At 54.3% G+C, this 55,335-nt stretch carries 59 protein-coding genes and 6 pseudogenes (1 of these 65 running past the window's edge); 21 read left to right on the plus strand and 44 right to left on the minus strand.

Annotation, left to right across the window (positions count from 1 at the left end):
* Positions 1–145: 145 nt before the first annotated feature.
* From DWZ82_RS15865 to DWZ82_RS10590, 17 genes are all read right to left on the minus strand, one after another.
* A complete protein-coding gene (locus DWZ82_RS15865; protein ID WP_256129151.1) occupies positions 146–271 on the minus strand; it encodes a hypothetical protein in 126 nt (41 codons plus the stop codon).
* A 109-nt stretch (positions 272–380) separates the two neighbouring features.
* Positions 381–701, minus strand: coding sequence for an SCP2 sterol-binding domain-containing protein (locus tag DWZ82_RS10515; RefSeq protein WP_158575197.1), 321 nt, complete (start codon positions 699–701; stop codon positions 381–383).
* Between the two features lie 159 nt (positions 702–860).
* Entirely contained in the window at positions 861–1,253 is a 393-nt protein-coding gene (locus DWZ82_RS10520) for a hypothetical protein (protein ID WP_117490730.1), read from the minus strand.
* Positions 1,254–1,865, minus strand: a complete 612-nt coding sequence (gene yihA, locus DWZ82_RS10525; RefSeq protein ID WP_227109736.1) for a ribosome biogenesis GTP-binding protein YihA/YsxC — start codon at positions 1,863–1,865, stop codon at positions 1,254–1,256.
* A gap of 1 nt (position 1,866) precedes the next feature.
* Positions 1,867–4,281: an endopeptidase La gene (lon, locus tag DWZ82_RS10530; protein ID WP_118480711.1), complete on the minus strand. Its 2,415-nt coding sequence runs from the start codon at positions 4,279–4,281 to the stop codon at positions 1,867–1,869.
* Between the two features lie 132 nt (positions 4,282–4,413).
* Positions 4,414–5,730 carry an ATP-dependent Clp protease ATP-binding subunit ClpX gene (gene clpX / locus DWZ82_RS10535; protein WP_118480713.1) on the minus strand — a complete coding sequence of 439 codons (1,317 nt, stop codon included), beginning with the start codon at positions 5,728–5,730 and terminating at the stop codon, positions 4,414–4,416.
* Between the two features lie 52 nt (positions 5,731–5,782).
* Positions 5,783–6,364, minus strand: a complete 582-nt coding sequence (gene clpP, locus DWZ82_RS10540) for an ATP-dependent Clp endopeptidase proteolytic subunit ClpP (RefSeq protein ID WP_117490728.1) — start codon at positions 6,362–6,364, stop codon at positions 5,783–5,785.
* A gap of 165 nt (positions 6,365–6,529) precedes the next feature.
* Positions 6,530–7,861, minus strand: coding sequence for a trigger factor (gene tig, locus DWZ82_RS10545; protein WP_118480715.1), 1,332 nt, complete (start codon positions 7,859–7,861; stop codon positions 6,530–6,532).
* 78 nt (positions 7,862–7,939) lie between these two features.
* The gene (locus DWZ82_RS10550; RefSeq protein WP_116704875.1) at positions 7,940–8,641 is read right to left on the minus strand and encodes a metallophosphoesterase; all 702 of its coding nucleotides are present in this window, start codon (positions 8,639–8,641) and stop codon (positions 7,940–7,942) included.
* Entirely contained in the window at positions 8,641–10,134 is a 1,494-nt protein-coding gene (gene thrC / locus DWZ82_RS10555; RefSeq protein WP_118480717.1) for a threonine synthase, read from the minus strand. Before thrC ends, DWZ82_RS10550 begins: the two co-directional genes overlap by 1 nt.
* Positions 10,135–10,234: 100 nt before the next feature.
* Positions 10,235–11,197: a dipeptidase gene (locus tag DWZ82_RS10560; RefSeq protein WP_118480719.1), complete on the minus strand. Its 963-nt coding sequence runs from the start codon at positions 11,195–11,197 to the stop codon at positions 10,235–10,237.
* A gap of 2 nt (positions 11,198–11,199) precedes the next feature.
* On the minus strand, positions 11,200–11,550 hold the full coding sequence (locus DWZ82_RS10565) for a YraN family protein (protein WP_119214827.1): 351 nt from the start codon (positions 11,548–11,550) through the stop codon (positions 11,200–11,202).
* Positions 11,547–12,164 (minus strand): ribonuclease HII, encoded by a 618-nt coding sequence (locus DWZ82_RS10570; protein WP_117490719.1) that lies wholly within the window; start codon positions 12,162–12,164, stop codon positions 11,547–11,549. The genes DWZ82_RS10565 and DWZ82_RS10570 overlap by 4 nt, the downstream gene beginning before the upstream one ends.
* A 56-nt stretch (positions 12,165–12,220) precedes the next feature.
* A complete protein-coding gene (gene ylqF / locus DWZ82_RS10575; RefSeq protein ID WP_110436595.1) occupies positions 12,221–13,078 on the minus strand; it encodes a ribosome biogenesis GTPase YlqF in 858 nt (285 codons plus the stop codon).
* A gap of 1 nt (position 13,079) precedes the next feature.
* A complete protein-coding gene (lepB, locus tag DWZ82_RS10580) occupies positions 13,080–13,646 on the minus strand; it encodes a signal peptidase I (RefSeq protein ID WP_110436594.1) in 567 nt (188 codons plus the stop codon).
* 125 nt (positions 13,647–13,771) lie between these two features.
* Positions 13,772–14,113 (minus strand): 50S ribosomal protein L19, encoded by a 342-nt coding sequence (gene rplS / locus DWZ82_RS10585; RefSeq protein ID WP_110436593.1) that lies wholly within the window; start codon positions 14,111–14,113, stop codon positions 13,772–13,774.
* A 127-nt stretch (positions 14,114–14,240) separates the two neighbouring features.
* Positions 14,241–14,612 (minus strand): hypothetical protein, encoded by a 372-nt coding sequence (locus DWZ82_RS10590; protein ID WP_147356927.1) that lies wholly within the window; start codon positions 14,610–14,612, stop codon positions 14,241–14,243.
* A 99-nt stretch (positions 14,613–14,711) separates the two neighbouring features.
* Between DWZ82_RS10590 and DWZ82_RS10595 the strand changes: the two genes are divergently transcribed.
* Positions 14,712–16,022, plus strand: coding sequence for an alpha-amylase family glycosyl hydrolase (locus DWZ82_RS10595; RefSeq protein WP_118480725.1), 1,311 nt, complete (start codon positions 14,712–14,714; stop codon positions 16,020–16,022).
* Positions 16,023–16,082: 60 nt separating this feature from the next.
* On the opposite strand, the gene DWZ82_RS10600 is transcribed toward DWZ82_RS10595, so the two are convergent.
* From DWZ82_RS10600 to DWZ82_RS15180, 3 genes are all read right to left on the minus strand, one after another.
* Entirely contained in the window at positions 16,083–16,556 is a 474-nt protein-coding gene (locus DWZ82_RS10600; RefSeq protein WP_118480727.1) for a hypothetical protein, read from the minus strand.
* A gap of 24 nt (positions 16,557–16,580) precedes the next feature.
* Positions 16,581–18,659: an S-layer homology domain-containing protein gene (locus DWZ82_RS10605; RefSeq protein ID WP_118480729.1), complete on the minus strand. Its 2,079-nt coding sequence runs from the start codon at positions 18,657–18,659 to the stop codon at positions 16,581–16,583.
* A gap of 246 nt (positions 18,660–18,905) precedes the next feature.
* The gene (locus DWZ82_RS15180; RefSeq protein WP_158575199.1) at positions 18,906–19,703 is read right to left on the minus strand and encodes a YlmH family RNA-binding protein; all 798 of its coding nucleotides are present in this window, start codon (positions 19,701–19,703) and stop codon (positions 18,906–18,908) included.
* A 108-nt stretch (positions 19,704–19,811) separates the two neighbouring features.
* Here DWZ82_RS15180 and DWZ82_RS15185 point away from each other — a divergent pair, with 108 nt between their 5' ends.
* Together DWZ82_RS15185 and DWZ82_RS10620 are read left to right on the plus strand one after the other, a co-directional pair.
* Positions 19,812–20,804, plus strand: a complete 993-nt coding sequence (locus DWZ82_RS15185; protein ID WP_158575201.1) for a biotin--[acetyl-CoA-carboxylase] ligase — start codon at positions 19,812–19,814, stop codon at positions 20,802–20,804.
* A gap of 38 nt (positions 20,805–20,842) precedes the next feature.
* A complete protein-coding gene (locus DWZ82_RS10620) occupies positions 20,843–21,379 on the plus strand; it encodes a hypothetical protein (RefSeq protein WP_116704867.1) in 537 nt (178 codons plus the stop codon).
* A 64-nt stretch (positions 21,380–21,443) separates the two neighbouring features.
* Here the strand turns inward: DWZ82_RS10620 and DWZ82_RS10625 are convergent, their stop codons facing one another.
* Complete coding sequence (locus DWZ82_RS10625; RefSeq protein ID WP_118480735.1) at positions 21,444–23,102, minus strand: ribonuclease J; 1,659 nt, start codon at positions 23,100–23,102, stop codon at positions 21,444–21,446.
* Between the two features lie 654 nt (positions 23,103–23,756).
* On the opposite strand from DWZ82_RS10625, the gene DWZ82_RS15870 reads away from it, so the two are divergent.
* On the plus strand, positions 23,757–24,479 hold the full coding sequence (locus DWZ82_RS15870) for a 3D domain-containing protein (RefSeq protein WP_118480737.1): 723 nt from the start codon (positions 23,757–23,759) through the stop codon (positions 24,477–24,479).
* Positions 24,480–24,963: 484 nt separating this feature from the next.
* Here the strand turns inward: DWZ82_RS15870 and DWZ82_RS10635 are convergent, their stop codons facing one another.
* From DWZ82_RS10635 to DWZ82_RS15665, 4 genes and pseudogenes are all read right to left on the minus strand, one after another.
* Positions 24,964–26,244 (minus strand): glycosyltransferase family 2 protein, encoded by a 1,281-nt coding sequence (locus DWZ82_RS10635; protein WP_192924414.1) that lies wholly within the window; start codon positions 26,242–26,244, stop codon positions 24,964–24,966.
* Positions 26,245–26,832: 588 nt separating this feature from the next.
* A complete protein-coding gene (locus tag DWZ82_RS10640) occupies positions 26,833–28,038 on the minus strand; it encodes an FprA family A-type flavoprotein (RefSeq protein WP_118480739.1) in 1,206 nt (401 codons plus the stop codon).
* Positions 28,039–28,643: 605 nt separating this feature from the next.
* Positions 28,644–28,907, minus strand: a pseudogene (locus DWZ82_RS10645) (tyrosine-type recombinase/integrase); the annotation flags it as partial.
* Positions 28,895–29,014, minus strand: a pseudogene (locus tag DWZ82_RS15665) (RNase III inhibitor); the annotation flags it as partial. The pseudogenes DWZ82_RS15665 and DWZ82_RS10645, both read right to left, overlap by 13 nt.
* A 185-nt stretch (positions 29,015–29,199) precedes the next feature.
* Between DWZ82_RS15665 and DWZ82_RS10655 the strand changes: the two are divergent.
* The 6 genes from DWZ82_RS10655 (at position 29,200) to DWZ82_RS10680 (ending at position 33,779) form a co-directional block, all read left to right on the plus strand.
* The gene (locus tag DWZ82_RS10655; RefSeq protein WP_118480741.1) at positions 29,200–29,595 is read left to right on the plus strand and encodes a Fur family transcriptional regulator; all 396 of its coding nucleotides are present in this window, start codon (positions 29,200–29,202) and stop codon (positions 29,593–29,595) included.
* 22 nt (positions 29,596–29,617) lie between these two features.
* On the plus strand, positions 29,618–29,914 hold the full coding sequence (locus DWZ82_RS10660; protein WP_118480743.1) for a hypothetical protein: 297 nt from the start codon (positions 29,618–29,620) through the stop codon (positions 29,912–29,914).
* 126 nt (positions 29,915–30,040) lie between these two features.
* Entirely contained in the window at positions 30,041–31,579 is a 1,539-nt protein-coding gene (locus DWZ82_RS10665; RefSeq protein ID WP_118480745.1) for a metal ABC transporter solute-binding protein, Zn/Mn family, read from the plus strand.
* 12 nt (positions 31,580–31,591) lie between these two features.
* Positions 31,592–32,305: a metal ABC transporter ATP-binding protein gene (locus tag DWZ82_RS10670; protein ID WP_118480747.1), complete on the plus strand. Its 714-nt coding sequence runs from the start codon at positions 31,592–31,594 to the stop codon at positions 32,303–32,305.
* Positions 32,302–33,153, plus strand: a complete 852-nt coding sequence (locus tag DWZ82_RS10675; RefSeq protein ID WP_199667469.1) for a metal ABC transporter permease — start codon at positions 32,302–32,304, stop codon at positions 33,151–33,153. Before DWZ82_RS10670 ends, DWZ82_RS10675 begins: the two co-directional genes overlap by 4 nt.
* The gene (locus tag DWZ82_RS10680; RefSeq protein ID WP_118480749.1) at positions 33,150–33,779 is read left to right on the plus strand and encodes a hypothetical protein; all 630 of its coding nucleotides are present in this window, start codon (positions 33,150–33,152) and stop codon (positions 33,777–33,779) included. Before DWZ82_RS10675 ends, DWZ82_RS10680 begins: the two co-directional genes overlap by 4 nt.
* Positions 33,780–33,960: 181 nt before the next feature.
* On the opposite strand, the gene DWZ82_RS10685 is transcribed toward DWZ82_RS10680, so the two are convergent.
* The 8 genes and pseudogenes from DWZ82_RS10685 to DWZ82_RS15390 all read right to left on the minus strand — a co-directional run bounded on the left by DWZ82_RS10685 (position 33,961) and on the right by DWZ82_RS15390 (position 40,798).
* Positions 33,961–34,428: a transposase gene (locus tag DWZ82_RS10685; RefSeq protein ID WP_243022942.1), complete on the minus strand. Its 468-nt coding sequence runs from the start codon at positions 34,426–34,428 to the stop codon at positions 33,961–33,963.
* 97 nt (positions 34,429–34,525) lie between these two features.
* A complete protein-coding gene (locus DWZ82_RS15190; RefSeq protein WP_158575203.1) occupies positions 34,526–34,663 on the minus strand; it encodes a hypothetical protein in 138 nt (45 codons plus the stop codon).
* A 251-nt stretch (positions 34,664–34,914) separates the two neighbouring features.
* A complete protein-coding gene (locus DWZ82_RS10690; RefSeq protein WP_442861230.1) occupies positions 34,915–36,081 on the minus strand; it encodes a KilA-N domain-containing protein in 1,167 nt (388 codons plus the stop codon).
* Between the two features lie 724 nt (positions 36,082–36,805).
* The gene (locus DWZ82_RS10705; RefSeq protein WP_118480757.1) at positions 36,806–37,453 is read right to left on the minus strand and encodes a YcxB family protein; all 648 of its coding nucleotides are present in this window, start codon (positions 37,451–37,453) and stop codon (positions 36,806–36,808) included.
* A gap of 138 nt (positions 37,454–37,591) precedes the next feature.
* A complete protein-coding gene (gene msrB, locus DWZ82_RS10710; RefSeq protein WP_442861235.1) occupies positions 37,592–38,557 on the minus strand; it encodes a peptide-methionine (R)-S-oxide reductase MsrB in 966 nt (321 codons plus the stop codon).
* Positions 38,558–38,807: 250 nt separating this feature from the next.
* Positions 38,808–39,767, minus strand: coding sequence for a TlpA disulfide reductase family protein (locus DWZ82_RS10715; protein ID WP_118480761.1), 960 nt, complete (start codon positions 39,765–39,767; stop codon positions 38,808–38,810).
* A pseudogene (locus DWZ82_RS10720) lies at positions 39,764–40,626 on the minus strand (4Fe-4S binding protein). Before DWZ82_RS10720 ends, DWZ82_RS10715 begins: the two are co-directional and overlap by 4 nt.
* A 25-nt stretch (positions 40,627–40,651) precedes the next feature.
* Positions 40,652–40,798, minus strand: a complete 147-nt coding sequence (locus DWZ82_RS15390; RefSeq protein ID WP_199667471.1) for a CD1871A family CXXC motif-containing protein — start codon at positions 40,796–40,798, stop codon at positions 40,652–40,654.
* Positions 40,799–40,979: 181 nt separating this feature from the next.
* Here DWZ82_RS15390 and DWZ82_RS10725 point away from each other — a divergent pair.
* The 4 genes and pseudogenes from DWZ82_RS10725 to DWZ82_RS16090 form a co-directional block, all read left to right on the plus strand.
* A pseudogene (locus tag DWZ82_RS10725) lies at positions 40,980–41,378 on the plus strand (response regulator transcription factor); the annotation flags it as partial.
* A complete protein-coding gene (locus tag DWZ82_RS16080; protein ID WP_442861231.1) occupies positions 41,375–41,713 on the plus strand; it encodes a hypothetical protein in 339 nt (112 codons plus the stop codon). The pseudogene DWZ82_RS10725 and the gene DWZ82_RS16080, both read left to right, overlap by 4 nt.
* Positions 41,713–41,871 (plus strand): hypothetical protein, encoded by a 159-nt coding sequence (locus DWZ82_RS16085; protein ID WP_442861232.1) that lies wholly within the window; start codon positions 41,713–41,715, stop codon positions 41,869–41,871. Before DWZ82_RS16080 ends, DWZ82_RS16085 begins: the two co-directional genes overlap by 1 nt.
* Positions 41,872–41,882: 11 nt before the next feature.
* Positions 41,883–42,011 (plus strand): hypothetical protein, encoded by a 129-nt coding sequence (locus DWZ82_RS16090; RefSeq protein WP_442861233.1) that lies wholly within the window; start codon positions 41,883–41,885, stop codon positions 42,009–42,011.
* A 15-nt stretch (positions 42,012–42,026) separates the two neighbouring features.
* On the opposite strand, the gene DWZ82_RS10735 is transcribed toward DWZ82_RS16090, so the two are convergent.
* Positions 42,027–42,485 carry an ATP-binding cassette domain-containing protein gene (locus DWZ82_RS10735; RefSeq protein WP_243022933.1) on the minus strand — a complete coding sequence of 153 codons (459 nt, stop codon included), beginning with the start codon at positions 42,483–42,485 and terminating at the stop codon, positions 42,027–42,029.
* Between the two features lie 97 nt (positions 42,486–42,582).
* Here DWZ82_RS10735 and DWZ82_RS10740 point away from each other — a divergent pair, with 97 nt between their 5' ends.
* The 5 genes from DWZ82_RS10740 to DWZ82_RS10760 all read left to right on the plus strand — a co-directional run bounded on the left by DWZ82_RS10740 (position 42,583) and on the right by DWZ82_RS10760 (position 45,067).
* The gene (locus tag DWZ82_RS10740; RefSeq protein ID WP_118480763.1) at positions 42,583–43,002 is read left to right on the plus strand and encodes a rhodanese-like domain-containing protein; all 420 of its coding nucleotides are present in this window, start codon (positions 42,583–42,585) and stop codon (positions 43,000–43,002) included.
* Between the two features lie 2 nt (positions 43,003–43,004).
* The gene (locus DWZ82_RS10745) at positions 43,005–43,421 is read left to right on the plus strand and encodes an RrF2 family transcriptional regulator (protein ID WP_118480765.1); all 417 of its coding nucleotides are present in this window, start codon (positions 43,005–43,007) and stop codon (positions 43,419–43,421) included.
* An 11-nt stretch (positions 43,422–43,432) separates the two neighbouring features.
* Positions 43,433–43,753 (plus strand): thioredoxin, encoded by a 321-nt coding sequence (trxA, locus tag DWZ82_RS10750; RefSeq protein WP_118480767.1) that lies wholly within the window; start codon positions 43,433–43,435, stop codon positions 43,751–43,753.
* Positions 43,754–43,763: 10 nt separating this feature from the next.
* The gene (gene trxB / locus DWZ82_RS10755; protein WP_118480769.1) at positions 43,764–44,687 is read left to right on the plus strand and encodes a thioredoxin-disulfide reductase; all 924 of its coding nucleotides are present in this window, start codon (positions 43,764–43,766) and stop codon (positions 44,685–44,687) included.
* 107 nt (positions 44,688–44,794) lie between these two features.
* Positions 44,795–45,067, plus strand: a complete 273-nt coding sequence (locus tag DWZ82_RS10760; protein ID WP_118480771.1) for a hypothetical protein — start codon at positions 44,795–44,797, stop codon at positions 45,065–45,067.
* A 324-nt stretch (positions 45,068–45,391) separates the two neighbouring features.
* Here DWZ82_RS10760 and DWZ82_RS10765 read toward each other — a convergent pair whose 3' ends face one another.
* The 4 genes and pseudogenes from DWZ82_RS10765 to DWZ82_RS10775 all read right to left on the minus strand — a co-directional run.
* Positions 45,392–46,309 carry a DUF4300 family protein gene (locus DWZ82_RS10765; RefSeq protein WP_243022934.1) on the minus strand — a complete coding sequence of 306 codons (918 nt, stop codon included), beginning with the start codon at positions 46,307–46,309 and terminating at the stop codon, positions 45,392–45,394.
* 309 nt (positions 46,310–46,618) lie between these two features.
* Positions 46,619–48,217 (minus strand): hydroxylamine reductase, encoded by a 1,599-nt coding sequence (hcp, locus tag DWZ82_RS10770; RefSeq protein WP_199667475.1) that lies wholly within the window; start codon positions 48,215–48,217, stop codon positions 46,619–46,621.
* Positions 48,218–48,295: 78 nt separating this feature from the next.
* Positions 48,296–48,376 (minus strand): annotated as a pseudogene (locus DWZ82_RS16095) (rubredoxin); the annotation flags it as partial.
* A 78-nt stretch (positions 48,377–48,454) separates the two neighbouring features.
* Positions 48,455–48,565, minus strand: a pseudogene (locus tag DWZ82_RS10775) (4Fe-4S ferredoxin); the annotation flags it as partial.
* Between the two features lie 131 nt (positions 48,566–48,696).
* Between DWZ82_RS10775 and DWZ82_RS10780 the strand changes: the two are divergent.
* A complete protein-coding gene (locus tag DWZ82_RS10780) occupies positions 48,697–49,392 on the plus strand; it encodes a Crp/Fnr family transcriptional regulator (RefSeq protein WP_118480775.1) in 696 nt (231 codons plus the stop codon).
* Between the two features lie 421 nt (positions 49,393–49,813).
* Complete coding sequence (locus DWZ82_RS10785) at positions 49,814–50,602, plus strand: CPBP family intramembrane glutamic endopeptidase (RefSeq protein ID WP_118480777.1); 789 nt, start codon at positions 49,814–49,816, stop codon at positions 50,600–50,602.
* A 382-nt stretch (positions 50,603–50,984) separates the two neighbouring features.
* Here DWZ82_RS10785 and DWZ82_RS10790 read toward each other — a convergent pair whose 3' ends face one another.
* The 6 genes from DWZ82_RS10790 to DWZ82_RS10815 form a co-directional block, all read right to left on the minus strand.
* Entirely contained in the window at positions 50,985–51,587 is a 603-nt protein-coding gene (locus DWZ82_RS10790) for a hypothetical protein (RefSeq protein ID WP_118480780.1), read from the minus strand.
* 168 nt (positions 51,588–51,755) lie between these two features.
* Positions 51,756–52,157, minus strand: a complete 402-nt coding sequence (locus tag DWZ82_RS10795) for a hypothetical protein (protein WP_243022935.1) — start codon at positions 52,155–52,157, stop codon at positions 51,756–51,758.
* A gap of 40 nt (positions 52,158–52,197) precedes the next feature.
* Positions 52,198–52,962: a YwaF family protein gene (locus tag DWZ82_RS10800; RefSeq protein WP_118480782.1), complete on the minus strand. Its 765-nt coding sequence runs from the start codon at positions 52,960–52,962 to the stop codon at positions 52,198–52,200.
* A complete protein-coding gene (locus tag DWZ82_RS10805) occupies positions 52,959–53,483 on the minus strand; it encodes a YcxB family protein (protein WP_158575205.1) in 525 nt (174 codons plus the stop codon). Before DWZ82_RS10805 ends, DWZ82_RS10800 begins: the two co-directional genes overlap by 4 nt.
* 86 nt (positions 53,484–53,569) lie before the next feature.
* Positions 53,570–54,136 carry a hypothetical protein gene (locus DWZ82_RS10810; protein ID WP_118480786.1) on the minus strand — a complete coding sequence of 189 codons (567 nt, stop codon included), beginning with the start codon at positions 54,134–54,136 and terminating at the stop codon, positions 53,570–53,572.
* A 132-nt stretch (positions 54,137–54,268) separates the two neighbouring features.
* Positions 54,269–55,335 carry the 3' portion of a sensor histidine kinase gene (locus DWZ82_RS10815; RefSeq protein WP_118480788.1) on the minus strand. 154 nt of this gene lie beyond the right edge of the window, so only the last 1,067 of its 1,221 coding nucleotides appear in the window; its start codon lies off the right edge, out of view — the gene reads right to left on this strand; the stop codon is at positions 54,269–54,271.

Raw genomic sequence — 55,335 nt, forward strand, 5'->3', positions numbered from 1 at the left:
AAGAACTTTTTTCAAATTCTTTTTCAGAACCTCAATCGGTTCTAAATCAAACTTTTCGGTTTTGCGCCTGTCTCTGAGAGACAGCTTTAATAGAATACCAAATCCCGGAGCAAATGTCAAGAGTTTTTTCGTCTCTATCCGACATTTATTTCTCGTTTCTCCGCACAAGACTGATTACAAAAGCCGCAATCGACAGTCCTGCGCTTACCGCTGACAGCGCGCACGCAATAATATCCAGTGTCAGTTTGGCTTTTTTCTGTTTTTTATTCATTTTTGAGCATTTCTCCTTGTATAACTACAGCATGTACCGCTTCGAATGCTTTTACATAAAAGACCCGCCTGAAAGTACGGCGGGTCTTCCTCTATGCAGCTTTGCATCATTACTTCATCAGTTCTGCCAGCAGCATAACCTTATCCACGTTGCCTTCCACCTTGATCTTGCCCTCAGCGATAGCAACCTGCGGAACCAGCTTGCCGGTAAGCATCTTCTCCAGATTCGTCACCGAACCGGAAACGATTGCATCGTGGTCAATATACTCATACGGCATAACGGACACATTGCCGTTCAGGATTTCGATGTAGAATACACCTGTAATCTTGCCCGTAAGATTAAACTGCACCGCAACCTTGCCTTCCGTGCCGGCAATATCGGCTTTCTTTAATCTGTTGTAAAACTTTCCAATCAGCTGATCAATATCCATCGGACTCACCCCTGCTCTATTTTCTATCTTTATTATACAACACATGCAAGAAAAAGCAAGGATAATTTTGGTGATTTAGCCGTGAAACCGTAACAAAACGACTGTGCAATTTTTAATGCACAGTCGTTTTATAAATTGAACAGTAATCAACAGTTCATTTCAGGTCTTTCGATCGAATTTAGTGTGGCAATGCGGGCAGGTAATCATAATCTTTCCCTTGCCCTTTGGCACGCGCAGGCGCTGACCGCACTCCGGACACTTGAAATAGCAGTGTGTCTTACGGTCAGCGAAACGGCCCTGTGCACCGCGAATCCTGTTCGATACCGGACGCCACCATCTCATGAACTTTTCATTCTCCGCATACCGCGCCTGAATATTGCGCGAGAACATGCGGAAATAGCACAGGCACAGCAGCGCAAGAATGAATACGTTCATCCACGCCCAGCCGAGAATGCGCGCTACGATAATGAGCGCAATGCCGAGAATGAGCAGTGCGTTATTGAGCGGGTCGCTGCCGTAGCGGCCTGCCATAAAACGGCGGAAAAAATCCATTTATGCCTCTTCCTTTCCGCAAACGTGCTCGAAAATCAGGTCGAGCACCTCATCACGACCGAATCCCTTCTCTGCCGAGAACGGAATGACCGGCACTTCCTCCGGCAACAGCAATGTCTGACGAATCTCCGCAATATTGCCCTCAAGCTGGCTCTTCTTAATTTTATCCAGCTTGTTGGCGATAATCACCCACGGCTTACCGGATGCGCGGAACCACTCCGCCATCGTCATATCGTCGCGCGTCGGCTTGTGACGAATGTCCACGATCTGGATACCCAGCGTCAGCAGATCCATTGCAAAGTAGGTCTCCATCAGAGCACCCCACCGCTGCTGCTCGGCCTTGGAAACGCGCGCGTAGCCGTAGCCCGGAAGATCGACCAGATACATAGCCTTGTCAATCGTGAAATAGTTGATGTGAATGGTCTTGCCCGGCTGTGCGCTGACACGCGCAAAGTTCTTGCGGTTCAGCAGCTTGTTGATGACCGAGCTTTTGCCCACGTTGGATTTGCCCGCAAACACGATCTGCGGCAGCGGGTCGTGCGGAAAATCACTTTCCTTCACCGCCGAGCGCAGGAATTCCGCGTTATGCAAATTCGGTTTCTTCATTTCCATATTATTGTACCACCGTTGTCGATGCCGAGTCCGCTGCACGCTTTACCGGTGCGGACTTGCGTTTTTTCTGCTTGGGACGGCGCGAAAAGTCGATCGCGGTCTCCACCACCGTGTCCATGTGCTCCGCAATGACAAAGTTGATGTTTTCCCGAACGACCGGCACGATGTCTTTCAAATCGCTCTCGTTGTCCTTCGGAATGCACACAGTCTTGATACCCGCGCGATACGCCGCCATGGTTTTCTCGCGCAGACCGCCGATCGGCAGCACGCGGCCGCGCAGCGTTACCTCGCCGGTCATGGCAACCTCGTGACGAACCGGCGCGCCGGTCAATGCCGAAATCAGCGCCGTGGTGATCGTCACGCCTGCGGACGGGCCGTCCTTCGGAATCGCTGCCTCCGGGAAGTGAATGTGCAGATCATTGTCCTTGTAGAACATCGGGTCGATGTTCAGCGACTCTGCCTTGGAGCGCACGAACGTCACAGCCGCCTTGGCGCTCTCCTGCATGACCGTGCCGAGATTGCCGGTGATTTCGATCTTACCGGTGCCCGGCACGACCGCCACCTCAACCTCAAGCATTTCACCGCCGACACTCGTCCACGCGAGACCGTTTACAATGCCGACCTCGTCCTTCTTGCTGACCAGATCGTCCTTGAAGGTCGCCGTGCCGAGCAGCTCCTCGAGGTTCTCCTTGGTTGCGGTCAGGCTTTCGTCACCGTCCGCGATATGCTTGGCCGCCTTGCGGCACAGCTTGGCGAGCACCTGCTCAAGCCGGCGCACGCCTGCTTCGCGGGTGTAGCCGCTGATGATCGCATCAAGCGTTTCATCGTCCACGATCAGCTGATTTTCGCTCAGGCCGTGCTTCTTCATCTGCTTGGACAGCAGGTGACGGCGTGCGATCAGGCGCTTTTCCTCCGCCGTGTAGGACGGCAGCTCGATAACCTCCATACGGTCGAGCAGCGGACGCGGAACAGTCGAAAGATCGTTCGCAGTCGTCAGGAACACCACGTCGGACAGATCAAACGGCAGTTCAATGTAGTGGTCGCGGAAGGCAACATTCTGCTCGGTGTCCAGCACTTCAAGCATCGCCGATGCCGGATCGCCGCGGAAGTCGTTGCCCATCTTGTCGATCTCGTCGAGCAGGATGAGCGGGTTGGACGTACCGGCACGGCGCAGCGCATCCATAATACGGCCCGGCATCGCGCCGATGTAGGTCTTGCGGTGACCGCGGATATCCGCCTCGTCACGCACACCGCCGAGGCTCATGCGCGTGTAGTTGCGGCCCATAGCCTCTGCAACGGACTTGGCAATCGAGGTCTTGCCGACACCCGGAGGGCCGACCAGACACAGCACCTGTCCCTTGAGGTCGGGCGCAAGGCTCTTGACAGCAAGAAACTCCATAATGCGTTCCTTGACCTTCTCCATGCCATAGTGGTCGCGGTCGAGGATCGCCTGTGCTTCCGCCAGATCATGGCGTTCCTCGCTCTTCTTATTCCACGGCAGGTCGAGCACGGTATCCAGATAAGTACGCACGACACCCTGCTCAGCCGTCGAGCCGCTCAGCTTGGCAAAGCGGTCCACCTCACGGATGAGCTTGTCCTCGCACTCCTTCGGCAGCTTGAGGTCGAGCACGCGCGCGCGGTAGCTTTCCGCTTCTGCGGCTACGTCCTGCTCGCCGAGCTCGGTCTGAATGACCTTGATCTGCTCGCGCAGGTAGTATTCCTTCTGGTTTTTGTCGATCTGGGTCTTGAGTTCGTCCTGAATCTCGTTTTCGATCTTGAGGACCTCGGTCTCCTCACCGAGCATGCGGATCACCATCACCAGACGGCGGGTAATGCCAAGCTCTTCGAGGATTTCCTGCTTGGCTGCCACATCGACTGGAATATTCTGGGCGATATAGTCCGCCAGATAGCCCGGATCGCCGCCCTCGGCTACGGTCAGCTCCACATCGGGCGACAGGCGGGACGCATACTGCGCGTACTCACCGAAGCGCTCCTGTGCAGTGCGCACGAGTGCCTGCGCGCGGCGTTCGGTCACGCCGTAAACGTAGTCCTCGAGTTCCTCAACCTCGGCATACATGCAGTCCTCGTCCTTCTCGGCGGCGATAAAGTTGTGCGCAAGCGCACGGGTCTTGCCCTCGACCAGCACGCGGATATTGTCGCCCGGCAGACGCAGGATCTGGCGAATCTGGCAGATCGTGCCGATCTGGTACAGGTCGCTCGGCGTCGGCGTATCGGTTTTGAGTTCGCGCTGCGCAGTCAGGAAGATGGTCTGTCCGTTCTTCATTGCCGCTTCCAGTGCGCGAATCGACATCATTCTGCCCACATCAAAGTGGACGATCATATTAGGGAACGCCGTCAGTCCGCGCAGCGGCAGCACCGGCAGGCGGCTGAGGACGATTCCGTTAAGCTCTGTCATATATTCGTTTCTCCTTGCACGGAAAATTGTCTATTAGTTTCAGTATAGTATATCTTCCGGGGTTTGTAAAGGCGTTGAACGTTAAAAATACGGGCGGGAATCTCGTTCCCCGCCCGTATTGGTTTTGATTGATTATGCGCTCTTGGTCGGCTTTCTGCGCGAAGCCTTTTTCGGCGGCTTCTTTTCCGCCGGAACAGCCGTGCGTTCGCCGTGCTCGACAACCGGCTCACCGGTACCGTCCACAACGCCCGGCGTGATCTCCACGCGGCAGACGGTCTCGTCGGACGGAATGCGGAACATGATGTCGGTCATCACGTTCTCCAGCACGCCGCGCAGACCGCGGGCACCCGTTTTGCGCTCGAGTGCGACCTCAGCCACACGCTCCAGCGCCTCCGGCTGGAACTTCAGCTCTACGCCGTCCATTGCGAACAGCGTTTCGTACTGCTTGACCAGTGCGTTCTTCGGCTCCTGCAGGATGCGGACAAGTGCGTCCTTATCCAGCGTATCGAGCGAAACGATGGCCGGCAGACGACCGATCAGCTCGGGGATCAGGCCGAACTTCATCAGGTCATGCGGCTCGATCTTGGCCAGCAGACGGTCGGTCTGCTCGTCTTCCTTTCCCTTTACCTCAGAACCGAAGCCCATGCCCTGCTTACCGGTGCGCTTCTGGATGATACCCTCGATACCGTCAAATGCACCGCCGCAGATAAACAGAATATTGGTCGTGTCGATCTGAATGAATTCCTGGTGCGGATGCTTGCGTCCGCCCTGCGGCGGTACGTTGGCAACTGTGCCCTCGAGCATTTTCAGCAGTGCCTGCTGTACGCCCTCACCCGAAACATCGCGGGTGATGGACGGGTTTTCGCTCTTGCGGGCAATCTTGTCGATCTCATCGACGTAGATAATGCCGTGCTCTGCCAGCTCCACATCAAAGTCCGCCGCCTGAATCAGTCGCAGCAGGATGTTCTCGACATCCTCACCGACGTAGCCGGCCTCGGTCAGCGTGGTCGCGTCCGCGATTGCGAACGGAACCTGCAGGGTCTTGGCCAGCGTCTGCGCCAGCAGCGTCTTGCCCGAGCCGGACGGACCCAGCATCAGGATGTTGGACTTCTGCAGCTCTACCTCGGTCTCCGGATGGTAGATGCGCTTGTAGTGGTTGTAAACCGCAACTGAAAGGGCAATCTTCGCGCGATCCTGACCGATAACATACTCATCGAGCACTTTTTTCAGCTCCTGCGGCGTCGGCAGGTGCTCGGGCTTTACGAGTGCATGGCTCTGCGGCTCGTACTCCGGCATGAGATCCAGCTCGTCATCCAGAATGCTGGTGCATACGCCGATACACTCATCGCAGATATACACGTTCGGTCCTGCGATCAGCTTGCGCACGCGGCTCTGCGGCTTGCCGCAGAACGAGCATTTCAGTTCTTTTCCATCATCATAACTTGGCATATGCCACCTCTATACTACGAAAAAATTACAATTACGACAATGCAGAATTGCCTTAGTGCTTATCGAATACCTTGTCGATCAGGCCGTATGCAACCGCCTCGTCTGCGGTCATGAAGTTATCGCGCTCGCAGTCAGCCGTCACGGTCTCAACCGGCTTGCCGGTATTTTCGGACAGGATTTTGTTCATGCGCTTCTTGATGATCTCAAGGCGCTTCAGATGGATCGCCATATCAGTGATCTGACCCTGCGTGCCGGCAGACGGCTGATGGATCATGATCTCAGCATTCGGCAGCGCGTAGCGCTTGCCCTTAGCGCCCGAGGACAGCAGGAACGCGCCCATGGAAGCCGCCATGCCGATGCAGATGGTCGAAACATCGCACTTGATATAGTTCATGGTGTCGTAAATCGCCATGCCTGCGGTTACGGAGCCGCCGGGGCTGTTGATATACAGCGAAATATCCTTATCCGGGTCCTGTGCTTCCAGATAAAGCAGCTGAGCCACGACCAGAGAAGCGGTCGTGTCGTTTACTTCATCGCACAGCATGATAATGCGGTCATTCAGCAGACGGGAGTAAATATCAAACGAACGCTCGCCGCGGCCGGTCTGCTCTACGACCATAGGGACTAAACTCACTTGGGAAAACTCCTTTCAGCAAGGTGGATAAGCTGCGAAAAAGCGCAGATTTTGTCCTCCTTGAATATAGGTGAAAAAGCGCGAGCGTCGCTCGCGCTTTTCTTATGAACCAACGCTAAGCGTTTGGTTTGCTGTTGTTTGCGCGCTTTGGGGAATCAGCAGAAATTACTCTGCAGTCTCCTCGGTGGTCTCCTCAGCAGCCTTCTTCTTTGCTGCCTTCTTAACCTTGGCGTTCTTCTTGATGAACTCGAGCGCGTTCGAGATCTTCAGATCGCCCTCCAGAGCTTCCTTGGATACGATGGCCTTAACCTTCTCGACTTCCATCTTGTACTGCTCTGCCATCTTAGCATACTCTTCCTCGAGTTCCGTGTCGGAAACAGTAATGCCTTCCAGCTCTACAACCTTCTGCAGTGCCAGACGGGTCTTCACCTGACGCTCTGCCTGGCTCTGGAACATTGCGCGGAATGCGCCCATCTCAGTGCCGGTCATCTTGAGGTACTGCTCAAGGCCCATGCCCTGCATCTGCAGGCGGTAGCCGAAGTCCTGTACAATGGTGTCAACCTGGGAGTCGATCATAGCAGCCGGAATGTCAGCCTTCATGCCGTCGATTACAGCGTCCAGAACCTTCTCCTCGAAAGCGTTGTCAGCAGCTTCCTGACGCTCTGCCTTCAGACGCTCGGTGATCTCCTTCTTCAGATCGTCAAGGGTCTCGCAGGTGTCGGAAACGTCCTTTGCGAACTCGTCGTCGATCTCCGGCAGGATGGTCTCCTCAACCTTGTGTACCTTGCACTTGAAGGTAGCTTCCTTGCCTGCCAGCTCCTTAGCGTGGTACTCCTCCGGGAAGGTAACAACTACGTCCTTCTCGTCGCCGGCCTTGCAGCCGATCAGCTGATCCTCGAAGCCCGGGATGAATGCGCCGGAGCCCAGAGTCAGCTCGTGATGCTCAGCCTTGCCGCCCTCGAACGGAACGCCGTCTACAAAACCCTCGAAGTCGATGTCAACGGTATCGTTCTTCTTAGCCTTGCGCTCTACGGTCTCGGTGCGGGCATTGCGCTGAGCCATGCGGTTCAGCTCTGCCTTAACGTCAGCCTGCAGAACCTTAACGGTCTCCTTCTCAACCTCAATGCCCTTGTACTCGCCGAGCTCAACTTCCGGCTCAACCGGTACCTTGGCGATGATGGTCAGGCCGCCCTCTTCTGCCGGGTCGCCCAGATCAACGTCTGCACGGCCGACCGGCTTGATGCCGGACTTCTCAACAGCCATTTCCATAGCGTCCGGGTAAATGATATTGAAAGCTTCTTCAAAGAACACGCCTTCGCCGTACAGCTTCTCGATCATCTTGCGCGGTGCCTTGCCCTTGCGGAAGCCCGGAACGGTGATGTTCTTGCCGGTCTTCTTGAATGCCTTGTCCTTAGCTGCTTCAAACTCAGCCTTGGTGATCTCGATAGTCAGAGCAACGACGCTGTGCTCCTGCTTTTCAGTGTTTTTCAGTTCCATGTTGCCAATCTCCTTACTTACTTTCGATTGTATCTAAATCATTCTACCAGATTATTTTGAGAATTTCCATAGTTTTTTCTATTTTTTCAGAAAAATCGGGATAAAATCCACAAAATCTCCGGAGACGAGCTTCCATTCAATTCCTTCCTGCTCACCTGTTACGGCATGACTCAGGCTTTTTCCATGCAAATGTCCGTAAATACAGCGCTTTACACCGTACTTATGCAGCAGTTCGATGATCTCACCGCAGCGGTAGGATGCGTAAAGCGGCGGATAATGCAGGAAACAGAGTATCTCCTCCGGGTCTGCGGCAGCGCCGAGCTTCAGCGATGCCTCGAGCCGCAGCAGCTCGCGCTTGAAGATTTTCTCGTTGTGCGGGTCGGCGAAGTCCTCCTCGAAGGGCCAGCCGCGTGTGCCGCACAGCGCGGTCTTTTCATAGAAAAAACAGTTGTTATGCAGAAAATCAATGGTAGTAAATCCGTTTTCATCTAAGAAACGGTGCATTTTGGAGGCGGTTTCCCACCACAGATCGTGGTTGCCCTTCAAAATGATCTTTTTGCCCGGCAGCGAGTCGATCAGCGCAAAATCGCCTTTCGCTTCCGCAAGGTTGATGCCCCACGAAATATCCCCGCCCAAAACAATGGTGTCCTCCGGCGCAACAAGCGCACGCCAGTTTTTGATGATCTTTTCCGTGTGCCCCTGCCACCGGCCGCCGAAAATATCCATCGGCTTGGCTACATCGGCGGCAAGGTGCAGATCGGCAAGCGTATAAAGCGCCATTACAGATCCTTGAGCAGACCGACGGTAGACAGAATGTCGGCCTTGTCTACCACGCGGTCAAAGCGCGGCGTTTTGCCTGCCAGAGCGGCGAGCGGAGCGGGTGCCGGTACACCCGTCAGCTGAGAGAGCACCTCCAGCTGGGTAACGTCGTCGTTCTCGAGCGTACCGCCGAGCGCCTCGATGACCGAGCGGCAGAACTTGAACGGAGACGCGGTGGACGCGATCACGGTCGGCGTTTCGTCGCCGGTGCGTGCGCGGTAGTCCTCGTATACACGAACGGCAACTGCGGTGTGCGTATCGCACAGGTAGTTCTCGTCCTTCCACAGCTTGTTGATGGTATCAGCCGCATGGCTGTCGTCGCAGCAGCCTGCGTCGAACTCAGCCTCGATCTTGGCAAATACGTCCTCAGCTACCTTGTAGCTGCCCTCGGTGTTCAGCTTGTTCATCAGCTCAGCAACCAGCTTATCGTTGAAGTCGGAAGCGAAGAACAGCAGACGCTCGAGGTTGGACGAAATCAGGATATCCATCGACGGAGAAGTCGTGGTGAAGAAATCACGGTTGCGGTTGTACTCGCCGCCCTTCTTGAAGAAGTCGGTCAGCACGTTGTTGCGGTTGGACGCGCAGATGAACTTGTTGACCGGCAGACCCATCTTCTTGGCGATGTACGCCGCAAGGATGTTGCCGAAGTTGCCCGTCGGTACGCAGACGTTGATCTTGTCGCCCTGTGCAATGGTGCCTGCGGCAACCATATCGCAGTACGCAGAAACGTAGTACGCGATCTGCGGCGCCAGACGGCCCCAGTTGATGGAGTTTGCCGAGGACAGCATCATGCCGTCCTTGTTGAGCGCTGCGCGGGTATTCTCATCGGTGAAGATGCGCTTTACCGCACTCTGTGCATCGTCAAAGTTACCGCGGATAGCTACAACCTCGACGTTCTTGCCTTCCTGCGTTACCATCTGCAGCTTCTGCATGGGCGATACGCCGTCCACCGGATAGTACACCATAATCTTGGTGCCCGGTACATCGTGGAAGCCGTCGAGCGCTGCCTTGCCGGTATCACCCGAGGTAGCGACCAGAATGCAGGCGGTACGGGTTTCGCCGGTCTTGCGCAGGGACGCAGTGAGCAGGTGCGGCAGCATCTGCAGCGCCATATCCTTGAACGCGCAGGTCGGACCGTGCCACAGCTCGAGCAGGTTCTTGCCCTCGCCCAGCTTTACCACCGGTGCGGTATCTGCACCGCCGAACTTTTCATCGGCGTAAGCCTTGGACGCAAAGTCCGCCAGCTCCTCCGCCGTAAAGTCGGTCAGGAACTTGCCGAGAATAAGCGCCGAGCGGCCCTTGTAATCGCTCTCCGCAAGCGTTTTCCAATCCGCGTCGGTAAGCGTGGGAAACGCGGTCGGGCAGTACAGGCCGCCGTCCGGTGCGATACCGTTGGCGATGGCGTATGCCGCGGAAACCTTGCGCTCCTTATTTCTTGTGCTTACATAATCCATATTTTTACAACCTCCGCAGTGGTTTTGATTACTCCTTCTATTGTATAGCAAATATGTATGTTTGGGCAATAGGCAATTCCGTGGAAATTCCGCCGTCCTGTCACAACATTTTCTGCATAAAGTTGAATGCGTTGTCATAAAACAGCCCATCGACCGTTTCCTGCTTGTAGCCAAGTGTCAACATGCGGTCTGCCAGACGATACATATCCGCCAGACCGTCAATGCCGATCGGCAGGGTATCGCAGCCATCAAAGTCACAGCCGAGCGCGACCACCTTCTCGCCGTACATGCCGATGAAACGCTCGATGTGGTCGATGGCGTCATCGATCACCGAATCGCTCTGCCGCACGAGGAACGGCGTGTACAGGTTGACGCCGACCAGTCCCCTGCGGTTTGCAATCTCGGCGAACTGCTCGTCGGTCAGGTTGCGCGAGTTGCGGCACAGAACCCGCGAATCGCTGTGCGTCGCAACAAACGGACGGTCGGTTGCCTCGCACACGTCCCAGAACCCGCGGTCGGACAGATGAGATACATCAACGATTATCCCCTTCTCGCCGCAGTCACGGACCAGCTGCTTGCCCAGCTCGGTCAGACCCTCGTTCTGATCCACGGCGGATGAGCAGCCGTAGCGGCTGCGGTAATTCCACGTCAGCGTGATGAGACGCACACCGGCGTCGTAAACATAGTCGAGCGCGTCCGGCCGGTCGGGCAGCAGCTCCGCGCCCTCGATAGAGAGCAGCGCCGCCGCCTTTCCCGCCTCCACTGCCGCCCGAATATCCGCCGCCGAACGGCAGAACGTCAGCCAGTCGGCGTTGGCGGCAAACTCGCGTCTGGCAGTCGTCAGCATGCGGTCGAACCGCTCATCGGCGAGCGTATCGAGCAGACAGTCGCGCGTTTCCGGCGAATACGGCTGTCTCGCGCCGCAGAACAGTGCAAAAAACTGCACATACGGCTGATACCTGCGCGCTGCTGCATAATTGATATGTAAATCGTTCTCCCGCAGGTGTTTTCCTGTCTCGCAGCACTCGTAAATGGTGTCACAGTGCAGATCAAACAGCTTCATACTCACCCTCCAAAGGCGTTTTCCAGATGGTTGATGCGCGGCGGAACCGATGCGTTTTCCTCGCCGTAAACCTCAATCACGTCAAACCGCGGCTGCTTTTCGGTCGGGTGCTCCTGCAGCCATGCCTGCGCAGCGGCGATGATCTTCGCCTGCTTGGCCGGTGTGACGGCTTCGCACGCCGGACCGTAGCGGGCGTTTTTGCGCGTCTTGACCTCCGCAAAGATAACATACTGCGCGTTCTCCGCGATAATGTCAATCTCACCGAACCGGGTGCGGAAATTCGTCGCTGCCGTGTGCCAGCCGCGCTTTTCGAGGTACAGCCGCGCCGCTTTTTCTCCCCACGCGCCCTTCATCGCGGTGCATCCGGATGCTTTTCGTAAAATTTCTTGAGGAATGTCATCCGGTGGATCGGGCATGGGCCGTGCATAAGCAGGGCTTCATCGTGCGCCTTGGTCTCGTAGCCCTTGTGCTTTTCAAAGCCGTACTGCGGGTACTGCTCGGCGAACTGGCGCATCAGGCGGTCTCGCGTTACCTTGGCGATGATGGAGGCTGCCGCCACAGACGGAATTTTTGCATCGCCGGAGACCACGCACTCGTGCGGCTGCTCGAGTCCCTGTGAGCGGTTGCCGTCCACATAGACGAAATCCGCCGGGCGTGTCAGACCGTCCACCGCCTGCTTCATCGCGCGGTAAGTCGCCTGCAGGATGTTGATCTCGTCAATCACCCGCTCGTCCACGAGCGAAACCGACCACGCAAGCGCGTTTTCCGTGATTTCGTCGAACAGCTTCTCACGCTTCTTTTCGCTGAGCTTTTTCGAGTCGTTCAGTCCCTCGATGACGATTCCAGCGGGCAGGATAACTGCGGCAGCGCACACCGGTCCGGCGACCGGACCGCGTCCGGCCTCATCCACGCCGCACACCGAGCCGTAGCCGTTCGCCCATGCTTTTTCTTCGTATTCCCAAGTCATGTTTGTCTCTCCTAAAACCAAGGGCGAACACTGCGGTTCGCCCTCGAAATGTTGGTTTATTCCGGCTTCTCGAGCGTAATGCGGCCGAGAACACCGCCGCGGAACTCATCGAGCAGGATGCGCGCCATGCGCTCGGTGTCGATCTCACCGCCGCGCAGCAGGAAACCGCGGCGCCTGCCCGCCTGCTGCAGCAGCTCATAACCGAGGAAATCGCACTCCTCCTCCGGGATGGCGATGCTGTAGCGGTCGATGATGGTCTGCGGCGCCTGTTCTGCGAGCAGCTCCATCAGCTTGCAGCCGAGCGTCTCAACGTCCAGAATATCGTCCTTGATCGCACCCGTGCACGCCAGCAGAATACCGACGCGCTCATCGTCGAACTTCGGCCACAGGATGCCCGGGGTGTCGAGCAGGTCAATGCCGCTCTCCACGCGGAACCACTGGCTGCCGCGCGTTACACCCGGACGATCTGCCGCCTTGGCAGATTTTCTGCCGAGAATGCGGTTGATGAACGTGGATTTGCCCACATTCGGGATGCCGACGACCATCACGCGGACGGACTTGCCGACCAGACCCTTTTCGTTCCACTGGGCGATCTTGTCCGCCAGCAGCGTGCGAACCGCACCGGAGAACGCCTGCGTGCCGTTGCCGCTGCGGCTGTCGGTCTGGATGACCGCCATGCCCTGCTCACGGAAATGCTTCGCCCAGACAGCCGTCATGTTCGGGTCGGCCAGGTCGATGCGGTTGAGGATCATCATGCGCGGCTTGCCTGCTGCAATCTCATCCATATCCGGATTGCGGGACACCTGCGGAATGCGTGCGTCCACGACCTCGCAGACCGCGTCCACCTGCTTGATATACTCCGCCATCTGCCGGCGGGTCTTTGTCATATGTCCGGGATACCATTGAATATTCATATTACTTCACCGTTCCAAAATCGCTGATTGGGAAAACCACGCTCTGCACATGACCGAGGATGTAGCGCTCATCCACCATGCCGAGACGGCTGTCGCGGCTGTCGGTAGAGGCATTGCGGTTGTCGCCCATGACGAACACGCAGCCCTCCGGTACGGTCTGCGGATAGGTCAGATCGCCCATATGCTCGAGTACGTCGATCGTTTCGTTGATATACGGCTCATCGAGAACCTCGCCGTTGACGCTCACGTCGCCGGTTACGGGATCAATGTCCACCGTATCGCCGCCGGTCGCAATGATGCGCTTGACGATCGGCTGATTGTTGTAAAAACCCTCCTTGCGCAGCACGACAACGTCTCCGCGCTCGGGCGTATAGTTCAGGTTGCTTACCAGCATGATGCTGTGATCCTCGAGGGTCGGGTACATGCTCATGCCGTCCACGCCGATCAGGCGCACGAAAAACGTGAATACGACCACGAAGAACACCAGAACCGCCATCAAGGATTCGCCCCAGCCGAACAGCTCGCTCGAGAAGCGTCCCTCACTCTTTTTATTTTCGGTTTGCTGCATTATGATTTCCTCCATCAAAAAGATAGCATACAATATTATTATAGCGATAATACAGCGTATGCGCAAGTGAAAACAAAAAACGGAGAGCAAAAGCTCCCCGTTTTTGTTCGGTTGTAATGTTAGAATTAAACCTTCTCTGCGATCTTGGCAGCCTTGCCTACGCGACCGCGCAGGTAGTACAGCTTAGCACGGCGAACCTTACCGCTGCGAACAACCTCGAACTTAGCAACGTTCGGGGAATGTACCGGGAAGGTCTTCTCTACGCCTACGCCGTAAGAAATGCGGCGAACGGTTACGGTCTGGTTTACGCCAGCGTGCTTCTTAGCAATGATGATGCCTTCGAATACCTGAATACGCTCGCGGTTGCCCTCCTTGATCTTTGCGTGTACCTTAACGGTGTCGCCGATCTTCAGAGTGGGCAGATCGCTCTTGAGCTGCTGCTCGGACAGGACTTTAACGAGATCCATTTTTTAGTCTTCCTTTCGTCTTAGACATTCTTGCCGCATCGTAAACCCATAAATGAGCAGAGGAATGCCCGTGTTCATTGTTACTCGACTATAATATCATATCATGCGGCGGATTGCAAGTGTTTTTTCAATCCTGCGCAGATTTTTGTCTCATTCGCTCGACAGACTCGGCGTGCACGGTCTCGGTCTGTGCCTGCGCCTTCTCGTTTTCATAAAGGCCGATGACAACGTAATCTCCCACCTGCAGGTCCTCAAAGCCGATTTCCTGCGTTTTGCCGGAGTCGGAATTGTAAGCAGAAAGTGCTGCTTTCGAGCAGTCTGCCGTGCCATGCTCGCCGAATACGGTCGTCTCTCCCGCATCCCGCACAGTGATTGTTTGATTTCGGCTATCTGTGGATACAATTTCTGCGTCGGCAAGCAATCTAATCGGCTTTTGCTGACCGCAAGCGCATAAAAGCAGACAAATCCCCAATCCCGCAGCACAAGAATTTTTTCGCATTTTATCGCCATCTTGCATAATTTTTATCGCAAATCGCTTGCATTTCTTATTCACTTTTATTATACTGAAAATGCTACCCGATGTAAAGGAGTGTTTTTCATGTGGGCATACGAAAGCGTATTTTATCAGATCTATCCCATCGGCTTCTGCGGTGCGCCGCGCGTAAACGACGGCGTGACTGTTCCGCGCATCCGCAAGGTCAGCGACTGGGCGGAGCATATCGCGTCGCTCGGCTGCAATGCCGTGTACTTCTCCCCGATTTTTGAGTCCGACAGCCACGGCTACGACACCCGCGATTTTCGCCGCGTGGACTGCCGTCTCGGCACCAACGAGGACTTCGCCGCCGTCTGCAAAACGCTGCACGAGCACGGCATCAAAGTTGTGCTGGACGGCGTATTCAATCACGTCGGACGAGGTTTCTGGGCGTTCAAGGATGTGCAGGAGAAAAAATGGGATTCCCCCTACAAGGACTGGTTCCACATCTCCTTTGACGGCAATTCAAACTACAATGACGGCTTCTGGTACGAGGGCTGGGAAGGTCATTTTGAGCTGGTAAAGCTCAATCTGCGCCATCCGGATGTGCAGCACCACATATTCGAGTGCATCCGGCAGTGGAAGGACGAATTCGGCATTGACGGTCTGCGGCTGGACGTGGCCTACTGTCTCGACAAGGATTTCATCCGTGCGCTGCGCGGCTTCTGCGACTCGCTTTCGCCCGACTTTTTCCTCGTCGGCGAACTGCTCCACGGCGATTACAACCAGTTTGTCGGAGACGGCATGCTGCACTCCTGCACGAATTACGAGTGCTACAAGGGTCTGTATTCCTCGATGAACAGCTACAACCTGTTCGAGATCACGCATTCGCTGCTGCGCCAGTTCGGTCCGGAAAACTGGACGCTGTATAAAGGCAAGCACCTGCTTTCGTTTGTGGATAACCACGATGTGACGCGCGTTGCGTCCATCCTGCAGAATCCGGCGCATCTGCCGCTGATCTACGCGCTGCTGTTCGGCATGCCCGGCATTCCGTGCATCTACTACGGCAGCGAATGGGGTGCCGAGGGCAAAAAGCAGGACGGCGATGACGCTCTGCGCCCCTCGTTCGAGCAGCCGATCGTGAACGACCTGACCTCCCGTATCACCGCAATGGCGAAGGCGCACCGCGAAAGCCGCGCGCTCTGCTACGGCGGTTTCAAGCAGCTTGTGCTCACCAACAAGCAGTGCATCTGGGAGCGCGAGACAGACGGCGAACGCGTGCTCGTTGCGGTAAATATCGACGAGCAGCCGTACCACGCACACTTTGACGCACGCTGCGGCCGTGCTGTGGACCTCATTACCGGAGAAATGCACGACTTCGGCGGCGGCAGCGAATTGCCTCCGTACTCGGCTTATTTCTGGAAGTGTGAGTGCTGAGCGTACCCGTAAGATCGAGAAAACCCTCCGTATGGTTTCATACGGAGGGTTTTTATGCCTTTATGTCGGATCGTATTCCGGCAGTTCGCTCTGATCGGCAGGTTCTGCCACAAGTTCTTGATTCAAGCCATTCCAGCAGGCGCCGATATCCGCACGTGTGAAATAGCGAAATCCGCCTGTCTGCGAAGCCAGATAGCCGTTTTTCACGCCGTTGCAAACATAGAGCAGTTCATAGTCGGTCCCGTCCGAAAGCTGAAACCGAAAACTGGTCACATCTCCTCCGTCACCGCTATCATCTATCGTCTTATCTTTGAGCGGCAGACCTTCCAGCCGCTCGTACAGCGCTTTGATATCATCTTTTTCTGTAACGATTTTCTTCTCTGCCGCTATAGGAACGCCCTCGAAATGATACATTACAGCACTTTCCACATCATCGGCTGTAAACGGCAAGTCCAGCTTGACCGTTTTTCCACTGCAGCCGATCAATCCCGTCATGAAAATCAGTAAAACGATAAAGCCTGCTGCCTTTTTCATTTCATCACGCTCCTTTACACGAAGTTACTTCCGCTTCACATAATCAATAACGAGCGAATAATTCGAGCCGTCTGTCAGCGCGGCAGTGAACGTCACGAGCGCACCGTCCTTGCGGTACTTCTCCAGCGCGGATCTGCTGAGCGTCAGCGTCTGACCGCTGACCGTGTAGTCCTTGTTTGAGGTCAGCGTATCGCCGTTCACGATCACGCTTTTCAGGCTTGTGCGCGTCAGCGGCAGCGTGAACTTCGGTTCGCTCGGCGAGAACGTGTTGTACTCCTCGACCGCCCAGCTTTCGCCGGTCGGTGCGGAATCGCTCACGGTCAGGGTGAATGCCTCGGTCTTGCCGTTTTTCAGCTCAACGCTGATGGTGTAGCTGCCCGCTCGAAGCTGCGCCAGCACACCGCGCGGCAGGATGAGCGAACGCGTCGAGGAATCGAACGTGTAGTCGATGCTCGACAGACCGAGCACCACATCCCGGATATCCTCCGAGGTATTGGCGCCGCTCAGGCGTGTGTGCACATCTGCGTACTTTTCCGACTTGTAATAGCGGTCAAAAGACGCATTCTGCACATTTTCGCTCACCGAAGAATCGGTAACCGCAATGGCGATTGCCGCCGTTTTGCCGTCCGAGAGCGTCAGCGTCAGCTTGTAGTTTCCGCGCGGCAGCCTTCCCAGCCAGTCCGCGCTGATGGCGGCTCCGGTCGAGGTCTGCGTATAGTCCGTGCCTGCGGTGAGGACTGCACCGTTACTCTCGATTTTCTCAATTTTCAGACCGTTCGGCACGGTGACCGCAACATTTTTGCCCAGTGCAGAGAGGTTATTCAAATCGACCGCTATGCTTTCCGGCGAAACAGCCGCCGTCACGCTGCCCGTGAGCGTCTGTCCGCCTGCGGTGGCGGTCACGCCGTTTGCGATCGTGTAGCCGGAGACCCGCACGCTGCTGGCAAAACTCACGCCGCTGCTCTTGATCTCCGCCTGATAAATCGTGCCGTAGCCGGTGACAGACGCAGGCTTGCTGGCGGTCATGCGGTAGACCGACGCATTCGCGGTGGTGGAAACCGTGGATTCGGTATCCAACTCCAGATGATTGATATCCGCATCCAGCGTCAGCGAAACCTTCTTATCGCCGTTTATTTTTACATCCGCGAAGCCTTCATAGCCTGGGGTGGTCAGCTTTTTCTCGTAGAGCACCGCTGTGCTGCGAACCTCTGTGCTCGGAAAACGAGCGGCGCCTGCCGCAGTAACCTGCAGCAGGCGACCCATAGGCGAGGACACAACGATGTGGTCGCTCATTGTATTCGTCATTGTTACCGTGCCGCCGGCTACGATGATCGTACCCTTGACGTACACGTCATTCAGCTGTACCGCATCCGAAGCCAGACCTTCGGTCAGGTACAGGTCGCCATCGATCGTCGCATCGGACAGCGTGCAGCTTTCCGAGATGGTGACGTTCGCGGTATCGCTCTTGAGGTCGGAGCCGGTATACGCTTTTCCTGCCGTCGAGAGCGAGGTTCCAAGATAATAGTACAGGATCTTCGCCAGCTCTGCGCGGGTGATGACCTTGGTCGGCTTGAAGGTATTATCCTTGTAGCCGGTGATGATGCCCTTGTCCACAGCCGCCTTGACATAGCCTGCCGACCACGCCGCAACCTTCGTCTTATCCTTAAAAGACAGGTTTGCCGGTTTTACATTACCCGGATCGGCCTTGTACAGCCGTCCGAGGATAACCGCCGCCTGCTCACGGGTGACATACCCCTCCGGATTCATCCTGCCGTTGCCGGTGCCGTTGATGTAGCCGTACTTCTCGGCAATGCGCACCGTGTCGTAGTACCATGAGTTGGACTGCACATCGCTGTACGAAATGCTTGCCTTCTCCGTGAAGTGAAACGCGCGGTTGACATAGCGCATGAACTCCGCACGAGTGACCTTGCGCTCCGGCTCGTACTTGCCGGTGGTCGCACTCGGATTGATGATGCCCTCATCATCCAGATATTCGATAAAGTTTTTGCTCCAGTGTCCGTCCAGATCGGAGGCAAACGCTGCCGGTATCATCGTTGCCAGCATCGCTGCACACAGGAAAGCAGATAGTAAGCGTTTTTTCATAAGATACACCTCGTATGTGGGTTACAGGCAATACCAAATGATTGAACAAGAGCGATTTACGAGCAAATTTTGCGTACTGATTAGGTGTGGTTTTGCAGCAATACGAGGTATTGCAAAAAATCACAACGACATCAGGACACAAAATTTCCGTAAAGCGCCGCAGCTTTAATCGTTTGGTATTGCCTAAAGTATAACATAGACAAACCCGCTTGACAACAGGCTTTGCCGGACACATTCTGCCAATGTTTACGCATTTCGGACATATTCGAGAAAAATTCGTCCTTTACGGCTCATACCGCCGAACGCCTCCACGCGCGCACGGCCGACGCCGCGCACAGTCAGACGGTCGCCTTCCGTAATCTGGTGCTCCGGCTTCATGCAGGGTGTGTTGTTGACGAACACCAGTCCCTTCTCGATCCGCGCCTGTGCGTCCTTGCGCGGCAGACCAAAAATCAGAGCGGCTACGCTGTCCAGTCTGGGCGACGCCACCGAACCGGTCCCCCGTTTTTCCTCGACTGCCGCATGCTTCAGGTCGCTGAGATCCTCGCGCGTCAGCGAAAGCTGCTTGCGGCCCGCTTTGGCGAAGTGCATGAGGATGAACTCCGCCATGTCCTCGAGCACGATGATGTCTGCGCCTTCCTCGTGCACGAGAATGTCACCGACCACCGAACGGTCGATCTGCAGTCCCATCAGCGAACCGAGATAGTCGCGGTGCGTGAGCGTGTCCTCCCTGCGCTTGTGGGCGCGCAGCAGCGCCAGCGGCGCGGACATCTTTGCGCTCTCGGCATCCATGTAATCCGGATAAAACAGATAGATCCCGCGTTCCGCGTCCTCATAGCCGCCCCAGAACAGCGCATGACCGGTCGCTCCGGCAAGGCGCACCGCATCCGTGCACAGCGCCCGCTGCTTGAGGTCGAGGAACTTGGTATGGGTCAGATAACCGCGCTGCTCACACGTCTGCTCCTTGTCGAGCAGTCCTGCCAGCAGCAGCTTATCGTCGCCGCTGTGTGCAAGCGCGGTCAGGATCTCTTGCTTGGTCTTCAAGGTATTTTCCTCCATTGCGGCATAGATTTTCCGTTATGCCGCCTATTGTTTTGCATGATAGTATTGTACTATCTTCTTTTTTCGTTTACAATAGAGATTAGCATTTTAATGATGGAGATGATCGAATTGACCGTGAAGGACGCCGTTTTGCAGGCACTCGAACAGGCACGAGGCACCCGCCTTTCCGGCGGACGGCTCGCCGAGCAGCTTGGCGTATCCCGTGCGGCGGTGCACAAGGCGATCGCCGCACTGCGCGAGAGCGGCCTTGCCATTGACGCCGTGACCGGAGAAGGCTATCGCCTGGCCTCGGATGACGACAGCCTGACCGCCGCAGGCATTGACGCACTGCTCGATACCGCGGTCATCGGACGCGAAATCCTGGTCGAGCCGTCGCTTACCTCGTCCAACACGACGATGAAGGAGCAGTATCTCGGCCGCAGGCACGGCTTCACGCTGTTTGCCGAGGAGCAGACCGGCGGACGCGGACGGCTCGGCCGCACATTCGTCTCCCCTGCCGACACCGGCGTGTACATGACCATTCTGCTGCATCCGACACTGCCGCTGTCGCACCTATCGTTCGTCACCATTTCGGCGGCGATCGCGGTCGTGCGCGCCATTGAGCAGACCGCAGGCTTCACGCCGCAGATCAAATGGGTGAACGACGTGCTGATGAACGGACGCAAGCTGTGCGGCATCCTCACGGAAGCGACCATCGAGGGCGAAACCGGCACAGTAAGCTCGCTTGTGGTCGGCATCGGCATCAATCTGCATCCCAATCCGGCGTGGCCCGAGGAGGTACAGGCGGTCGCGGGTGCCATCAGCGACTTCGGCAAGCCGCCCCGCAGAGCCGAACTGGCCGCCGCTGTCCTCAACCACTTCGAGGATGTGTACATGCTGCTCGAGCAGGGCAAGGAACCCGAGCTGCTCGAGCAGTACCGCGAACGGCTGTGCTGCATTAACCGTCCGGTAACGGTCAGCAGTCCGGCAGGCCGCTACGAAGCCGAGTGCGTCGGACTGGACGAGAATGCACATCTGCTGGTGAAAACCGCAGACGGACAGGTGAATGCCCTGTCCTCGGGCGAGATCAGCATTCGACTGTAAACCGCATTTTTATACATTATATATAAGGAGATATTTCTATGTTTCAAACCGCTGCAGGCGTGACCGTTCCGTTCCCCGAAAAGCTGTCCGAGCAGTACGAGCTGGACGGCAACACCATCACCGCAAACCTCAGCTTCGAGAAGCTGAGCGACTTTGTGCATTCGTTCTACGCCGAGCTGGACGAGCCGCTGTTCCTCGCCATCCATCCGGATGCGGAAAGCGATGAGGTCTGGTATCTGGACGGCATGACGAAAAAGCAGCTGACCATGATTTTAGACGGCTACGGCGAGCTGCTGTATCAGGACGGTCTTTCGGCATTCGCCATTGGCTCTCTGACCACCGAGGAGGAGCTTTTCGTACAGAAGTACAAGGTTCTGTCCATTTACAGCGAGACTGCAAAGCGTTTCGTTCCCCTGCTGAAAAAATACGGCATGGAGCCGACCGGACATCTTGTCACCGCATGGGATACGTTCTCCGAAGAAAAGCCCGGCGCCGCAGAGCGCCTCGAGATCGCCGGTCAGACCGTGCCGGATATGATTAAAGAGCTGTGCAAGATCGGCATGTATAAAGGTTAATGATAGGGCTTATATGAAAAAAGACACCGAAAAAAATCGGTGTCTTTTCTTATCCATCTTACATTTAGATTTCCATGATGATCGGCAGAACCATCGGACTGCGCTTGGTCTTCTTGAACAGGTAATCACTTACATCGCCCTTGATGGCAGATTTCAGGCTGTTCCAGTCACGCAGGTTCTCTACCGAGCAGCGGTCGAGCGCCATCTGCGAAATGGTACGCAGCTCCTCCATGAGAGCCTCGGCTTCCTTGACGTAAACGAAGCCGCGCGATACGATATCCGGACCCGCAATAACGACGCCGGTCGTTGCGTCCACGGTTACTACGATAACCAGCAGACCGTCCTCGGACAGATGCTTGCGGTCACGCAGAACGGCAGTGCCGACATCACCGATGCCCAGACCGTCTACCAGCAGACGACCGGCCGGCACGGGATTGCCCAGACGAGCCGAATTTTCGCTGATCTCGATCGGACGGCCGATCTCACTGACGAGAATGTTCTTCGGGTTGACACCCATCTCGCGTGCCAGACCGGCATGCTGCACGAGCATGCGGTACTCGCCGTGTACGGGAATGAAATACTTCGGCTTGCACAGACCGAGCATCAGCTTAAGATCCTCCTGGCAGGCATGGCCGGAAACATGGATGGCTGCCGAACGGTCGTAAATGACCTCAGCGCCCTGCTTGTACAGCTCATTGACCATGTTGTTGATCGACTTCTCGTTGCCCGGGATAGCGGATGCTGCGATCAGGATACGGTCGCCGGAGTTGACCTCCACCTGCTTGTGGCTGCCGTACGCCATACGGTACAGCGCGGACATGGTCTCACCCTGAGAGCCGGTGGATACGATGATCAGCTGGCTGCGCGCGTAGCGCTTGATCTCAGAAATGTCGATCATGACCTTGCCGGAATCCTTCAGATAACCCAGCTCCATCGAAACCTTGGAGATCTTCTCCATGCTTCGGCCGCAAACGGCTACCTTGCGTCCTGCCTTGGCGGCAATGTCGAGAATCTGCTGCAGACGCGATACATTGGACGCGAACGTTGCAATGATGATGCGCTGATCGCTCTCCATGATAAATTTCTCGAGCGATTTGCCGACGATTTTCTCACTCGGCGTGTAGCCCGGACGCTCGACGTTGGTCGAGTCGCTCATCAGCGCAAGCAGTCCCTTCTTGCCCAGCTCACCGATGCGGACAAGGTCGATCATCTCACCGGAAACCGGCGTCAGGTCAATCTTGAAGTCACCCGTGTGCAGGATGGTGCCCAGCGGCGTGGTGATCGCCAGCGCAACCGAATCCGCAATGGAGTGGTTGGTGTGGATAAACTCGATCTTGAAGCAGCCGAGCTTAATCGTATCACCGGCGCGCACGCGGTTCATCTTGACCTTCTGGGGCATCTTATGCTCGGACAGCTTAGTCTCGATGATGCCGCAGGTCAGTCGGGTCGCGTAAATCGGTGCATTGCACTCACGCAGAACATACGGAATAGCGCCGATATGGTCCTCATGTCCGTGGGTGATCACATAGCCGCGCAGCTTGTTCAGGTTGCGCTTGAGGTACGTTGTATCCGGAATGACCAGGTCAACACCCAGCATATCGTCATCCGGAAAGGCAACGCCGCAGTCGATAACTACGATGTCATTGCCGTACTCGATCACCGTCATGTTCTTACCGATCTCGTTCAGACCGCCGAGCGGTATGATCTTCAGTTTTTCCTTCATAATAGTATTATCACTTTCCTTTATCTGATTGTTGTTTATTATATGTACGCGGATGTCGTTTCCGCTTTTCTGAAAAGGCAGACCATGCGATCCCGTCTGTCTTTATCCACATGTGAAGGATGCGGTCCGTTTTCGCTGTAAATGGCACAGCGCATTCCCACACGGACTGCAAACACTTATTTTTAATATACCACAGCTCAGCAGAATTGTAAAGAGCCAGTCACCAAAGCGCTCTGTACGGCTTCGTCGAAACAGCCAATTTACCTATATACTATTTATGCACAGTGTCCCGCTGTTTTACCCATTCTGCGTGTCCTGCATAATGACCGGTCAAACCGGGCAGACTTCCTTTTCGATCCCTGCGGTTTGTAACAAAGCCGCCGATGTGCGTTTTACACGGCTAACCGTAAAAAACCGTATTTTCGCCCAATTATGCCATACAGATTAACGAAATCCAGCGATAAACTCTGTGAAATGTGCACAAAATTCTATGAAACCGTTTGACAAATCGGAGAGGATGCAGTATGATTGGTTACAGTTCGGAAACAGAACGTAAACAAAACAGTAACAACCCAGAAAACAACATCGGTTTTTCCGGTGGCGCGGGAAGTGTTCCCGCTGCGTTTTCACCTGACTTTTAGGAGCGTAACACAAATGTCTATTTCTCTGCGTAAGCATGCTGCCATGTTCCTCGCGGCAACCTTCACGGTAGGCTCGATGGCAACCTTCGGCGCTGCTGCACTGGAGCAGCCGACTGCGGTACTCTCTTCCACTCTGAACCATTCTGTCGGCACGGTGCTCACCTCTGCCGAAATCTCCAACGCACAGCAGGCTATGGCGAAGGCAAAGGCTTCCGCACTCAAGGCACAGCAGGATGCTGCCAAGAAGGCGCAGGAGGAAGCTGCTAAGAAGGCTAAGGCTGAGGCTGCCAAAAAGGCCGCTGAAGAAGCAGCTAAGAAGGAAGCTGAGATCAAGGCCGCTGCAACCAAGACCGCTTACAACCAGCTGGTCGCAAGTGCAGCCACTGCCCGTCCGGTAGCTTACTCCACAACGTATCTGGCAAGCGATGCCATCAAGGCAAATGCAACTGCGCTTGGCAATTATAAACTGACCTTCTACGATCCGTGCGTTGAATGCAACGGCAACAATCTGGCACTGACCGCTACCGGCACCACCCTGACCGAAGGCCGCACGATCGCAGTTGACCCGTCTGTCATTCCGCTCGGCAGCCGCGTATTCATCGAGGGCTACGGCGTGTTCATCGCTGAGGACACCGGCGGAGCGATCAAGGGCAACAAGATCGACATTGCAGTAAGCACTCACGAGCGTGCAAACGAGCTTGGCGTGCAGTACGCAAATGTATATCTGCTGAAGTAAATTTTTGAAGATCTGTGCGAAAGCACGGCTCTTTTTTTCTGCCTGTTTGAGCGGTTTTACGGTTGCAGACATGGATGGCATCGGTTTTCGTTTTGTATTTCGCGTCAGAATCGCGTGTGATGGATTTTTGACGGATCGGTTCAAAACTATACAGCAAATTTGCAAAGTCGATTGTGCGGCGTTTGAGCGGGTTTTCGTTATCATTCCAGAAATTAGGGTTTTCGCTTGCGAAGCAAGAGAATCCTGCCTCCCCGGCAGGGGCACAAGAAGAAGAGAACCAAGGTTCCCTCCTTCCTATTCAGCACAGCGAAAATCAGAGAACGGTGAATTGCCCGAAGGACAAGAGAGAGTCCTCCAGAGGATACCTGTGCCGCGCAACTCGTTGGTCTGGTGGCACAAGGGAGACCACCGGCCTCCCCTGCAATTACACATCTGCAAATGGTAAAAAAACAGCCGCAGACACCCTGCGGCTGTTTTGATTCAATTACGCGCTCTCGCGCTCCTCCTGCACCTTGGCGATGCCATGCTGGATCGGCTTCCACTCGACCTTGCCGACCAGAGCGGCGATCGAGATCGGAACATAGGTGAGCATGAAGAACGGGAAGGTAAAGGTATACAGCACCTTTTTCCACGCCGGACCTGCGATGCGCTTCCACTCGGCGATCATCGTCACCGCGCCGAAGGCAAACAGGCTGAACGTAATGCCGCGCACGGTCAGCATCAGAATACGGCCAAGCATACGCATAACGCGGTATGTAATGTATGCCGGCTGTGCGAAGCTGGTCACGCACAGGAGTACGGCCAGCAGCAGCGAGCCGATGGTAACAAGGTTGCACGGTGCAACTGTCATCAGCATATCATAGCAGGACATGCCCGCCTTGCCGCCGCGCGTACAGCCGCGCAGCAGTGCGCCGGTATACTTTGCGTCCACCTGATAGAAGCCCTTGCTCCAGCGCAGACGCTGATCCCACGACTGGCGGAAATGCTCCGGCTGCTCATCGTAGATGATGGCATTGCCGCAGTAGCCGATCTTACGGCCGCGGACCGCACTGGCGATGGAGAACTCGATATCCTCGGTCAGCAGATGATAATTCCAGCCGCCTTCCTCGCGGAGCACATCAGCCGAAATCAGAAAACCGGTGCCGGAAACCGCACAGTTGACACCCAGACGGGTTCTCGGGCGGTTCAGGAAGCGCGACTCACGCAGGAACCACAGCGCATAGCCTGCGGAGATCCAGTTCGCGCAGAAGTTCTGCGAATTGCGATAGCTGGTCAGTGCGGAATACTCGCCGGTATCGTACATCTTGTTCATCTCACGGACGAACTGCGGATCTACGATGTTGTCCGCATCGAATACGAAAAACGCGTCGTATGCATCCTCACCCTGCTCCTCGAAAATACGCTTGAACAGATAGTCCAGCGCGTAACCCTTGCCGACCTGCACCTTATTAAATCGCTCGTACACGATCGCACCGGCGCTGCGCGCTACCTCAGCGGTATTGTCCGTGCAGTTATCTGCAACAACAATGACATCAAGCAGCTCTGACGGATAATCCTGCTCCTTCAAGGTGCGGATCAGTCTGCCGATAACGGCGGACTCATTGCGTGCTGAAATGATCGCCGCGTAACGGTGCAGCTCTGCATTTTCCACGCCGCCGCGCTGCTTGCCCCACAAGCCAACCAGAAGGTAAAAGATCTGGTACGCATACGCCGCAGTAAAGAAAATGAACAGCACCCACTGCATGCTCTCCAAAAACCGAAGCATAAAAATTCCTCGTTTCTTCTCCTGATGTATTTCTCTATACTTTAGATATTGTGGCGGTTGTTTCAACCCTTGTACTATAATAGCACTATTAACGCATTATGCAACATATTTTTAACCGGATTTCACAAAATTTTTAATTTTTCACTGTTCGCACAAATTTTTTGTGCTTTCATGCGTTTTTTTCATGCCACTTTGCCCTGTCTTTCCGTGGAAAACAGTAAACCTGGAGATGCATTCGTCCCGCACCGCTGACGCTCTTTCACTTTTCCCTGCTGTTTGCTTGGACAAATCCGGGTTTTCTCTATAACATCATCAATTTCGTATACATTTTATAAAGGAAGGGAGGGCATTTTTCCTCGCCGCTCTCCCCTGCATATACAGCAAAACGGCTGCCGCATTGCGACAGCCGCCGGTATTTAATTATTAAGGCAACACCGCACAATTAAAGCTGCGGCGCTTTGCGGAAATTTTGTGTCCTGACTTTGTTGCGATTTCACAGTAATACATTAAGTATTACTGCAAAACCGCGCCTCGTTAGTACACAAAATTTGCTCGCAAATCGCTCTTGTTCAATTATGCGGTATTGCCTTAACCGTTTACCTGCTTTGCCAGCTCGTCAGCCAGCGCTTCGAGTGCGCCGAGCTGATTCTCTGCCAGTGCAGACTTGATGGAGATCGGGTTCTCGAGGATGGTCATGTTCTTCATGCCCTCGAGCATGCCGATCATCTGCTTGCCCGCAGTAGCGGCCCATGTGCCGTTGTCGATGACGGCAACCGTGCGGTTCTGCAGGTTAAGCGCCTTGATATCGGACAGATATGCTTCCATCTTCGGCTGGATGCCGCTGTTGTAGGTCGGCGCAGCGAGCACCAGATGGCTGCAGCGGAAGCTCTCCGCCACCAGCTCGGAAACGTCGGTCTCGGAAACGTCGTACATCGCGATGTTCTTCACGCCCTTGTCGGCCAGCATGCCTGCGAGCACGTTTGCGGCGTTCTCGGTGTTGCCGTACATGGTCGCGTAGGCGATCATGACCGTCTTGTCCTCCGGCTCGTAGGTGCTCCACTTCTGGTACTTCTCCAGCAGCAGGCCGAGATCCTTGTGCCAGATCGGACCATGCAGCGGGCAGATCATCTCAATATCGAGCGATGCCGCCTTCTTAAGCAGCGTCTGCACCTGTACGCCGTACTTGCCGACAATGTTGGTGTAGTAACGGCGGGCATCGTTCATCCATGTGGTGTCGAACGTGATCTCGTCATCGAAAATGTTGCCCGCCAGTGCGCCGAATGTGCCGAATGCATCAGCAGAGAACAGGATCTTGTCCTTCTCGTCGTAGGTGACCATGACCTCCGGCCAGTGCACCATCGGCGCCATGACAAAATGCAGGGTATGCTCGCCCGTGGACAGCTTGTCGCCTTCCTTGACGACCAGCGCACGCGCGGCAACGTCCGTTCCGTAGAACTGGGCGAACATGCCGACCGCCTTGGCGCTGCATACCATCTTCACCTCCGGATAGCGGCGCAGCATATCGTCGATCATCGCACAGTGATCCGGCTCCATGTGCTGAACGACCATGTAGTCCAGCGGACGGCCGTTCAGCGCGTGAACGACGTTTTCGATATACTGACGGCTAATGGACTCGTCCGCCGTGTCAAACAGCACGGTTTTCTCATCCAACAGCACATAGCTGTTATAGGATACCCCCTTGGGAATCGGGAACAAATTTTCAAAGCGGCTCAGGCGGCGGTCGCTGCCGCCAACATAAATGAGATCATCCTTGACCTTTCTGGTACTGTGCATCGCACGACACCTCCGTGTAAATATCTATATTGAATTGTAGCATATTTTTGTGCATTCGTCCAGTGGTAGGGTTAGTCGCGGCGTACAAAAAAACGACCGATGAAACAGCCGGTTTTTGACGGGATACAGGTTTCGATCGATTGCAGCAGCGTGCAGGTACCGAGCACCATGAACAGACCAAGCGACAGGCTGATCAGCCGGCCGACAATCTCGCCGGGAGTTTGCCGTTCAGCGCTCCGTGCAGCATATCGAATGAGCGTTCTGTTTTTGCCATGTGCATTCTCTGTTTCGTTTTTTGTCTGCTTCTATTGCAGCACGGTTTTATTGATGAGAAAAGCACATGTTTCTCATGTTTTGCATTGCAATTCCGCATATATTGTTTTGTCCAAAAACAAAGAAAAAGTGCAGAAAACTTGCGTTTTCTGCACTTTGAAAGCACAAATATTGATTAGCGCTTGGAGAACTGCGGAGCGCGACGAGCTGCTTTGAGACCGTACTCACCTGACCTTGATCCCAAAAGTCCAGTATTCATTCGGGTTTTCGGGCTTCCCTCTCTCAGTAAACCCATAGGCACACCCACGAAATCGCGAAATTTTGGGTGTAGTTTAACGCAGCCCGAATGCTGCATTCACAACGCTGCTCAATTCCTCAAGTTTATTATACTTGACTTTCGCATAGATGTCCATAGTCGTTTTGCTGTTCTCATGGCCTGCCAGATACTGCACCGTCTTAGGATCAACACCTTTGTAAATCAGATTGGTGATGTAGGTGTGCCGCAGCATGTGTGGGGTCACCTTGAAGTCCATCGTATACACCAGTTTGGGATTGTTCGGCTGATGCTCACCAAGCCTTGGCTTTATTCTATGCTTCCTCGTTCGACAAAATATTCTACAATAATATCGAATTTGCTCGAATGGGAAAGGGTAAACCCTGCCTTGCCGAGCGTCTCCTGCATCTGGACAAGTGGCAACTCCAACATCCAGAAATTGTAGTCCTAAAATATGCAGTCAAACATATTGGGCAACAGTAAAAGTGGTTTTGATTTTCGCGGTAGCTGCGTTCATTGAAAACTTGCAATTTGCGAACAACTCGCATATTGACTTTCTTGCTTTCTTGGATTATAATATTTGCGAATGAACTGCAAATTGGAGGTGCGGTGACTTGCATAGCTACAGCACGCGGCAGCGAAAGGTTCTGCTTGCCTATTTGAGCCAGCACCCGGACGAGCTGTTGTCCGCACGGCAAATTGCGGACGCTTTGGCAGATAAAAAAATCAGCCTGAGCGCCGTATATCGAAACCTTGCACAGTTAGAGACAGAGGAAAAAGTGCGTCGGAGCAGCAAGAGCGGCACGCGCGAGGTCTACTATCAATACCTTGATGCCGAAAGCTGCAAAGGTGCGCTGCACATGAGCTGTATCAAATGCGGCAAGACCTTTCACATGGCAGATGGTAACGCAGCTTTGCTTGCAAAGCATTTGGCGCAGAGCGAACAGTTTATATTGGACACGACTTACACGATCCTCTATGGAACTTGTTCGGACTGCAAGGGAAAATAACGATTGGAAAGGAGGACAGACCATGACAAAGAAATTTCGTTTTATGACGGGCTTGCTGGCCGTAGTGCTGGCCTTTGTTATGCTGTCCTCTCTTGCCTATATCGCAGCGGAATCCGACCATGACTGTACTGGCGTGGACTGCGCCGTCTGCCATCAGATCAACGTCTGCGAAAACCTGTTCAAAAGCATTGGGCTTGCTGGCTCCGCCGCAGCTACTGTAGCGGCGATTCTATATATTCTGTGCCGGATCATTCCCTCCTGTACAGAGGTTGTCCGCACCTTTACGCTGGTTTCTCTCAAGGTCAAACTTTCAAATTAAAAATAAGAACTTTTTACAAGGGTGTAGTCTATCTGTTTTCGGATAGACTTTTGCGGCGTTGCTGTTACCCTTGTATTTTTGCGCCCATTTTTAAGTTCCTATCATGATTTGGAGGTAACAAACCCTATGAAAAAAATAACTGCGCTGCTGCTTGCGCTTTTGATGCTCGTCGGCGCTCTTGCCGGCTGCGGAAAGCAGAACGATACCAACAAGACCGACAAACTGAGCATTGTCACTACCATTTTCCCCGAATATGACTGGGTGCGTGAGATTTTAGGTGACAAAGCCGATAACGCCGAAGTCACGATGCTGCTTGATAACGGCGTTGACCTGCACAGCTATCAGCCCACTGCCGATGACATTGTCAAAATCTCCAACTGTGACCTGTTCATCTATGTAGGCGGCGAGTCCGACGGCTGGGTGGACAATGCTCTGAAAAATGCCACCAACAAGAACATGAAGGTCATCAACCTGCTGGATGTCCTTGGCGACAGCGTCAAGACCGAAGAAGTGGTCGAGGGTATGCAGGAAACAGAGCACGATCACGACCATGACCACAGCAAGGAAATCTCCACCTTTGAAGATGACGAGGTTCAGGACAGAAGCCTGTCTGATTGGGCGGGCGACTGGCAGTCTGCCTATCCCTTTGTGCCGGACGGAACACTGGATGATGCGTTTGCAGCGATGGCAGAGAAAGGCGAAATGACCGCCGAAGAATACAAGACCTACTATCAGAACGGCTACAAAACGGACATTGCCAACATCGATATTGAGGGTGACCACATCGAGTTCACCTACGAAGATAGCAAGAAGGTCGGCTCTAACTACAAGTATGTCGGCTATTACATTCAGAACTGGTCTACCGGCACGAAGGCGGCCATGTATCGCTTTGAGGCGGAGGACAAGGATTCCGGCGCGCCGGTCTACATTGAGTTCAATGACCACATGATCGAACCGGCTGCCGCCGAACACTTCCACATCCGGATGAGCAACGAGAGCTTCGACGCGATCGTCGATCCCGAAAACTCCTGGCCTACCTTCTTCCCGGCTGACATGACCGGCGAAGAGATCTGCGAACACATGAAAGGGCATGACCACGACGAGGACGAAGACCACGAGCATGAGGAAGAAAAGGACGAGCACGTTTGGCTTTCTCTGAAAAACGCGGAGGTTCTTGTAAATGCCATTTCCAAGTCCTTGCAGGAGCTGGACCCCGACAATAAGGACACCTACGCTACCAACGCCGCTGCCTATATCGAAAAGCTCTCTGCGCTGGACGGTGAATATCAGGCTGTCGTGGACGCTGCGACCTATAAGACCGTTCTGTTCGGCGACCGTTTCCCATTCCGCTATCTGGTGGACGATTACGGTCTGAGCTACTATGCCGCTTTTGTGGGCTGCTCCGCCGAAACGGAAGCCAGCTTTGAGACCGTTTCGTTCCTTGCTAAGAAGGTGGATGAATCGAAACTGCCCTGCGTTCTGACTATTGAGGGCGCACAGCATAAAATTTCCGAAACCATTGTCCAGAACACCGCTGAGAAAAATCAAAAGGTGCTGACCATGGATTCCATGCAGTCCACCACTTCTAAAGATGTGGCAAACGGTACGACCTACCTCTCCGTGATGGAGAAGAACCTGTCCGTGCTGAAAGAAGCATTGGGTTAAGGAGGTAGGTCTATGGCTCAGCTCACTTGTCAAAATCTCCGCGTCGGCTATGATGGGAAGTCCGTTCTGCAAGATCTCAGCTTTGAGGTCTTTGCAGGCGACTACCTCTGCATCGTAGGGGAAAACGGCTCTGGTAAGAGTACACTTATGAAAACGATCCTTGGCTTGCAGCCGCCCATCAGCGGCAGAATTTTGACAGGCGACGGGCTGAGGAAAAATGAGATCGGCTACCTGCCGCAGCAGACCGTCGTACAAAAGGATTTCCCTGCATCCGTGAGAGAGATCGTTCTCTCCGGGTGTCAGGGGCGCTGCGGCAGCCGCCCCTTTTATAACAAAGAAGAAAAACAGCTTGCCGAAGAAAACATTCGGAAAATGCAGATTGATAAGCTCTCAAAGCGGTGTTATCGAGAGTTGTCCGGCGGGCAGCAACAGCGGGTATTGCTTGCCCGTGCGCTGTGCGCCACACAAAAAATGCTGCTCTTGGACGAGCCTGTTTCCGGGCTTGATCCCAAAGTGACAGCGGAAATGTATCGTCTGATCGACGAACTGAACCATCGGGACGGTATCACCATTATTATGATTTCTCACGATATTGCCGCCGCAGTCAAATACGCCAGCCATATTCTGCATATTGGCAACACCGTTTTCTTCGGAACAAAGGCAGAGTATCTCCAAAGCCCGCAAGGGCGGCTATTTGCCGCAGAGAAAGGCGGTGATGAACAATGACCGCAATCTTGGAAAAACTGACCCTCTATTGGGCGTACCCCTTTGTCCTCTATGCGCTGGTGGTCGGCGTGCTGATTGCGCTCTGTTCCTCTCTGCTGGGCGTAACGCTGGTGCTGAAACGGTTTTCCTTCATCGGTGACGGACTTTCTCATGTGGCGTTCGGAGCCATGGCGATTGCCGCTGTGCTACAAATCACCAACGAAATGCCGCTGGTCATGGTCATTACAATCATCAGCGCCGTGCTGCTTCTGCGTACCGGGCAGAACACGAAGATCAAGGGCGACGCCGCCATCGCCATGATCTCGGTGGGGGCACTTGCTATCGGCTATCTGCTGATGAATTTGTTCTCCACATCCTCTAACTTGTCCGGCGATGTGTGCAGCACGCTGTTCGGCTCGACCTCTATTCTGATGCTGACGAAAAGCGAGGTCTGGCTGTGCGCGGTGCTGTCGGTGGCGGTCGTGGCGGTATTTGTTCTTTGCTACAACAAAATTTTCGCTGTGACCTTTGATGAAAACTTTGCAAAGGCTGTGGGGACAAAGGCCGATTTGTATAACTTACTGATTGCCATAACGGTCGCCGTTGTGATCGTGTTGGCAATGAACCTTGTCGGCTCACTGCTCATATCCGCCCTTGTTATTTTCCCGGCGCTGTCTGCCATGCGGGTCTACAAAAACTTCCGTGCGGTGACGATCTGTGCGGCCGTCCTTTCCGTCTGCTGCGCCGCACTGGGCATTCTGATCTCCATCCTAGCTGGAACGCCGGTCGGCTCGACCATTGTGGCCGTGGACATTTTTGCATTTCTGATTTTCTCAGGAATATCCCGATTGGGAGGTATCCGCACATGAAACAGGCTTTGTTTATTCTCGCCGTCGCGCTTTATCTGGTTTCCCTCTGCGCCTGCGGCGATCAGAAGATCCAGTCCAAATCGAAGCAGGGCAGCGCGACCCAGCAGGTCGTTCAGGAGCAGATGGCGAATGCCACAGGCGAAACGACCGTTCCGCCGACTGCAATTCCGGAGCAGCAGCCTGCTGCGGATGAAACTACACCGGAAACATCCGTTCCGGAACCGGAGCAGACGCAGCCCGCCGAAGCGCTTCCGGACTATGAACCGGCACAGACCTCCGGCGAACCGGATGTCGATCTGACTACGCTCAGCAGCACGATGGTCTACTCCGAGATCTATAACATGATGTACGAGCCGGATCGGTATGTCGGAAAGCGCATCCAAATGAATGGGCAGTTTGCGGCCTATGGGAATCCGAACACCGGCGCGGTGTACACGGTCTGCATCATCATGGACGCGACTGCCTGCTGCTCGCAGGGGCTGGAATTCGTCCTCGCGGGCGAGCATAGCTATCCTGCCGGCTATCCCGAACTGGGAACAGAAATCACGGTCGTTGGCACATTCCAGACCTACGAAGAAAACGGATATATGGACTGCCATCTGGTCGATGCAGAGATAACCGAGTAAGAAAATCGTATCTAGCAAAAAATAGGCAGCTTTCCACCGAAGCCGCATTTCTGCGCAACGGTTGACGAAAGCTGTCTGTTTTGCTATATTATGCTCGTCAGTACAGAATATATCCGATGCGTGGCTTCCTGCATCGAGCGAGCCGGGTGGTATTGAATAGCGCTTTACAATCACCCGGCGGTTATCGCCCTAAAATGTAACTTTTCTGCGAATACAAGCTGATTTTCAGTTTCCACAGTGTCGAACATACTCTGCATCGAAATACCCACCTATCGACTTTGCGGTTTTGTGGGATTTTTGCACGACCGCAAATATACACACGCCCCAGCGAGCGAAAAATATACTCTACCGATGCGGTATTAAAACGGTGTTTGAAGTTATAGCTCACCGTTGAAAAATGCGGAACCTGCTCGTTCAGCGGATATCCAATAAACCACCGATACGCCATATTCATCCTAATCTCTTCCAGTGTTCGGCGCAGAGAACGAATGCCGTAGATATGTTGAAGCAGCACAATTTTGAACAGAACAACAGGATCAATGCTGGGACGCCCATTGTCTTTGCAGCACAAATCCTCAACAAATTCATACACCTTATTAAAGTCGATCGCTGCATCGATCTGACGCAGCAGATGGTCCTGAGGAACCATCTGTTCCAAACTTACAAACTCAACTTGATTTCTGTTTTCAATATTTTTCGTTAGCACGTTTATCACCCGTACTTATTATTCCATTTTTCGAACCATTTTACCAGAAAAAGGCCACCCGTAGGTGACCTTTTTCGACAGGCTGTATATCCTTATCGCTCGGCATTTTTAGGCCAATCAGGTTGAAGGTTTTGTTTCCAGATGGCATAAGATCAAATACTTCACGGTCAAATTCCATAATGAGGCCTCCCAATGTGTTACAGAGTAGAGATTTCTATGCATGTTGCGGATGATAAACTTAGGGCAATACCGCATAATTGAACAAGAGTGATTTGCGAGTAAATTTTGCGTACTGACGAGGCGCAGTTTTGCGGTAATACTTGATGTATTACCGTGAAACTGCAACAAAGTCAGGGCACAAAATTTCCGCAAAGCACCGCCGCTTTAATTGTGCGGTGTTGCCTTAGTTTTAATATATATACTTAGGGCTTATTTGCTTTTCTTATTCGGCAGTTCACCATATGTTCTAAATTCGTCAATGCGATGATCTCCTACAAGGGACTGCATCATCTGCTTTGCGCTGGCGTTCAACCGGAGCAGTCTCTCACTCTGGGGGATTCCTTGGCGAATCAACTCCGCATTGATGCTTTCAAGATTAGCAAGAACGATCAATTGTTGCAGGCTTGCTTCATCCCGAATATTTCCTTTGGAATCCGGGTGTGTCTGGTGCCATTCCTTTGCCGTGATGCCGAACAGTGCAACATTCAGCACATCTGCTTCATCGGCGTAGGTAAAGCACTGACGCTGTGGGGTCACATCCGGCGGGATCAGTACATCTTTGATTGCATCCGTGTGGATACGGTAATTGATTTTTGCAAGTGTCCGATTCAAGTTCCATCCCAGCGCAAGACGGCTATTTTCGTCATTCTTCAGGCGCTGATAGTCCTTGATGATATATAGCTTGAATTCTGCAGAGATCCAAGAAGCGAATTCAAACGCAATATCTTTCTGCGCAAATGTTCCACCGTAGCGCCCGGCCTTAGAGATGATGCCGACCGCTCCGGTACCTCCGATCCACTTCTCCGGAGACATGGTGAAGGCATTTGATCCAGCCTGCGTTCTAAACCCGTCGAATTCGACGGGTTTAAATTCTGGGTTGTTGAGCTGTTCCCACAGCCCAAGAAATTCAATCGTGTCACGGTTACGCATCCAGTTTTTGATTACATTATCTGGTGCATCGCTCTTATAGCGCGCAATCTCCGTTTGAGAAAACCCATCCACTACAATGAGTGTCAAGAGCTCAAGATCCGCCTTTCTCAATGCTTGAAGCTGCTTGTAGATCGACGGATCATCGACTTCTTCGATCCAGCCGTACCTTGACGCTGTTGTGTAATCGTCCCAGTGGCTGACCGATTCCAAAAACTTTTTCATCAATGCGGACTTGTCCTCCTGCTCGGTGGAAGGCTCGTCAAAGATGCCGATGCCCATGTTCTGCGTATGAAGGCGGTATATCCTCTCCTGTTTGAAAACCTCCCAATCGAAGTCATGCATCTTCTGGATGGCGGTATCGGACATCCCTGCCGCTCGATACTCACGCCGGAGTCTTGCCCACAGCGTTTCAAACTTCTTCTTTTCAGCCGCGTAATTAAAGCCCATATATGCTTCCTCCGTATTCTGAAATTTGGTTGGCTGCAAATCTCGGAAACGGGTGGTGGGCCGCGGCAGCGGGGTTGCGCACAGAGCGCAAAAAAGCCCACAGCGACACCGCTGTGGGCATAAGGATATTTGTGGGTAACGATGGTGGACGGAGGCGGGGTATCCTCAAAAGGACGCAAAAAGTCAGGGCATCCGATGCCCGTCCTTAGAGGAATGAGGGTGGGCTGCCTTTGGACAGCATCGACAGTGCCGCGGATGTGAGGATACCTCATAAGAACCGCCTGTTCCGGCTTGGAGCCATGTTTTTCATTATCGTGCAGGTTCGGCCTCTGCGCTCAAAGCAGAAGATCACGACAGAAAAGCGGAGAGATTGCTGTATCGCAGTCTCTCCGCTTTCGACATGGATGGCTGTTCAGAAGTTCTGAACAGGGGGATGTATCAGATGGTGTTTTCTCAGTGGTCGAATGCCTGCCGGTTATTTCTTAGGCGGGTATAGAATGCTGCTTCGACTCCCATGTTCGTTGCCTACCGATTGGCCTCTTGTCCCTACATTTTGCTGACAACAGCCCTGATATCTACTACTATAAAAGCTATCCCTCGCTTATTCATCTGCCTCCGATCATCCTTCTGGAAATCGCTCATTTGTGCGCTTCCGTCGATAGCTGGACCATAGTTGAAGTCCCACTGGGACAAACGGGCTGGTGACGTCACATAGCTGCCATGTTCAGCCGGATGCATCTGCTCCTGTGTTCATTTTTGAAATGATGTCAGAGAGGAAGCTGTCTGCGTTCCCGGACCTCAGGTCCTTTTTCTGAAGCAGCAGCGCGCGTTCATCGTCGCAGACCACAAGCCACAAATGCAATGATTCAAAGACGCTCTTTATCCGTGTATAAGAGAGATGTTCTTCCTTCTCCTCTGCGCAGATCGTTACACCGGCATCCTCGAAGCGGATAATGGTTTTGAATTTTTCCCAATCAACGGCCCGCCGCAGCTTCAGCGCTTTCCACGCCTCCTTTTTGCAGGATGCCGGCATGCGCGGCGGCGTTCTTCCGCGAGCAAGGGCAAACTCCAGCAAACCTGCAATGATCACGGCTCCGCCCACAATGATTCCCGCGGTGGTTTTTGGCGGCATCAAACCAAGAATCAGCGTCAAAAGGCCCAGAGCCAGCAGGAACACGCCATAAATGCGGTAGCGCACCGTCCGCTTTTCGCGCGCCGGGCCTTTCGCGGCGTGAGTTCTGATGCGGTCTATCGCATTCCACATAGCAGGGCAGCGCCGCCGGCTTTCAGCTTCCAAACACTGGTGCAGCAGCTCTACGGTTTCTCTGTCCACAGCAGGGTCATCGTAGTTGCTTATTTGAAAAAGATACATGGTGCTTCTCCGTTTCGAAATCAGCTCATTGAGAGTGCCGGAAAATCCATTCACAGCATATCGGACTGCCCGGCGGCAGTCCGATATGCTGTGATGTGCTGATGGTACTTTGCATAAGAATTGCCGACCGCTTGCATCCTATTTTTCAAACAGATGCAGCAGATATCCGTAGCCCTCGGCCTCCATTTTTTCATAGGGGACGAAGCGCAGAGCCGCACTGTTGATGCAGTAGCGCACGCCATTGGGGGATTCCGGATCGCCGGTGAACACATGACCAAGGTGAGAATCTCCGGCGCGGCTTCTGACCTCTGTGCGGCGCATGCCGTGGCTCAGATCCTCTTTTTCCACTACGGCAGGGCCCTCGATGGGCTTTGTGAAAGCAGGCCAGCCGCAGCCGCTTTCGTACTTATCCGTGGAGGAAAAGAGCGGCTCACCGGTGACGACATCCACATAGATGCCCTTTTCAAACTTGTCCCAGAACTCGCCCGTGAAAGCGCGCTCTGTGCCGCTCTCCTGCGTAACACGGTACTGCTCCGCCGTCAGCTTGTCCCGGATGGACTCCGCCGCGGGCTTCTGATAGTCGCCCGGGTCGATGCGCAGCCGGGAAAAGAGATCCATCTCCGCGCGCGGGATGTGGCAGTAGCCGTCCGGATTCTTTTCGAGGTAGTTCTGGTGATATTCCTCGGCGGGATAGTAGTTTTTGAGCGGGCCGATCTCCACGAAGAATTTCTCGCTGCGGCCGCGCTCGATCTCCGCGATGCGCTTCACCGTTTCTCTCGCGCTTTCGTTGGTGAAGTAGACACCGGTCTGGTACTGGCTGCCCCGGTCGTTGCCCTGCCGGTTTTGTACCGTGGGGTCGATGACATAGAAGTACGCCATCAGCAGCGCGTCGAGGCTCACCTGCTCGGGGTCGTATTCTACCCGCACGGTCTCCCGAAAGCCGGTCTCTCCCTTGCAGACGGTCTTGTAATCGGCATCCGCCTCGCAGGTGCCGTTGGCGTAGCCGCTCTCGGCGTCGATGACGCCGGGGATGGACTGCATCAGCTGTTCCATGCCCCAGAAGCAGCCGCCCGCCAGATAGATGACATTGTCTGTGGTATCCATATAGGTGATCTCCTCGTCAGACCGGTCAAAAGCCGGGCCGTCCATGTTTGCTTCCTGTCCGCTCTTTTCCTTCGGCACAGTCTGCCGCCCGGCGGCGCAGCCACTGAGCAGCAGCACTGCTGCGAAAAGCAGTGCCAATAAGCTTCGATACATCGCGTTTCCTCCTTTCAGTGGAATCAGGACTCACTCCGCCCCTTGCCCGCCGAGGGCAATGCAATGGCGCGCAGCAGGCACTTTTTTAAATCTCAGGTCAGCCCATATCGGCGGCAAGAGCCTGGTCGATGAGTTTTTGCAGCGTCTCCGACTGCTTCTTTTCCGTGATGGCACCTACGATGGGTTCACCCACGATGTTGCCGCTGCGGTCGACCACATAGGTGGTGGGATAGGCAAAGATGTTGGTGGTAAACTTTCCCGCCTCACCGTCGGAGTCAAAATACACATTCTGATAGGTGGCACCCTTCTTGGCAAGCACATCCTTCGCCTCGGCAATGGCCTTCTCGTCGCCGTCCAGCGTGAAGGTGTTGACGCCGATGAGCGCGCCGCCCTTCTTCGCCAGTTCCTTGTTCAGCGCGTCCAGCTCGCCAAGCTCACCCACGCAGGGATTGCAGGTGGTGAACCAGAAATTCACCACGGTGACGGCGTTGGCGGAGAACAGCTCGTCGCTCTTCACCGTGTTGCCATCCAGATCCTTGCCATCAAAGACGGGGAATTTCTGCATACTGCCGTCGTCGGGAGGGTTGCTCGTGTCGCTGCCCGCGGGCACGCTCATATCGCCGTCCATGGATTTCTGCATAATCTCAGGATACTTCTCTTCCAACTCAGTTAACTTGTTTTCAATATTGCTGATCTCCGTGGCTGACTCCTTCAGCCACTCATACTCCTCATCGCTGAACTCTTCCTTGGCGTCCTCGATGGTCTTGAGCAAGAAGTCGCCGTAGTTTTTGCCGTCCTCCTGCATGGTCATGCCCTTATCGGCCGCCATGAACACCTTCTCCCAGAGCTCGGTTTTTTCCGACAGGAGCGCGTTCTCCTGTGCCATGAGTTCCTTGTGCATGGCGAGCGCTTCCTCGGCATTTTTCGCTTCGCCAGTCATGGCAGAGCCGTTGCCGCTCATGTCGCCCATCTTGTCATTGTTCTTCGTACCGCAGGCCGCCAAGGCCAGCAACATCAGCACAGCAAAAGCCAGTGTAAAAATTCTCTTTCTGTTCATTTTGATTCCTCCATCGTTATTTTCTTTGTTGTTTCTTTCCCGTTGCCGAAGCCGTAGCGGAAGCTCACGGCGTTCGTCGGGCAGGCGCGGATGCACATTCCGCAGCGGATGCACTCGGTATGGTTGGGCGTTTTCGTCACATCCACATCCATCTTGCAGGCTCTGGCGCATTTCCCGCAGGAGACGCACTTATTCTTATCCACCTTCATCTGGAAGAGGGACACCCGGTTGAACAGCGCGTAGAACGCGCCCAGCGGGCAGAGCCACTTGCAGAACGGTCGGTAGAACAGTACACTCAGCGCAATCACCGACAGCAGGATGCTGAATTTCCATGTAAACAGCTTGCCCAGCGCCGCCCGGATGCCGGAATTGGCAAGGGACAGCGGGATGGCTCCCTCCAGCACGCCTTGGGGGCAGAGGTATTTGCAGAAGAACGGGTCTCCCATGCCAACATCGTTCACAAGGAACGCCGGCAGGAGAATGACCATCACCAGCAGGACAGCGTATTTCAGGTATGTCAGCGGCTTCAGCCTCTTTGTGGAGAACTTCTTTGTCGGGATTTTATGCAGCAGCTCCTGAAACCAGCCGAAGGGGCATAGAAAGCCGCAGATAAAGCGCCCCAGCAGCACGCCCAGCAGAATGAGAAAGCCTGTGATATAGTAGGAGAAGCTGAACTTGGACGAGCCCACCACTGCCTGAAACGCCCCAATGGGGCAGCCGGACAGGAGTAGCAGTTCAGCCCCGGCACGCAGACGGTCTTCCCTGCCCCCTGATACAGTCTGCCCTTGAGGAAATTCGGCAGATGCAGGTTGGTCAGCAGCGTCGCCCCCGCCTGAATCCAGCCCCGGAAGCGGGACATGGTCTGTGAAACGCTTGAAAACTTTTTACCCAATGCCCACACACTCCAGACATAATTGGATTGCTTTGCTCAGCACCGTCGCCGCCTCGCCCCGCCAGACACCAAAGCACAGCATGACGATTCCGGTTATCAGCAGCGCAATCTGCGCCACGGCCTTTTTCCCGCAGCTCATTTTTCATCACCCTTTCCGATTTTCTACCCCCATTATAGCGCGGGAGAGTTAAAGTCTCTGTTAAGAACGAAAACTTAAGGCAACTCTTATCTGTTTTTTCTATAATGAAAGCAACACAAAAACGAAGAAATAAAAAGTAGGGCTCTTATGCACCTTTTAGTAATTGAAGATGAACGCGCCCGGGGCGAACGACTATCTGGCAAAGCCTTTCCACTTGGCAGAGCTGGAGGCCCGCATCCGCAGCCTGACATTGCGGCAGTTCACCCAGCAGGATGTGCTGCTAAGCTGCGGAGGCCTGACCTTTGACACCCACTCCCGTACCGCCGCCGTCAACGGGCAGACGCTGACGCTGACTCGCAAGGAAACAGGGATACTCGAATACCTGATGGTGCATCAAGGAAGGCCAGTAAGTCAGGAGGAGCTGATGGATCACGTTTGGGACAATAGCGTGGACAGCTTCAGCAATTCCATTCGCGTCCGCATCTCCGCCCTGCGCAGAAAGCTCCGCGCCGTGCTGGGCTATGACCCCATCCGCAACCGCATCGGCGAGGGCTATCTGATGGGAGGCGAGGAGGAATGAGGCGGCTTTCCCTGCAGTGGCGCATCACGCTGATGACCGTCCTGCTCATCGGCATCACCTGCGTGGCCATGAATTTACTGCTGTGCTCCTCCGGTGTGTACTATATGGACACCATTGCGGACAGTTTACAGGGCGGCACGGTGATCCTGAATGATGGCGGAGCGGCGAGCTTTGACCCGCAGCTCATAGCGCCCAACGAGGAGTTGACCATCGTCGTCGATGGTGTGCAGGGGCGCTTCCGCACCACCAACTGGTACATCACGGCGGCGGTAACGCTGCTCAGCGGCAGTTCACCGGCAACGCCGCCCACGAGCTGCGCACGCCGCTGGCGCTGATGCAGGCGCAGCTGGAGCTTTTCTCCGCAGAGCATCCCGATGTGCGACCGGAGACGGCGGAGTTCCTCACGCTTTTGCGTGAGCAGACGGAACGGCTGATACAGATGACCAGGACACTTCTGGAGATGAGCAATCTGCGGCAGGTGGCGCGGGACTGAGGCTTTCTCTGGTGTGGGAGATCGCCGATCTCCACGGCGGCTCCATTTGGGTGGAGGAAAGCTCGGACAAGGGCACGACCATCGCGGTCGAGCTGCCGGCAAGGACAGAAAGCGATCCCTCCGGCGCGGATATCACATAACAGTCCTCGGCTGATTCATGGCGATCGTTTTTCAACCTCCACAACATTATCGCAGCAGCTCTCAATCAGTTCCCTGTCGTGGGTGATCACAAGAATGGTTCTGCCGTTCCGCGCTTCGCTTTTCAGCCTTTCCGTGATGAGGCGCATATTCTGCCCGTCGAGGCCGCTGGTGGGCTCATCAAGAATCAATATCCTGCGGCCAGAAAAAATGGCGCAGGCGATGGCAAGGCGCTGCTTCTGCCCGCCAGACAGGGTTGACGGGTGCGCATCCCTGTACTCGTAAAGCCCAAATTCTTTCAGCAAATGTCTGGTACGGTCTTTGTTTTCTTCCGTCAATCTGGTATTCAGCAGCAGCTCCTCCGCCACGCTTGCCATAAAAAACTGCGTTGACATGTCGTTGCCGCAGTAATAGATTTCCCTGCACCGGACTGCCGATCTTGCTTTTTTCCCGTCTATCAGGATATGTTTTGTCATTTTTTTGCGAGTAACTCTTGACAGTTCAAACTGTGTCTGATATAGTTACAGTATAAACTGTTATCAAAACAGACACAGTTATTTCGGAGGTGAATCTATGCGTCAGATATTGCTTTTTGCGGCACTTACCGCCTCGCTGGCACTGCTGGCTGGCTGCACGCTGTCCAAAACAAAAAAGGATACGGAGGACGTGGCAGAGAAGGCGGCGTATCATAAAATCAGCGCCGAGGAAGCCTATGAGATGATGGCCTCACAGGAGGTCGTGGTGGTGGACGTTCGCACCCGGGAGGAATACGACGGCGGACATATTGAAAACGCTGTCCTTGTCCCCAACGAAAGCATCGGGAGCGAAATGCCCGAGGCGCTGCCCGATAAGGAGGCAACGCTGCTGATCTACTGCCGCAGCGGCCGCCGCAGCAAGGATGCCGCCCAAAAGCTGCTGGCGCTTGGGTATCAGAGTGTCTACGACTTCGGAGGCGTCATCGACTGGCCCTACGAGCTTGTGAAGGAGGGATAATTGTGAACAGCTCCTTTAATCTGGCAGTCCACGCGCTGGTCTGCCTGAGCCACAGCGGACGCTCTCTCAGCAGCGAAGCGCTGGCGGAGAACATCTGCACCAACCCCACTCGCGTCCGCCGGGTGCTGGCGGGGCTGAAAAAGGCAGGAATGGTGGAGACCCGGGAGGGCCTGGATGGCGGCTACCGCCTGACGGCCGATCCTGCGAGCCTGACTCTGCGGCAAGTGGCGGAGGCGGTAAATACCCGCTTTGTGGACTGTGCGTGGCACAGCGGCGACATCGACCGGGACTGCGCCATCTGCTCCGGCATGGCGGGCGTCATGGACACGCTGTATCGGAACATGAACGAGGAATGCGCCGCCTATCTCTCGCACATTACGATCACAGATATTGAAACACAGCTTTTTACACAGAAATAGGAGGATATACGATGCTTACCATTACGACCAACAGCTTTGAAAACGACGTTCTCCGCGCGGACAAGCCCGTGCTGGTGGATTTCTGGGCGCAGTGGTGCCCCTACTGCCGCCGCATTGCTCCAGCCTTTGACAAGGTGGGTGAGCAGTATGCCGACACGCTTATCTCCGGCAAGATCAACTACGACGAGGAGCCGCAGCTCATCGAGCGCTTCGGCATCGACACCATCCCCACGCTGCTGCTCTTCAAGGACGGCGAGGTTCTCGGCTCTGTTGTTGCTCCCGCCTCCAAGGCGGCCATCGAGGCATTCATCAAGGAAACGCTGGCGCAGTGAGGACACGATTATGGAGCAGATCTATGATATGATCGTCATCGGCGGCGGCCCCGCCGGTTACACCGCCGCCCTGTATGCCGCCCGTGCCGGACTTTCCACGCTGGTGCTGGAAAAGCTCTCTGCCGGCGGGCAGATGGCGCTGACGGAGCAGATCGACAACTATCCCGGCTTTGAGGACGGCATCGACGGCTTTACGCTGGGCGAAAAAATGCAGCAGAGCGCGGAGCGCTTCGGTGCGGTGACGGAGCTGGCGGAGGTGTACAAGGCCAGCCTTTCCGGGGAGATCAAGACGCTGGAAACCAGCGAGGGCGTCTTTCAGGGCCGCACGGTGGTCATCGCCACCGGCGCGTCGCCCCGTCCCCTGGGCGTTCCCGGCGAGGATACGCTCATCGGCAAGGGCGTCCACTACTGCGCCGCCTGTGACGGCGCGCCCTATCGGGGCAAGACCGTGGCGGTGGTGGGCGGCGGCAACTCCGCCGCGGCGGACGCTCTCGCCCTGTCCCGTATTGCAAAGAAGGTCTATCTCATCCACCGCCGCGACAGCCTGCGGGCGACGAAGGTCTATCATGAGCCGCTGATGAACGCGCCCAACGTGGAATTCCGCTGGAACAGCACCGTTTCCGCACTGCTGCACGAAAGCCGCTTGACGGGGCTTCGGCTAAAAGACGTCAACACCGGCGCAGAACGTGACCTTGCCTGTGACGGCGTGTTCATCAGCGTGGGACGCGCCCCGGCCACGGAGCTGTTCCGAAGCGAGCTGGTGCTGGACAAGTCCGGCTATATCGTGGCAGACGAATCCACCCGCACGAATCTTCCCGGCGTGTTCGCCGTGGGCGACGTGCGTACCAAGGCGCTGCGGCAGGTGGTCACCGCCGTATCGGACGGCGCGGTAGCCGTCCACTACGCGGAGGAATATCTGGCGGAGAATCGGTAAAGGGCTGCAAACGATCCTCTCAACGGCAGTTCCTGTCCGTAAGCGATACGATTGTGAGCCTTTCCTCAAAAGAGCGCAGGGCATGTTAGATTAAGGAGATCATATATATGTGGCTGTTTTTCGGAATTTCTGCGATCATTTTTACAGGATTCAATCTGATTTACTCTTTTAAAAACAAGAATGAAAAATGGTTTAGATTCGCAGCCCTATCGTTCACTGCATTGACCGTATGTTCGTTTTATTCAGACGGAGCGATGCGTGTGCTAAATGAAGATTGGGGAGGCTTGATGGATATCATGCCAACCATGAGCAAGGCTCTGTGGGTGTGTGTAGGGATATCCATTCTATTAAACTCTGTTTCGCTCTTTCGAGAAAAATAACCACATTTCTATCTCAAGGATACCATCCCCGGCTGCACACGGCAGGTCTGTGCCTTTGCCGTAGCCTATGTGGAATTTAAAAAACTGAATGCCAATGCTTTATGATAAAGAAGCAGACTTAAAATGACAGCTTCGCACTGTTCCAACAGAGCAAAGGAGTGCCCCAATGGGCACTCCTTTTTCATAGCTTTACGCCTTATTCAGCAAGATTTGTAATAAGAATATCCTGAAATAGTTAAGCAGATTCCAGAAAAGAGAGAAATAAGCGTTCCGGCATGATTCCTCTAAAGACTTCATGCATAGTTTAGCAGCAATACGCAGTCCTTAGCCGTGCGCGGAGCTTCTGTTATCCGGGTTTGGACGCCAGCCGTCCATGAGCTTGTCATTCTCCATGATAAAGGGAGTCGCCGTATCCTGTCCCCACGAGGTGTCATATTTTCCCATAAGATAATCACTCAGTGCCGTTCGGTCGGCAAAGCGCAGCATCCGGTACGGCTCCTGAAAGGCAACCTTTTCTACAAAGTACAGCGTCCCGTCCTCTGCCGTCAAAAGAACGCCAACATGCCCGACAAACAGCAGAGATTCCTCCTCGGTCGGCTTATCGTGGAAGAATACCGTGATGAGACGGATTCTTTCATTCTCCCGAAAGGCAACGCCGCGGGAAGCCCATTCCTCTTGTACGGTTTGCACATGACGCTTGATCTCCGTGGTATCCTCCGCCTTCATGGAGGAATACAGTGCGCGGAAATCTGCAAGGCTGCTTCCGCCCAGCGCATCGGGATCTGTTTTCAGCGCTTCCTCGTCCGCAAACAGCACATCTTCACCAGCATTGATTTGAGAGTCTGCGCTCACGGAGAGGAAGTCCCCAAACAGGTTCATGGCGGTAATCCGGCAGTTATAGCCCGGAAACGTTCCGTTCTTCGCCGTCCATTCGTCCTGCATTGCGTAAGGGTCATATTTCGTATACAGCAGCTCCGCTTCCTCAAAGCCATCCGTAAGCCATTCCTGCTTCACGCTGTCATTAAAGCGGTCCACACGGCGGAAAAAGCTCTGAATACGCCCGTCCGGCACGCCTGTGTCGGAGAGCAGCTCCTTCAAAAGTTCCCTCGAACCACTGTCGTTCAGGTTCGTGTATTCAATTTTTTCCAATGCCGGACGCTGCTCGGCTGCGCCGCAGCCTGCAAGTACGGCGGCAATAAGCACAACACATATAATAAAAGTGATTTTCCATCGTGATCTCATAGTTCTAATCTGTCCTTTCTTTGGCGATTGCTCGATTTGCTAAGGTTATTATAGCACCGGATCATAAAACCTATGTTAAGATATACAAAGTGTTGCGGCTTTTGCAGCAAGCAACTTTCCTCACATCTCCAGGTGTTCTGCCATGAGAAGCATTATCTGGTGCAGGCGGTGTGTAGGAGTATCGAAGCAAAGAACAAAAAAGTAAACAGACAATCATGAGTGGCGAGGATAAATGCCATGCCTTCAATGATTGCTTTCAATAAAGTGCGGCTGCGGAGATGTTCCTCTCCGCAGCCGCATTACGGTTTGTCAGCGCTTCAGCAGCACCTTCAGATCCTCTTCCGGGGTGGTGATGGGAGCAATGCCGAAATTCTCTACAAGGTAGTTCAGCACATTGGGCGAAACGAACGCCGGCAGCGTGGGGCCAAGGCGAATATTCTTGATCCCCAGATACAGCAGCGTCAGCAGGATACACACTGCCTTCTGCTCATACCACGAAAGCACCAGAGACAGAGGCAGGTCGTTGACCCCGCAGCCAAAGGCATCCGCCAAGGCCAGCGCGATTTTGACAGCACCGTAAGCGTCGTTGCACTGGCCTACATCCATGAGTCGAGGCAGGCCGCCAATGGTTCCGAGATCAAGGTCATTGAAGCGGAATTTGCCGCAGGCCAGCGTCAGCACCACAGTGTCGGCGGGCGTCTGCTTGACAAACTCAGTGTAGTAGTTCCGTCCGGGACGGGCTCCGTCACAGCCGCCGACCAGGAAAAAGTGTCGGATAGCGCCGCTCTTTACCGCATCGATCACCTGATCTGCCACACCAAGCACCGCGCCGTGTCCGAAGCCGGTCATGACCGTGCCGCCGCCGTTGATGCCGGTGAACGGCTTGTCCTCGTTGTAGCCGCCAAGCTCCAATGCCTTTTCGATGACAGGGGTGAAGTCCTTATCCTCGCCGATATGCGTCATTTCCGGGTAGGATACCACCGCTGTGGTGAACACGCGGTCGGCGTAGCTTGCCTTCGGCGGCATCAGGCAGTTGGTGGTAAACAGCACCGGTGCAGGGATGTCGGCAAATTCTCTTTGCTGATTCTGCCACGCCGTGCCGAAGTTGCCCTTGAGATGGGCATATTTTTTCAGTTCAGGATAGCCGTGGGCAGGCAGCATTTCGCCATGGGTGTAGATGTTGATGCCTTTACCCTCGGTCTGCTCCAGCAGCAGCTTCAGGTCGTGGAGGTCGTGGCCTGTGATGACGATGAACGGCCCCTTCTCCACCGTCAGCGGGACAGTGGCAGGCGCGGGTGTACCGTAGCTTTCGGTGTTGGCCTTATCCAGCAACGCCATACACTTGAGGTTTTTCTCGCCCACCTCCATGACGATGGGCAGCAGCGCATCCATGCCCCAGTCCTCGCCTACAGCAAAGAGTGCCTTGGCGAAAAAGCGGTTCACTTCCTCATCGGTATAGCCCAGTACCATGGCGTGATGGGCGTAGGCCGCCATGCCACGCACGCCGAAAAGGATCAGAGATTTGAGGCTGCGAATATCCTCCTGCGCGTTCCAGAGCAAATTCATATCATAATCATCATTCCGCCCACAGCGAGAGCCGCAGCCAGAGCAGTTTGGTGCCAGTCGTTCCCTTTCCGCGTGCACCTGTTCGATCAACTCGCGAATGGTCTTTTCGTTGAAGTTCACATTAGTGACGGTGGTGAACAGTCCCTCGATCATCAGCCGCCATGTATCGGCATTGACCGGTGTATCGCCGTCCGTGGCTCTTGCCAGCCCAATGAGCGCGCCCGTCAGCTCGTCCTGAAGTTCCGCTACATCGGCGGTCTTGCCGCAGACACCAGCCTTACCGGTACAGCCGGTACAACCCGCTGTCTGCTCGCACTGAAAGCAAAACATTTTATGATCCATTATCGTTTTCCTCCTATTTCGGTTCAAATTATGTCCTTTTATCAGAAGCTCACGCCTCCTCGAAGAACTCCTTCCCACATTGCACAGGTGGCACACAAAATCCTCCGGCACCTCGCTCCAGGGCGTTCCGGGGGCGATGCCGCCCTCTGGATAACCTGCGCTCTCGTCATATTATCAACCGCAAAGACTGCATATATACTTCATTGTGCTTCTTCCTTCCTTTTTCTAATGATTTTGTTATTCTTCCACCAGCCGGCCGTCCACTGTTACGGTGACCACCTGCCACGGAATGAATTTTCCGCTCTGCTGGAGCGCCTTTTTCGCCGCCAGTTCCAGCCCGCCGCAGCAGCCGTTGCACTTCTCCTGATCGATTTCAATGATCCGTCGCTTCATGTTCGGTCCTCCTGTTGCTTTTCTGCGCTCATTGTACTATACTAAAGGCAACAAGTCGGTTGAATTTTCAACGAAAGAGGATTTTTATGAAAGAATTTTTTCCGGTACTCCACACCGCGGCGCTTTTCTCCGGCATTTCCGACGATGAGCTTGCCGCCATGCTCTCCTGCCTTGGGGCGAGGATCGACACCTTCCCCAAAGGCTCCCGCCTGCTCCGCGCCGGAGACGCGGTGGATGAAGTGGGGCTTGTGCTGGCAGGCAGCGCCCTCATCGTGCAGGAGGATATCTGGGGAAACCGCAACATCCTCTCCAAGACCGGGCCGGGGCAGACCTTCGCGGAGGTGTTCGCCTGCGCGCCGAGGGCGGTGCTGAACGTGAGCGTGGAGGCGGAGAGCGCGGTGACGGTGATGTTTCTGCATATAAGACGCGTTTTGAGCGTGTGCCCCTCCGCCTGCTCCCACCACAGCCGGATCATCCGCAACCTGCTGGGCGAACTGGCAGAGAAGAACCTGCGGCTCAACGAAAAGCTCACCCACATGGGCCAGCGCACAACGCGGGCAAAGCTGATGTCCTATTTTTCCGCCGAGGCGCAGCGCCGGGGTGGCTATGAATTCGACATTCCATTCTCCCGCCAGCAGCTTGCGGATTATCTCGGCGTGGAGCGCAGTGGACTGTCGCTGGAGCTTGGAAAAATGCGGGATGAGGGCCTGCTTGACTTTCATAAAAGCCACTTTCTTCTCCAGGCGCCAGAGACGGACGGCCTTCCTCCTTCTGCGCGTTAAGAATCTCCCCTTCAAGCCCCCTTTGGGCGTATTGGAAAGTGCGGATACACCGGGCAGAATGTTGGGCTTTTACAGAAGGAGAGCGCAACTACGAACCTGCAGAGATTGACAAGGTCGCGTCAGCTCGTACAATCTGATTTGATCATACCCACAGCCGCTTTGGCTGTGGGTATTTTCTGTTTGAACTTCAAAAGCTTTGCAGAACACAAGGAGCCTAATGCCAAATTCAGCATGTCACCAACTATGAGGAAAACATCTTTTAGAGGAAGATCAAAAGGTTCGACAGGGAAGATGAACAGTGTCCTTTTGCGATGCCGCTTCCGAAAGGTTGCGGCTTCACCCCTTAACGAAGACTTTAAGTTAAATCTGTTATACTGCTGCAGTCCCCTCAAAAATACAGACAGGAGAAAAAATTGACCGTATGATGAAAAAAAGATATCTCGCTATTCCCATTCTTGCAATCGCACTACATTTTTTGCTATCCAATCTATTATATTTCCTTGTGGAAAGGCTCGTTTTGGATATTTTTCATATCCCCCCGCAGCAATTTATGAAACACTCATATTGGGGCGAGATTTTGATCTACGCTGTTCTTATCCTCGTATTCTTTACGCTCTATAAACTGCTTTGGAGGAAAGATATAAGCGAACCGCGCACAGCGACAAATTTTAAAGATGTGCTCGGCAGTCTGGTCGTGGGATTTGGCATTTGCGGGATCTCCGGTCTTTGGATCATGCTGGCAGAACAGCTTCCCTCGCTGCAGAAAAGCGTTGAGGCAATAAACGCCGGTGCTGAAAATATTGCCGGCGGAAATGCATTTGGAACATTTATGATTGCAGTGATTGCTGCACCTGTTGTAGAAGAAATTCTATTCCGCGGCATTGTACTTCGCTCCATGCGGAAATTCATCCCCGTTTGGGCCGCGATTCTAATATCATCTGTACTCTTCGGCGTTTATCACCTGAATATCGTGCAGGCTGCCTATGCCACCTTCATGGGTATTGCCGCAGGAATCCTTTACGAGAAGAAAAAGAACCTGCTGTTTCCCATCCTCGTGCATTTCGCAAACAACCTCATTACTATGCTGCAGGGCTTTGCGCCATCCGAAGTGAATGAACTGATCAGCATTTTTATTCTGATTATGATTGCTCCGGCAGGGTATGTCGTCTACCGCTCACTCAGACAGGACAAAAGAGCAGATAGCATGTAAGGTTTTTATACAATGTATAAAGCATACAGCGGCACAGAGCAACTCTCTGTGCCGCTGTTTTTTTATCATGGAAACAGGAACCGGGGCACAGTAAGCAACGCCAAAGCCACGGCAGCCCATCTTATCTGTCCAGGTATTTCCACAGGAATCTGGTCCAGTTCCATGGTCGCCGGCCAAGGAAGCGGGTACACACGGTTGAAACGACCGTCCCCAAGCCTACAAAGATATTCAATGACCACAGGGCTTGTGTATGAGGAACACACCCCCTGTGGTCAACATATCCAGGACGAATATCCATTATGACGGCAAAAAGCAGAAGCCACGTCGGCGGATCAAAACCACACCTTTGCAGATACTCGACCACGCGCTCCCTTATCTGCTGTTACGGCAGTCGCCTATGCACTGTGCGGTTCGTTGCATCTTCACATATGCCCTCGGAACAGGTGTTGCTCACATATTCGCGAAGTTTTCCGCAGTAGAGCAGTGTGTGCGGCACTCTAAGGAACTGCATCGGCTGTATGATAGAGGAACGTAGCTGTTCCATGCCGTCAACCCGACTTTTTGTGAGAAGCTCTCCGACAAACTCTGAGCAATAATAGCAGTCCTCCTGCTTCCAGACAACATGGAAGTATGCCAGACATAAGCCAATATAGTTGTAACTGTACTTCCTCCTCCGCTTCCACATCACATCGAGCATTTCTTTGAGCTCTGCGTGTTGTTCTTCTGTGACACTCACGCTCAGAACCAACACCTTGGTTTCGGAAAAACGCTTGAAGGTACCGGTACGGGGAGACTCTATCACGAAGCCGCCCCAAAACGGATTATAGGGATGCCTGCGGCCAAAAGAGTACATCCTCTCTAAATCTCTGGACAGGCTGATGGAGGCGTGGTTATATTCTGCGCCGGTGATTTGTTTAAGGATCCGGGACAGAAGTGTTCCGGTCTGGCTGATTACGATATACAGCTGTTTATTTTGATTGCTCATATGCGTATCCTCACAAGATTATCCACAGTACCATGCTATTGGCATAAGAGGTGCTGCAGGTCTCGAAGAAATCCGTTTCGACTATGTTAGCGTTGGTGTGCTGGATGACCCACTTCATGCTCTCCGGTTCGATCTCGAAGCCCAAATACAGTAGTGGACAGCAGAGGCTCATCCAGCAGCTCTTTGCGTATACAACTGCAATTGTTCGACCTTGATTGTATTTTCCCCGCCGCCGCTTCGGAAGCTCTCCATTTCCGAGCTTCTGATACTCACAATAACCTTATCATTGACCTGCAATTCCTCAAAAGAAATCCTTGTAACCTTCTGCGTGGCAAAGTCGCAATAGACCATCGGAGTAGACGAACAGTCTATCAGACATTCTTCGCCTAAAGTGTTTTCATCGGCATCGTCTTTTACCGTTATGGTTTGCTCTCCTGTATCAACTTCCGTGATCACTGCATTGACGGTCAGAAGAGTGTCATCCTTCAATGAACCGCACCCGGACAGGAAGATAAAGAGAGTCAATAAGCACAGAGCGATTCCGATTTCTCTTACATTTCTATCCAGCAATGTCTTATCCTCCTGTTTTTTGCTGCGGAACTTATCCAATCTATGAAAAAGGCACTTCTTCCGCCCTTTGCGTCAGGCGGGACAACGCACAGACTGCGTACATATAGCCTGCAAGAATCAGCGGTGCCGGCAGCCCGTAAAGCAGCGGCGCCGGGATGATACGCCAAAACAGCTTGAGCACACCGATCTCCGCGCCGTAGGTGAAGAAGTAGTTCGCCTCTGGGCAGAGCGTGAGGCGTAAAAGGAGATTGATAAGGTGCGCGCCTACGGCAAGCAAACCAAAGGTCTTGAGGATCCGCGGGATATCCTTGGGGTCGGGGCGGTAAAAGCCCAGCGTCGCCAGACTCAGGCCGCAGACAACAAGGATTGCGTGGGTCACATAGTAGCCGAAAATTCGCGGCATTAACAGCGAAAAGCCGGAGAACAGAGGCTCCGGGAAGAGCAGCGCCATCAGTGCGCCAAGGGGCGCTACAAAGAAGGAAAAGCCCATGATCGAGCGATTTCTCTTCCACACGCCCAGCGGGATCAGAAACAGATTGATGTTGCACAGGTGCAGCGGCAGCTCATTGAAAATGCTGAAGCCATTGGGATAGTACGCACGGATATACGCTGCGTCCATGGACAGCGAGAGCTTGTAGCCGGCAAACAGCGCGAGATTAAAAAAGCAAACGCCGATCAGATACCGGGAGCGCCGTGCTTCCGGTTTTCCGCGCAGCAGCAAGAATATGAGCAGCACCGCCGTTGCCGTAAGCAAAAGCAGAAGCAAATGCGGCCCGCGAAAGGGCGTAATAGAAAATTCGTTCATTTCACACGCCGGAACGTCTTTCCGGTCTTCTCTTCAAGAAATCGTTTGAATTCCTCCACCGTCCCGCCGGTAAGAGTACGCTTGTCCAGAGGCTGCGCATAGCGTTTCTTCATCAGAAGGATGATGTAGTCCTGCGACTCAGCCAGTGCGTCGATCAGCTCATAGTGGAACGTGGAGGTGGTGACCGCCGTAACAACGGTATAGGAATCCTCACCGAATGCGACATGATATTCCTTTGTGCCCGCCAGCGCGTTTTTGCGGGCGATCATGCCATTGAATCGGTCCTGAAACAGCAGAACGGACAGCAGCATCACCTCTGTCAGCAGGGAAGTCACCGTCCTGACATCAAGCGCAAAAGGCTCTCCATCGAATGGGATCAGCAGCAATGCGTTGAATACAAAGACGCTCCAGCCGAAGATGGTCCAAACAATGCTTCTCTTTCGCCGCAGCACCCTGCGCATCGCGCGGGCGGCTATGGTCATAGATCGATTTGTGATGTCGCTGTGAATTTCAAATGTCATACATCTTCTCCGTTGTAAGTAATTCTGCAGCCGCAGGGCGTTGGGGGCCTTGCATCTGCCGCCGGACATCGCGGCGGGACGCTCGTTCATCGCATCAGCCGCATCTCATTCTCAAACTGCTCCATCGCCTCCTGCCGGCTGGGAACTTGTGCAAGCGTGCAGGAAAACGGCTGGCCGAACAGGGGCTGGGACAGAGTCTCCGCCCAATGCGTCAGCACCTCCGGAGTGAGGGGGCGCTCCTCCCGGAGAAAGATCACCCCGTAATAGGGCGGTACAGACGGGGAAAGCAGCTGTGTCAGCGGGACGCCGCTCCGGACGGAGGCGTTGCAGAAATGCATCTCCGGTGAAAAAAGCGGATAGTACAGCGCCCCGACGAACCAGTCCTGTTCACCGCTTCTGAGCCGCCTTGCCTGCTCCAGAAAGTGCGGATGATCCGGATTATCCGGCTCCACAAACTCACCGTCCAGAATGGTCTGGTGAAGTGCAGAGAGGTTATGGAAATCAAAGTGGAAAAAGGGCGCCTTTCCTGCCTCGTCCTCGGAAAGAGAAAACTCCGCCGCATGGAAAGGTTCCCAGTCCTTACAGCAGCGGTAATAGCCCCACCAGTAGTTCCAGTCATAAATATGCAGATATTTTTTTGCTTTGCAGTCCATAGATGTACTCCATTCTGACAATGTGGGCACAAGAGGAAATCACGGGAAACTCTCCGCCCGGCACCAGCAAAGATTCTTTCCAGGCCCGTCCTTTTTACAAGAGGGACGCTCAAAGGCGGCGCGGTGATCTTCTTATCTGCTCACCGGAATGGAGATCTCGAAAACGGCACCGGTGTCCCCGTTGCGGGCGCGGATGGTTCCCTTGTGCAGGTGGATGATCTCCCGGGTCAGCGCAAGGCCGATGCCGGATTTTCCGCTCCGCCCCATATAGAAGCGGTCGAAGATGTGCGGCAGGTCCGCTTCGGCGATGCCGTCCCCATCGTCCTGTATGCGTATCGTCACCTGCCGCCTGTCTGCGCGGCAGGTCAGGCGCAGCTCGCTGCGGGCATATCGCAATCCGTTGGTCAGGATATTCGTGACCGCCCTGCGCATCTGCGTGTCATCGCATTTGACCATGATGGGTTCTTCAGAGAAGTCCGGCGCGATGGTAATGCCGCTGGCAGCGACTGCCGATTCCACGGCGCGTATGCTGTCGTAGAGCAGCTCCCGGATATCCATCTCGGAAAGGGCAAGCTGCTGCCGCCCCATATCGATTTTCGAGATGTCCAGGAGCTCCTCCACCAGCTCCGTCATGCGGTCGCTCTCCTCCAGGATCACCTCCGCCGCGCTGCCTGTGTCCATCACGCCCGCCTGTATGCCCTCCGCATAGCCCTGTATCGCCATCAGCGGCGTTTTCAGCTCGTGGGAGGCATTCTGGAAGAAGGTCTGCTGCCGCTCCGCCTCCTTCTCAATATCCCTGCCAAACCGGAACCCCAGCAGGCACATGACGGAGGAGATCGCCAGCAGCACCGCAAAGAACGCCCAGTTCAGCGTCACGATATAGCGGGTGATGGGCCCGATGTCTATGTACATGATATAGGCGTACGGCTTTTCCCAATCGTCCTGCTCCTCCTGCACGGACATGAATATCAGGTGATGCTTGTCCGTTTTGAAGGTATAGCATTGGTTGAGCGATAGATCCCGCCCCTTACAGTATTCCAGCAGTTTTTTCTCCAGACGATATGCGTCCCTGTTCCAACCGCTTGATTGATTGGCATTATCCAGCTCTAAAAATACGATGCTTGGCGTAAGGAAGTGCTCCTCCGTGTCATTCCATTCATCGTCAAAAAAGGATCCATCGTCGGTATAGGGGATGGTGC

The organism is Butyricicoccus sp. AF35-5AC (genome assembly GCF_003477715.1).
GTDB lineage: Bacteria > Bacillota > Clostridia > Oscillospirales > Butyricicoccaceae > Agathobaculum > Agathobaculum butyriciproducens.

Excerpts from the sequence above, each read along its gene's own strand:
- DWZ82_RS15865 (WP_256129151.1), bottom strand. The coding sequence starts at position 271 with ATGAATAAAAAACAGAAAAAAGCCAAACTGACACTGGATATTATTGCG.
- DWZ82_RS10515 (WP_158575197.1), bottom strand. The coding sequence starts at position 701 with ATGGATATTGATCAGCTGATTGGAAAGTTTTACAACAGATTAAAGAAA.
- DWZ82_RS10520 (WP_117490730.1), bottom strand. The coding sequence starts at position 1,253 with ATGGATTTTTTCCGCCGTTTTATGGCAGGCCGCTACGGCAGCGACCCG.
- yihA (WP_227109736.1), bottom strand. The coding sequence starts at position 1,865 with ATGGAAATGAAGAAACCGAATTTGCATAACGCGGAATTCCTGCGCTCG.
- lon (WP_118480711.1), bottom strand. The coding sequence starts at position 4,281 with ATGACAGAGCTTAACGGAATCGTCCTCAGCCGCCTGCCGGTGCTGCCG.
- clpX (WP_118480713.1), bottom strand. The coding sequence starts at position 5,730 with ATGCCAAGTTATGATGATGGAAAAGAACTGAAATGCTCGTTCTGCGGC.
- tig (WP_118480715.1), bottom strand. The coding sequence starts at position 7,861 with ATGGAACTGAAAAACACTGAAAAGCAGGAGCACAGCGTCGTTGCTCTG.
- DWZ82_RS10550 (WP_116704875.1), bottom strand. The coding sequence starts at position 8,641 with ATGGCGCTTTATACGCTTGCCGATCTGCACCTTGCCGCCGATGTAGCC.
- thrC (WP_118480717.1), bottom strand. The coding sequence starts at position 10,134 with ATGGATTATGTAAGCACAAGAAATAAGGAGCGCAAGGTTTCCGCGGCA.
- DWZ82_RS10560 (WP_118480719.1), bottom strand. The coding sequence starts at position 11,197 with ATGAAGCTGTTTGATCTGCACTGTGACACCATTTACGAGTGCTGCGAG.
- DWZ82_RS10565 (WP_119214827.1), bottom strand. The coding sequence starts at position 11,550 with ATGAAGGGCGCGTGGGGAGAAAAAGCGGCGCGGCTGTACCTCGAAAAG.
- DWZ82_RS10570 (WP_117490719.1), bottom strand. The coding sequence starts at position 12,164 with ATGACTTGGGAATACGAAGAAAAAGCATGGGCGAACGGCTACGGCTCG.
- ylqF (WP_110436595.1), bottom strand. The coding sequence starts at position 13,078 with ATGAATATTCAATGGTATCCCGGACATATGACAAAGACCCGCCGGCAG.
- lepB (WP_110436594.1), bottom strand. The coding sequence starts at position 13,646 with ATGCAGCAAACCGAAAATAAAAAGAGTGAGGGACGCTTCTCGAGCGAG.
- rplS (WP_110436593.1), bottom strand. The coding sequence starts at position 14,113 with ATGGATCTCGTTAAAGTCCTGTCCGAGCAGCAGCTCAAGAGCGATCTG.
- DWZ82_RS10590 (WP_147356927.1), bottom strand. The coding sequence starts at position 14,612 with ATGCGAAAAAATTCTTGTGCTGCGGGATTGGGGATTTGTCTGCTTTTA.
- DWZ82_RS10595 (WP_118480725.1), top strand. The coding sequence starts at position 14,712 with ATGTGGGCATACGAAAGCGTATTTTATCAGATCTATCCCATCGGCTTC.
- DWZ82_RS10600 (WP_118480727.1), bottom strand. The coding sequence starts at position 16,556 with ATGAAAAAGGCAGCAGGCTTTATCGTTTTACTGATTTTCATGACGGGA.
- DWZ82_RS10605 (WP_118480729.1), bottom strand. The coding sequence starts at position 18,659 with ATGAAAAAACGCTTACTATCTGCTTTCCTGTGTGCAGCGATGCTGGCA.
- DWZ82_RS15185 (WP_158575201.1), top strand. The coding sequence starts at position 19,812 with ATGATGGAGATGATCGAATTGACCGTGAAGGACGCCGTTTTGCAGGCA.
- DWZ82_RS10620 (WP_116704867.1), top strand. The coding sequence starts at position 20,843 with ATGTTTCAAACCGCTGCAGGCGTGACCGTTCCGTTCCCCGAAAAGCTG.
- DWZ82_RS10625 (WP_118480735.1), bottom strand. The coding sequence starts at position 23,102 with ATGAAGGAAAAACTGAAGATCATACCGCTCGGCGGTCTGAACGAGATC.
- DWZ82_RS15870 (WP_118480737.1), top strand. The coding sequence starts at position 23,757 with ATGTCTATTTCTCTGCGTAAGCATGCTGCCATGTTCCTCGCGGCAACC.
- DWZ82_RS10635 (WP_192924414.1), bottom strand. The coding sequence starts at position 26,244 with ATGCTTCGGTTTTTGGAGAGCATGCAGTGGGTGCTGTTCATTTTCTTT.
- DWZ82_RS10640 (WP_118480739.1), bottom strand. The coding sequence starts at position 28,038 with ATGCACAGTACCAGAAAGGTCAAGGATGATCTCATTTATGTTGGCGGC.
- DWZ82_RS10660 (WP_118480743.1), top strand. The coding sequence starts at position 29,618 with ATGACAAAGAAATTTCGTTTTATGACGGGCTTGCTGGCCGTAGTGCTG.
- DWZ82_RS10665 (WP_118480745.1), top strand. The coding sequence starts at position 30,041 with ATGAAAAAAATAACTGCGCTGCTGCTTGCGCTTTTGATGCTCGTCGGC.
- DWZ82_RS10670 (WP_118480747.1), top strand. The coding sequence starts at position 31,592 with ATGGCTCAGCTCACTTGTCAAAATCTCCGCGTCGGCTATGATGGGAAG.
- DWZ82_RS10675 (WP_199667469.1), top strand. The coding sequence starts at position 32,302 with ATGACCGCAATCTTGGAAAAACTGACCCTCTATTGGGCGTACCCCTTT.
- DWZ82_RS10680 (WP_118480749.1), top strand. The coding sequence starts at position 33,150 with ATGAAACAGGCTTTGTTTATTCTCGCCGTCGCGCTTTATCTGGTTTCC.
- DWZ82_RS10685 (WP_243022942.1), bottom strand. The coding sequence starts at position 34,428 with ATGGTTCCTCAGGACCATCTGCTGCGTCAGATCGATGCAGCGATCGAC.
- DWZ82_RS15190 (WP_158575203.1), bottom strand. The coding sequence starts at position 34,663 with ATGGAATTTGACCGTGAAGTATTTGATCTTATGCCATCTGGAAACAAA.
- DWZ82_RS10690 (WP_442861230.1), bottom strand. The coding sequence starts at position 36,081 with ATGGGCTTTAATTACGCGGCTGAAAAGAAGAAGTTTGAAACGCTGTGG.
- DWZ82_RS10705 (WP_118480757.1), bottom strand. The coding sequence starts at position 37,453 with ATGTATCTTTTTCAAATAAGCAACTACGATGACCCTGCTGTGGACAGA.
- msrB (WP_442861235.1), bottom strand. The coding sequence starts at position 38,557 with ATGGATACCACAGACAATGTCATCTATCTGGCGGGCGGCTGCTTCTGG.
- DWZ82_RS10715 (WP_118480761.1), bottom strand. The coding sequence starts at position 39,767 with ATGAACAGAAAGAGAATTTTTACACTGGCTTTTGCTGTGCTGATGTTG.
- DWZ82_RS15390 (WP_199667471.1), bottom strand. The coding sequence starts at position 40,798 with ATGAGCTGCGGGAAAAAGGCCGTGGCGCAGATTGCGCTGCTGATAACC.
- DWZ82_RS16080 (WP_442861231.1), top strand. The coding sequence starts at position 41,375 with ATGAGGCGGCTTTCCCTGCAGTGGCGCATCACGCTGATGACCGTCCTG.
- DWZ82_RS16085 (WP_442861232.1), top strand. The coding sequence starts at position 41,713 with ATGCAGGCGCAGCTGGAGCTTTTCTCCGCAGAGCATCCCGATGTGCGA.
- DWZ82_RS10735 (WP_243022933.1), bottom strand. The coding sequence starts at position 42,485 with ATGACAAAACATATCCTGATAGACGGGAAAAAAGCAAGATCGGCAGTC.
- DWZ82_RS10740 (WP_118480763.1), top strand. The coding sequence starts at position 42,583 with ATGCGTCAGATATTGCTTTTTGCGGCACTTACCGCCTCGCTGGCACTG.
- trxA (WP_118480767.1), top strand. The coding sequence starts at position 43,433 with ATGCTTACCATTACGACCAACAGCTTTGAAAACGACGTTCTCCGCGCG.
- trxB (WP_118480769.1), top strand. The coding sequence starts at position 43,764 with ATGGAGCAGATCTATGATATGATCGTCATCGGCGGCGGCCCCGCCGGT.
- DWZ82_RS10760 (WP_118480771.1), top strand. The coding sequence starts at position 44,795 with ATGTGGCTGTTTTTCGGAATTTCTGCGATCATTTTTACAGGATTCAAT.
- DWZ82_RS10765 (WP_243022934.1), bottom strand. The coding sequence starts at position 46,309 with ATGAGATCACGATGGAAAATCACTTTTATTATATGTGTTGTGCTTATT.
- hcp (WP_199667475.1), bottom strand. The coding sequence starts at position 48,217 with ATGGATCATAAAATGTTTTGCTTTCAGTGCGAGCAGACAGCGGGTTGT.
- DWZ82_RS10780 (WP_118480775.1), top strand. The coding sequence starts at position 48,697 with ATGAAAGAATTTTTTCCGGTACTCCACACCGCGGCGCTTTTCTCCGGC.
- DWZ82_RS10785 (WP_118480777.1), top strand. The coding sequence starts at position 49,814 with ATGATGAAAAAAAGATATCTCGCTATTCCCATTCTTGCAATCGCACTA.
- DWZ82_RS10790 (WP_118480780.1), bottom strand. The coding sequence starts at position 51,587 with ATGAGCAATCAAAATAAACAGCTGTATATCGTAATCAGCCAGACCGGA.
- DWZ82_RS10800 (WP_118480782.1), bottom strand. The coding sequence starts at position 52,962 with ATGAACGAATTTTCTATTACGCCCTTTCGCGGGCCGCATTTGCTTCTG.
- DWZ82_RS10805 (WP_158575205.1), bottom strand. The coding sequence starts at position 53,483 with ATGACATTTGAAATTCACAGCGACATCACAAATCGATCTATGACCATA.
- DWZ82_RS10810 (WP_118480786.1), bottom strand. The coding sequence starts at position 54,136 with ATGGACTGCAAAGCAAAAAAATATCTGCATATTTATGACTGGAACTAC.